This window comes from Streptomyces sp. NPDC048637 (assembly GCF_040650675.1).
Classification (GTDB): domain Bacteria; phylum Actinomycetota; class Actinomycetes; order Streptomycetales; family Streptomycetaceae; genus Streptomyces.
In genome coordinates, this window is the sequence record NZ_JBEZHQ010000044.1 from 1 (window position 1) to 57,671 (window position 57,671).

A 57,671-nucleotide genomic window follows, 5' to 3' on the forward strand; every position below is an offset into this window, starting at 1 on the left:
CCCATCGGGGCGTGCGCTGCGGCCGATGCCTCACGGCAGCTGCGGCGTGCACACAACCCGGTGAACCTTCCCGGCCAGAGCACTAGTTCGGAGAATGCAGCACCATGTCCATGACGGCGTAGCCGATCAGGCGCACGAGCCCTCATCAACTTCCCGGATGGTGGAGGGGGTTGCGGTTGACGGCCTGGACGGGTGTCCCGGGTGGTGTGGGCTCGTCGACGAGGCCGCGCCGTCAGGTGATGCTCGCCCGCCTCCTCACAGGGCCCCGTGACCGCCCCATTACCGGAGTCTTACAGGGGCCCCGGATTACCGCGGACGAGCACCTCCACAGGCTTCTCTAAGGGGGATGCCGACGGCTGGTTCCCATCAGCCCATTCGTACGCCCGAGGAGTCCTTGTGTCCCAGTCCTACCGTGTCCGACTGTCCCGCCGCACCGTCCTGACCGTCCTCCTGGCGGTGGTCGTCGCCGCCGGACTCGGGCTCGCTCTCTTCCAGCCCTGGAAGGCGTTCACCGACACAGAGGTGAATGAGGCGTTGCCGGCCTCCTCCTCGACGCAGCCCATGCCGTCGATGAAGGAGTCGGCCATGTCTCCCCGGCCCGACGCCGGGCCGAAGGATCTCACCGAGGGCCGCTTCGTCACCCACGAGCACGCCACCAGCGGAATCGCCCGCACGGTCCGGCTGGCCGACGGCGGCCATGTGCTGCGGCTGGAAGACCTCAAGACCTCGGACGGCCCGGATGTACGGGTCTATCTGTCCACCCGTGACGCCGACGCGGTGAAGAAGGGGCTCGGGGACGGCGCGGTGGAGGTGGGGAAGCTCAAGGGCAATCTGGGCAACCAGAACTACACCGTCCCGGCCGGCACGGACCTGTCGGGGTTCCGCAGCGCCGTCCTCTGGTGCCAGAGGTTCTCGGTCTCCTTCGGCGCCGCCGACCTCTCCATGACGACGGGCTGAGCCCGCTTCGGCCGTGTCGCCCGGGCGACGTGATCCTGGCATTCCGCGGGTCGCCGGAGCACCCGTACTCAGGGGACGTGACCGGGCGACAGGCATCGGCCGGGCCACATGTGGTGCGTTGCCGGCAATCCACCTCAAGTGGGTTACGGGGTAGAGGACTTCCGGGGTACAGGACTTCCCGTCGAGGCGGACGTGCCTCAGGATCGCACCTACGCCCCGCCCCCTCGCCCACAGGAGCACCGATGGACACGACGTCCGCCCCGCCTGCTGCCGCCCACCCGGTCGACGTGGTCGTCGTCGGAGCCGGGCTCTCCGGTCTCTACCAGCTCCACCGGCTGCGTGAACTCGGCTTGGCAACGGTGGTCTTCGAGGCCGGTGACGACATCGGCGGGACCTGGTACTGGAACCGGTACCCCGGGGCGCGCTGCGATGTCGAGAGCATGTCGTACTCCTACTCCTTCTCCCCGGAACTGGACCAGGAGTGGGAGTGGCGCGAGCGCTACGCATCCCAGCCGGAGATCCTGCGCTACATCCACCACGTGGCCGACCGGTTCGACCTGCGCAAGGACGTCACACTGCGTACCCGGGTCACCCGCGCCGTCTACGACGAGGACAGTCACCTCTGGCGGGTCTCCACGGACACCGGACGGACCGTCACCGCCCGGTTCGTCATACTCGCGTCGGGCTGTATGTCGGTCCCCAAGGACCCTGGAATTCCCGGGGCCGACAGCTTCGCGGGGACCTTACTCCACACCGCCCGCTGGCCGCGTGAGGACGTGTCCTTCACCGGCAAGCGGGTCGCCGTGATCGGCACCGGGTGCTCCGGCGTCCAGGCCATCCCCGTCATCGCCGAGGAGGCGGCCGCCCTCACCGTCTTCCAGCGCACCCCGGCCTATGCGCTGCCGGCCCACAACCGCCCGCTGCGCAGCACGGACATCGCGGAACTCAAGGCCCGATACCCCGAGTTCCGGCGAGCCCAGCGGCTGTCGCGAGGGGGGACCGTCTTCGAGCCGCCGACCCGTTCGGCCCTGGAGGCGGACGAGGCGGAGCGCACGGCCGCCTACGAAGCCGCCTGGGACTCGGGCCTGCTGAGCGGACTGCTGCGCACCTACACCGACATCCTCACCGACGAGACGGCCAACGAGACCGTGGCCGAGTTCGTACGGTCCAAGATCCGTTCGATCGTCACCGACCCGGCGACGGCCGAACTGCTCTCCCCGCGCACCTTCCCGTTCGCGACCAAGCGCCCCTGCCTGGACACCGGCTACTACGCGACCTACAACCAGCCGCAGGTGACGCTGGTGGACCTGCGCACGACCCCGATCGAGACGATCACACCCCGCGGCATCCGGACCGCGGACGGGGAGCACACCCTCGACGCGATCGTCTTCGCCACCGGCTTTGACGCCCTGACCGGCTCCCAGCTCGCCGTCGACATCGTGGGCAAGGGCGGGGTGACGCTCCGGGAGAAGTGGGCGGACGGCCCGCGGAACCACCTGGGGCTCGTCTCGGCCGGCTTCCCCAATCTCTTCACCGTTCTCGGGCCCCTCAGCCCGTCCGTGCTCTCCAACATCGCGGTGTCCCTGGAACAGCAGGTGGAGTGGATCACTGACTGCATCGCCCATCTGCGGACGAACGGCCTCACGGAGATCGACGCCGCTCCGGGGGCCGAGGAGGACTGGGGCGCCCATGTGGCGGAACTCGCCGCCCGGACGCTCTACCCGGCCACGGCCTCCTGGTACACGGGAGCGAACGTACCCGGCAAACCCCGCATGTTCCTGGCCTACACGGGTGGACTGGACCGCTACCGGGAAGCGTGCGACGCCGCGGCCCACAGCGGTTACACCGGTTTCGTCCTCTCCACCCTCTCCTCGTGACCGGTCGAGGCTCGTAGCTCTTGGCGCCGGCTGTGCTCACGCGCCGCCCGGGCGGCGCGCACGGGGCCGGTGGCCGCTCCACGCCGGGACAGCGTGAACCAGCCACCGGAGAGGCCCATTCGGCCAGTGGTCCGCGACCTGTCCGGTGGCGCGATCCGGACAACCGTGTGGCGCTGACCATGCGCAGGCGCCCTCCCACCAGCACTTTCGAGAAGGCATCAAGTAAACGTGAGATAGCGCATATTGCCGCGTCTTTACTCTCCCATTGCCTGCTGTGTTTCGATGGGGCAGTCCACTTTTGATCAACCGCCCACATCCGACGGCAGTCGCCGGCGTCACGCCGACAAGACCGATGGGGATGCTCATACTCATGCCCGAAAACAGCCCTGAACTGCACCTTTCCGAGACTCAACTCGGGGTCTGGCTGGCGGAGCGTGCCGGGCACAGCCGCCCGGGCGCCTATCAATGGGCTGAATACCTCGTCCTGGACGGCGATGTCGACGTCGGCCTCCTCGTCTCCGCGGTGACCAGAGCGGCTGCCGACTGCGAGGCGGTCAACGTCCGCATCGTCGAAGCGACGGGTTCCATACCTGTGCAACGGCTTCTCCGGGAGCCGGAACACACCGTCCAAGTGGTCGACTTCCGGGGAGCGTCCGCCCCGGACGCCGCCGCACTGGAGTGGATGCGGGCCGATGTGGCGAAGGCCGGGGGCAGCGACGCCGGGCCGTTGTTCCTGGGGGCCGTGCTGCGGGTCAGCGATGACCGCTCACTGGTGTTCCACCGGGTTCACCACATCGCTCTGGACGGGGCGGGCATGGCCCTGTTCGCCGAACGCGTCGCCGAGATCTACAGCTGTCTGTACGACGGGCGCGCCGTTCCCGGGAGCGGCTGGTCCGGGCTCCGTTCCTTGGCACACGCCGAGGCCGCCTACCGGGAGGCCGCCGAAGGCACCGCGGACCGGGACTGGTGGCTGGCGCGACTGGCCGGGCGGCCGGACTCGCTGAGCCTCGGCACCCATGCGGCCGCGGCCGCGGACCGGTCGCTGCGGCTGACCAGAGTGCTGTCGGCGGAGGAGTTCGCCGGTCTGCGGGACGGTGCGCAACGGCTCGGGCACCGCTGGACCCGGCTGCTCACCGCGGCGACCGCGGTCTACCTGCACGCGGTGACCGGTAGCCGTGATGTCGTACTGAGCCTCCCGGTCGCCGGCCGTCCGGCCGGACTCGCACGGACCGTGCCCGCGATGTCGGCCAACGTCCTCCCCCTGCGGTTGCCCGTCGATCCGGCGGCCCCGCTCGGCACTCTGCTCGACCGGGTCGCCGACGAACTGCGGCTGGTGCGCCGTCACCAGCGGTACCGGGGTGAGCGCCTGCGGCGTGAGCTGGGCTATCCCGAGGACGGCCGGAAGTTCTTCGGTCCGGTGCTCAACATCCAGCGTTTCGACCGGCCGTTGCGGTTCGGTCCGACGACCGCGACCGTCCACAACCTGCAGGCGCCGCCGTCGGAGGACCTCTCGATCGTCGCCTACGACCGTGGCGACGGTGTGCTGCGCCTCGACTTCGACGCCAATCCGGCCAACCACGGCGAGGAGTTGCTGCAGGACGTCGCCGACCGCTTCCTGCACGTGCTGTGGCAGGTGGCGGAGGCCGACCGGGAGACACCGCCGGCGCGGATGACGGCGTCCACGGCGAGGGAGCGCCGGCACACCGCCGCGCTCGGCACAGGTGACCGCACGTCGGCCGCGCCCGCCGGCACGGCCGTCGGCCGGTTCACCGAGCAGGCGTCCCGCACGCCCGACGCGGTCGCGGTCCGCTCGGCCGAGACCGCGGAGCGGCTGACCTACCGCGAGCTGGACGTGCGCAGTTCGGCGCTGGCCGCCGCGATCTCCGCGGCCGGCGCAGGCCCGGAGCGGACCGTCGCGCTGCTGCTCGAACGATCGGTGGACCTGGTCGTCGCGGCGCTCGCGGTGGGGAAGGCTGGCGCGGCCTATGTTCCCCTGCAACGGGACGACGCGGTCTCCCGGCAGGAGGCGGTGCTGTCCGATGCGGGAGTGCGGGTGCTGCTCACCGACCGGGACACCGAGGACGATCGCCTCGTCGCGCTGGCACGGGACCGTGGTGTGCGGCAGCTGGACGTACGGGAGCGGGGAACCGCGGCCGGGGGGTGCCGGGCGACGCCGGATGCGCTGGCGTGCGTGATGTTCACCTCCGGCTCCACGGGGCGTCCCAAGGGGGTCGCCATCACCCAGGGCAACCTGGCCGGGCTCGCCGCCGACCGGTGGTGGTCCGAGGGCGGTGCGGGCCGGGTGCTGCTGCACTCGCCGCACGCCTTCGACGCGTTCAACCTGGAACTGTGGGTGCCGTTGCTGACCGGTGGCGAGGTGGTCGTCGCCCCGCCGGGGAGGCTGGACCCGGCCGGACTGTCCCGGATCACGGCGGCCACCGGGATCACCGGACTGTGGCTGACCGCCGGGCTGTTCCACGCGATCGCCGCCGAGGACCCCGGCTGTCTGGCCGGGCTGCGCCAGGTCTGGACCGGCGGTGATGTGGTGTCCCCGGCGGCGGTGCGCGCCGTGCGGTCCGCGCTGCCGGAGCTCACCGTCGTCAACGGTTACGGGCCCACCGAGACCACGGTGTTCGGGACCAGGTTCGCCGTCGAGGGGATGCCGGAGGAGGCCGGCCCGGTTCCCATCGGTGCGCCGCTGGACGGCAAGCGGGTGCTGCTGCTCGACGACGCGCTGCGGCCGGTACCACCCGGCGTGGTGGGCGAGGTGTACCTCGGGGGTGTGGGGGTCGCGCGCGGCTACCTCGGGCGGCCGGGCGCGACCGCCGAGCGTTTCGTGCCGGACCCGTCGGGTCCGCCCGGCGCCCGCGTGTACCGCACAGGCGATCTGGCCCGCTGGAACCGTGACGGACGGCTGGAGTTCGCCGGGCGGGCCGACGGACAGCTCAAGCTCCGCGGCTACCGGATCGAACCGGGGGAGATCGACGCCGCGTTGCTGGCCCAGCCCGGGGTGCGGCAGGCCGCGACGGTCCTGCGGGAGGACCGGCCCGGAGTGCGCCGGCTCGTGTCCTACGTGGCCGGGTCCGGCGACACGACAGCGCTGCTCAAGGGGGTGGCGGACCGGCTGCCGCCGTACATGGTGCCGTCGGCCGTGGTGGAAGTGGACCGGCTGCCGCTGACCCGCAACGGCAAGCTCGACCGGGCCGCGCTGCCCGCTCCGGACGCCGGGAGCACGGAGCCGGCCAGGGCTCCTCGCACCTCCGCCGAGCACCTGCTGGCCGAGCTGTTCGCCGGCCTCCTCGGCCTGCCCGAAGTCCCGCTCGACCAGGACTTCTTCCAGCTCGGCGGCGACAGCATCAAGGCGATCCAACTCGCCGGTGCGGCACAGCGGGCCGGCCTGGCCATCGGTACCTCGGATGTGTTCCGCACGCCCACGGTCTCGGGTCTGGCCAGTGGCCTCGCGACGGGACCGGAACCGGGACACCGGGTCGCGCTGGGTGACGCGGACGACCCCACCGTCCCGCTGACGCCCGTCATGCACTGGCTGCGGGAACGCGGCGGCCCGGTCGACGGCTTCGTCCAGTCCCTAACCGTGCGTACTCCGGCGGGCATGACCGAAGCGCAGGTGCGCGCGGTGGTCCAGGCACTGGTCGATCACCACGGCATGCTGCGGCTCGCGCTGAGAAGGGTGGACGGGCTGTGGACTGTGGAGGTACTGCCGCGCGCCACCGTCGAGTTGAACCGGCCGGGCACCCTGCTCGACCCCGGGCGCGGGCAGGTGGTCCGCGCGAGCTGGCGGGATCCCGGACCCGCGGCGTCGGGCGAACTGACCCTCACCGTGCACCACCTCGGCGTCGACGGTGTCTCCTGGCGCATCCTCCAGGAAGACCTCCGCACCGCTTGGGAGGCCGTCCGGCACGGGCGCGCACCGCAACTGCAGTCGACGGGGACCTCCTTCCCCCAGTGGGCGAAGGCACTGGTCCAGTACGCGCACCACCCGTCCGTGCTCGGGGATTTCTCCCGGTGGCAGGCGGTACCCGAGGATCCCCCCGTCGCCGGCCGTGCGCTGGACGGCGAGGTGGACACCGAGGACACCCGGCGCCGGCACTCGGCCCCCCTGTCCGGCGCGCTCACCGCGCGTCTGGTGACGGACGCGACCGCGGCCTTCGACTGCTCGGTGCACGAACTGCTGCTGACCGCGTTCGCGCTGGCCGCCGCCGACTGGCGGGAGGGGCCGGACGCGCTGCTGGTGGACCTCGAAGGCCATGGGCGTGAGGAGTTCGCCGCCAACCTGGACCTGTCCCGCACCGTCGGCTGGTTCACCACCCTGTGCCCCGTGGTGCTCGATCCCGGCTGCTCCTGGGCGGACGCCCGTACCGATCCGGCCGCGCTGGACGGCGCGGTGGCCAGAGTGCGGTCCGGCGTACGGGACGCCGCGCGCACCGGTCTGACCTACGGCCTGCTGCGCTACCTCAACCCGCAGACCGGTCCGGCGCTCGCCGCCCGGCCGTCGCCGCAGTTCGCGTTCAACTACCTGGGCCGGTTCGACGTCGGCGGGGACGGCGACTGGGCGGTGCCGGCCGACTCCTCGGTGCTCGACCCGGCCACCGGCGGCAAACTGGCGATGGGCCACACCGTGGAACTCGACGCGGTGATCACCGATCATCCGGACGGCCCCCGGCTCGTCGCGCACTGGTCGTGGCCGGGTGAACTGCTCACCGAAGAGCGGGTCTCCGGGCTCGCGCGCCGGTGGTTCGACGTGCTTGAGGCCCTGGCGCGGCGGGGCCGCGCCCGGGCGACGGGTGAACTGCCCCTGCCGCCGTTGGCACAGGGGCTGCTGTTCCACTCGCTCTACGACCACGACGGCACCGACCCGTACCTCGTCCAGTTCGTCTTCGAGCTCGGCGGAGCGCTGGACCCCGCCAAGCTGCGCGACGCGCTGCACCGCCTGCTGCTGCGCCATCCCCAGCTCTCCGCGGGCGTGCGGCACGGCCCGTCGGGGCGTCCGGTCCAGGTGGTCGTCCCGGACTTCACCGTGGAGTGGCAGGAGATACCCGCGCACGAGGACCTGGAGCGTTTCCTCGACGCCGACCGCAGGCGACGGTTCGACCTCGCCAGTCCCCCGCTGGTCCGCGCGGCCCTGCTGCACCATGCCGACGCGCGGCACACCTTCGTCCTGACCACGCACCACCTCCTGCTGGACGGCTGGTCCATGCCGATCCTGATCAAGGAGTTGTTCTCGCTCTACGCCGGCCACGCGCTCCCGCCCGCGACGCCCTACCGCGACTTCCTCGACTGGCTGTCGACGAGGGACTCCCGCGGGGACGAGGCCGCCTGGCGCGCGCTGCTGTCCTCCCTGGACGGTCCGACGCTGGTCGGCAACGCGGGACAGCGTGGTTCGGCCGCGGCCCGCCACCGGCGGACAGCGGAGCTGGACGGCAGCACGAGCGCGCGGATCGACGCCATGGCACGGCAGCACGGGCTGACCGTCAACGTCGTCGTACAGCTGGCGTGGGCCGTCCTGCTCGGTGCCATGACCGGCCGGGACGATGTGGTGTTCGGTGCGACGGTCTCCGGCCGACCGGCGGAACTGCCCGGTTCGGAACACCTCATCGGCCTGCTGATCAACACCGTTCCGGTGCGGGTCCGCCTCGATCCGCACCGGTCGGTCGCCGAGTGCCTCACCGAGCTGCGCGCCCAGCAACTGTCCATGCTAGACCACCAGCACGCCGACCTGACGCGGCTGCAGTCGATCGCCGGGCATGCCGAACTCTTCGACACCGTCGTGGTCTTCGAGAACTACCCGGTCGACGAGGACGCACTGCGCGCTCTCGTGCCCGGTCTGGAACTCCGGGATGTCCAGGGCCGGGACGGCACGCACTATCCCCTGACGCTGATCGCCATGCCGGGCGACGGTCGTCTGCGGCTCCGCCTCGACCACAGCAGCGACCTGTTCGACGAGGAAGGGGCCCGCCGCCTCCTCGACCGCCTGGGCGCGCTGCTCGACCGGATCACCGCGCATCCGGAGGCGCGGCTGGGGCAGCTCGGTCTGCTGCTCCCGGACGAACAGGAGAAGCCGGCGGACACCGGGGCGCAGACGGCCCCGGTCGCCCTGCCCGCGCTGTTCGAGGAGCAGGTGCGCCGGCGGCCGGCGGCCCCCGCCCTCACCTTCGGGGACACCACTCTGTCGTACGGGGAGCTCAACGCGCGGGCGAACCGTCTCGCGCGGCTCCTCGTGGCGCGCGGCGCCGGGCCGGAACGCCTGGTGGCCCTGGTACTCGGCCGTTCCGCGGACCTCGTGGTCGCGGTGCTGGCCGTGCTGAAGTCGGGAGCCGGGTACCTGCCACTGGACCCGTCCCACCCGGAGGAGCGGGTGCGGCAGGTACTGGCCGACGCCGCTCCCGTGCTGGTGGTGACCGGCGAGCCGCTCGCGGTGCCGGTTCCGCAGATCGTGCTCGACGGCAGCGATCCGGCCGCCCGCTACCCGGCGGACGACCTCGGTCTGGACGTGGACCCCGACACCGTCGCCTACGCGATCTACACCTCGGGCTCCACCGGAGCGCCCAAGGGTGTCGTGGTGTCGCACCGCAACGTCGGGCGGCTGCTCGCGGTCACCGACGCCCGGTTCGGTTTCGGTGACGACGATGTGCACACACTGTTCCACTCCTACGCCTTCGATGTCTCGGTGTGGGAGCTGTGGACGGCGCTGGGCCGCGGTGGCCGCCTGGTGGTGGTGCCGGACGACGTCGCCAGGTCGCCGCGGGAACTCCTGACGCTGCTCGCCCGGGAGCGGGTCACCGCGCTGAGCCAGACGCCGTCGGCGTTCTACCAGCTCATGCAGGCCGAAGCGGAAGCGGGGCCGGGCGCGCTGCCCTCGCTGCGGGTCGTCGTGTTCGCCGGTGAGGCGCTTGAACCCACCCGCCTCCGCTCCTGGCACGGCCCCGGCCGGCCGAGGCTCGTCAACATGTACGGGATCACCGAGACCACCGTGCACGCGACGTACGCCGAGCTGACCGACCCCGACGAGACCGCCGGTGTCATCGGCGCCGCGCTGCCCGATCTGCAACTGCATCTGCTGGACCACGCGCTGCGGCCGGTCCCGCCGGGCTGCCCCGGTGAGATCTACGTGGCCGGTCCCGGGGTGACACGGGGGTACCTGGGACGCCCCGGGCTCACCGCGGACCGTTTCGTCGCCGACCCCTTCGGCGCGCCCGGTGCCCGCATGTACCGTTCCGGGGACCTCGCGCGGCGCCGGGCCGACGGCACGCTGGAGTATCTGGGCCGGACGGATCACCAGGTGAAGATCCGCGGTTACCGGATCGAGCCCGGGGAGGTCGAGCGCGTCCTCGAACGGCACCCCGCCGTGGACCGCGCCGTGGTGCTCGCGGACGCGGATGCCGACGGCGGCCGACTGCTCTGCTACGCCGTGACGACCGGGGATCCGGCACCCGCTGCGCTGCGCGAGTACGCCCGGACGGTCCTGCCCGCGCACATGGTGCCCGCGTTCATCCTGCCGGTCGGCGAGATCCCGCTGACCGGCAACGGCAAGCTGGACCGCAGGGCCCTGCCGCGACCGGAGTCCACGCTGCCGGTGAGCCGCCCGCCGGCGACCGCGCGGGAACGGCTCCTGTGCGCGCTGTTCGCCGAGACGCTGGGGGTCCCCGAGGTCGGCGCGGAGGACAGTTTCTTCGATCTGGGCGGGCATTCGCTGCTGGCCACCCGCCTGATCAACCGGGTGCGGACGGAGACCGGCGCCGAGCTGAGCATCCGTACCCTGTTCGACGCCCCGGTCGTCGCCGACCTGGCGAGGTGTCTGGCGGAGCCGGCCGGCACCTCGCGCGGCGAACTCGCCACGGCCGCACGGCCGGAGCGGATCCCGCTCTCCCCCGCACAGCGCCGGCTGTGGTTCTTCAGCCGGTTCGCCGGCCCCAACTCGGTCTACAACATGTCCTTCGCGATCCGGCTGAGCGGCCCCCTGGCGACGGCACACCTGCACGCGGCGCTCGGCGATGTGCTCGTCCGCCACGAGAGTCTGCGCACCACCGTCATCGAGATCGACGGCGAGCCGCACCAGCGCATCGGCAGCGCGGAGGAGCTGCCGTTCGAGGTGGTGACCACGTCGGAGGCCGAGCTGCCCGACCTGCTCGCCGAAGCGGCCGCGTACGTCTTCGACCTCGGCGGCGAACTCCCGGTCCGGGCCACGCTCTTCGAGACCGCACCCGAGCAGTACGTGCTGCTGATCCTCCTGCACCACATCGCCGCCGACGGCTGGTCGCTGGCTCCGCTGGCCCGCGATCTGTCCACCGCCTACCGGGCACGCGTCGCGGGCGAGGTGCCACGGTGGGCCGGCCACCCCGTGCAGTACGCGGACTATGCGCTCTGGCAGCGCGACACCGACCTCGGCGCCGGGATCGCGTACTGGACGGAGACCCTGCGCGGCGCACCGGAGACGCTGCCGCTGCCGTTCGACCACGCCAGGCCCCAGGTCTCCGCGCACCGCGGCGAGACCGTCGGCTTCACCCTGGACGCCGACCTGCACGCGCGGCTGGGCCGGCTCGCCCGGTCCACCGGCACCAGCTTGTTCATGGTGCTGCACGCCGCGATCGCCGCGCTGCTGTCACGGCTCGGCGCCGGTGAGGACATCCCCCTCGGCACACCGGTGGCCGGGCGGCACGACGAGGCGCTGCACGAGACCGTCGGCTGCTTCGTCAACACGGTGGTGCTGCGCACCGACCTCAGCGGCACGCCGACGTTCGCCGAACTGCTGGAGCGGGTCCGGACCACCGATCTCGACGCCTTCGCTCATCAGGAAGTGCCGTTCGAGCAGGTCGTCGAGGCGGTCAACCCACCGCGCTCGCTGGCCGGCCATCCCGTCTTCCAGGTGATGCTGGCCTTCCAGGACACCCCGCCCGTCGCGTTCGACCTGCCGGGGCTGCACACCGAGCCGGTCGCCGTGCACGGCGGCGCCTCCCGCATGGACCTGCTGTGGAGCCTGCGCCCGCACCACGGCGACCACGGTGCGGAAGCCGGCGTCGAAGGCGAGCTGGAGTACGACACCGAACTGTTCACCCCCGCCTCCGTCCGTCTGCTGCTCGCACGGCTGGAACGACTGCTGCGGGCGGTGGTGGCGCAGCCGTACCGCCGGATCGTCGACCTCCCGGTCCTCGTCGCCGGCGAGCGGGAGCAGATGACCGGCTGCTGGAACTCCACCGCCCACGACGTGCCCAAGACCACCGTGGCCGAACTGTTCGCGGTACAGGTGCGCCGCGTTCCCGACGCACCGGCCGTACGGCACGGGGACACCGTGTGCACCTACCGGGAGCTGTCCGAGCGGGCGGCCCGCATCGCGGCGGAGCTGCGTGCCCGTGGGGCCGGTCCGGGCAGTCTGATCGCACTGGAGCTGCGGCGTGACCCCGACCTGCCCGCCGCGCTGCTCGCGGTCCAGTCGGTCGGGGCCGCCTGGCTGCCCGTCGACCCCGCGCTGCCGCCGCAGCGGATCGCGGCCCTGCTGGCGGACGCCCGCCCCTCGCTGGTGGTGCGCCACGACGACGGGCTCACCGTCACCGCCGGCGCCCGGGAACCGGCGGTCGTGCCGGTGAACACGGCGTACGTGACCTACACCTCGGGCTCCACCGGGCGGCCGAAGGGCGTCATCGTGCCCCACAGCGCGCTGGTGAACCTGGTGCTCGCGCTGCGCGAGCAGCTGGCGGTCGGTGCGGCCGACCGGGTTCTGGCCGCCGCGCCCGCGGGCTTCGACATGTCCCAGCCCGAGCTGTGGCTGCCCCTGGTCACCGGCGCCGCGATGGTGCTCGCCGACCAGGACGCGCTGCGCGAGCCCGACGAGCTGTCCGCACTGCTCGACCGGCACGAGGTCACCGTGATGCAGGCGACCCCGTCGCTGTGGCAGGCTCTCGTGGCCCGGCGGCCGGACCGGCTGCGCCATATCCGCGCGGTCATCGGCGGCGAAGCGGTACCCGCGGAGCTGGCCGGGACGCTGTCCGGCCGCACGGCGTCGCTGCTGGCCTGTTACGGCCCGACGGAGACCACTGTCTGGTCAACCACCCATCCGGTCGGCCGCGTGGCGGGCGCCACGGTGCCGCTCGGGCGTCCCCTGTGGAACACCCGGTGCTACGTCCTCGACGCCCGGTTGCAGCCGGTACCCCCGGGCGTGACCGGCGAGCTCTACCTGGCCGGCGCAGGCGTGGCGACGGGGTACCTGCACCGGCCGGGGCTGACCGCGACCCGGTTCGTCCCGGACCCCTTCGGACCGGAGGGGCACCGGATGTACCGCACCGGCGATCTCGCGTCGTGGACCGCCGACGGGGTGCTGCGCTTCCACGGCCGGACCGACGATCAGGTGAAGATCCGCGGCCATCGCGTGGAGCCCGGTGAGATCGAGGCCGTGCTCGCCCGCCACGAAGCCGTCGACGCGGCCGCGGTGGCCGTACACGACCGGACGGCCGACGACCGCCGCCTGGTCGGCTACGTCGTCCCCGCCGACGCCGATCTGCGCTCGGTGGCCGCGCACCTGGCCGCGCACCTGCCGGACTACATGCTGCCCGCCCGCCTGCTCGGGCTGGACGCACTCCCCCTCAGCACCAACGGAAAGCTGCTGCGCGACCAGCTGCCCGAACCGGACTGGGCCTCCGCGGGAGACTCACCGCCGCCGGAGAACCTGCCCGAGCACCTGATGTGCGGACTCTTCGCCGAGGTGCTGGACCTGCCCCGGGTCGGTCCCGGCGACAACTTCTTCGAACTGGGCGGGCATTCGCTCCTGGCGGCGCGGCTGACCGATCGGGTACGGACGGTGCTCGGGCTGGAACCGACGATCCGGAACGTCTTCGAGGCAGCCACCCCCGCCGCGTTGAGCCGTCTCCTGAACCAGGCATCGCCGGATGGGAGTACCGCCTCGCTTGAGCGAAGCCGAGGGCTTGGGGGCGGGCCGGCGCACCTTGTGCCGTTCCGCACGGGCGGGCCGGCGGCACCGGTGTTCTGCGTGCACCCGCTCAGCGGGATCAGCTGGCTGTACGCGGGGCTGCTGCGGCACATCGACCGGGACCACCCGGTGTACGGCATCCAGGCCGAAGGACCCGGCGGGGTGGGTGATCTGCCCGACAGCATCGAAGCGATGGCCGAGCGCTATCTGGCCCTGGCCCGTTCGGTCCGCCCCAACGGCCCGTACCACCTTGTCGGCTGGTCCTTCGGCGGGTTGGTGGCGCACGCGATGGCGGTCCGGCTGCACGAGCTCGGCGAGCCGGCCGGTTCGCTGTTCCTGGTGGACACGGTCGCCGGCGCCGCGGCCGGATCGGAAGAGCTCATCGACGACCAGCGCGTCTACCGGGTGCTGCTGACGGCCGCGGGCCTGGACGACGACGACCACGACGCCGCGGCGGGCCTCGACTTCGCCGCCGTCTCGGCACGGCTGCGCCGGGAAGGAAGCCTGTTCGCCCGGTTCACCGAGGACGACATCGGCCGTGTCATCGCGGTGTCGCGCCACAACGACCAGCTCGCGCGGGCCTACCGGCCGCCGCACTACCCCGGCGGCACCACCTACATCGAAGCGACGGCGGACGCGCCACGCCACGTCGCGTACCACGAACTGTGGCGGCCCCATGTCGGTGGCGAGCTGACCGTCGGTCACGCCGCCGCGCGCCACCACCGGGTGATGCAGCCGCAGCATGTGCACGATGTCGGGGCCCAGCTCCGCGACCTGCTGAGGAGGCAGCGTTGATCCGCACCGATTCCGGCGCCCTCGCCGAACTGCCCGCGGGCGCACGGGTGGTGATCCGGCTGCCCAACGGCCACGAACTGGCGGACGTACTGCTCGCCTGCTTCGACCGGCGCCTCGTCGCGGTCCCCCTGCACCCCCGCACCACCGACCGGGCGGTCGCGGGCATCGCCGAGCGCGTCTCCGCGGCGGCCCTGGTGGACCGCCACGGGCTGCACCACACCGGCCTGCCCGACGTCCACCCGGCCCCGGACGACCTGGCGTTCATCATGTTCACCTCGGGCTCCACCGGCCCGCAGAAGGGGGTCATGCTCAGCCGGCGAGCCGTCCTGGGCAACGCCGCCAAGACCGCGGCACTGCACGGGCTGGCACCGGAGCGCCCACACGGGACCTGCCTTCCGCTGTACCACTGCAACGCACTGGTCATGTCGCTGCTCGGCACGCACCTCACCGGCACGCCGCTGACCCTGCAGCCCGCCTTCGACCCGGCCGGCTACTTCGCGGCGCTGGACGACAGCGGGGCCAGGACCGCCTCGATCGTGCCCGCCCTGCTGGCGGACCTGCTGGAGGCCGGTCCCGACTGGCCGGACGGCCTGGAGTACCTCATCACCGCGGCCGCCCCGCTGACCAGCGATCTGGCCCGCCGGTTCCACCGCCGGTACGGCGCGCGCCTGCGGCAGGGCTACGGCCTGACCGAGGCGGTCAACTTCAGCTTCACCATGCCGCGGCTCGACGACGCCGAGTTCCGCGATCAGTACCTGGAGCACACACCCCCGGTCGGGGCACCCCTGCCGGACACCGAACTGCGGCTGGAATCCGGTGAAGTGTGGATCAGAACGCCGGACCTGATGACCGGCTATTGGCAGGACAGCCACACCACCGCGGCCGCGGTCACCGACGACGGCTGGCTGCGCACCGGCGACCTGGCCGAACTGCGGGACGGCCTGCTGGTCCTCCGGGGCCGCGCCGGGGAGCGGATCAACCGGGGCGGGGAGAAGCACTACCCGCTCGACCTCGAACACGGCTGGCGCGCGGCCGGTCTGTCCGGCCGGTTCGCCGCGGTCGCGGTGGACGAACCCACGCTCGGCCAGGACTTCGGTCTGGTCGCCACGGAGCAGCCGGTCACCGCCGTACGCGAACTGTACGAACAGGCGCCGCTGCGGCCGTCGGTGATCCAGTTCGGCGGGTTCCTGGCGACTGCCACCGGCAAGCCCCGACGCACGGCGATGAGCCGGGGCCTGGCCGCGCGCCGGCTGGCTCCCGCACGCTACGAACGGTTGCTGTGCCACGCCGCGGCCACCGCGCATGACCTGCTGCGCTCAGTGGCCGAGCACGCCGGCCTGCGCGCGATGGCCGCGTGGTCGGTGGACGGCCGCCCACGGGCAGACACCGAAGCCGTCTTCGGCGCCCTCGACTTCATGCGGGAGCACTGGCACGACGAGGACGATGCCGAACTGTCCCAAGCCAAGGCCCGCTGGCACAGGACGCTCCGCACCGAGTGGCCCCTTACCGCCCACGCAGAACTGACCGCGGACGTGGCGGCCCGCCACGGATTCGAGGCGCCCCCCGTGCCGCTGGGCACCGAGTCCCACGTCGGGGACGGCTCGCTGCTCGTGCTCCCCCACGGGCCCGCGGCCGACGGCCCGGTGTGGCCGCTGGGCCCGCTGCTGTCATTCCTGGACGGTTCCGCCGGGGACGGCGGGACGGATCGCTGGATGTGGCTGACCCGCATGCGCGACCGGGGATCCCCGGCCACGGGCTGCTCGGTACTGCGCGCCGGGCGACACGACCTCGGCGGCGTGCTGTGGGCACAACAGCCGGATTCCGGACCGAACGAGCACGCTGGAGCGACTGGATGACACTCGGCACCGAACCGACCGGACGCATGAAGCAGTCCCCCGACCACGAGGACGAGATCCTCGACATCGAGCGGCACCAGGATCCCGGCAGGAACCAGCTGACTCCGGTGGTGAAACTGCCACCGGACGTCGCCCTGGCCGTGGTCAACGCCCTCGCCGGTCTGGTCCGGGCGGCGCACCGCACGGAGACGGCGAGCCCGGCTCCGGCCGGTGCGCTCAAACGGGCGCAGGAATTCGAAGAAGGCGACGTCTTCCTGTTGGAGCCCCCCTTCGAGGGCTTCTTCGCCGACCGCTACCTGATGGACTTCTACGACACCACCGAGCGCGACATCTGTTCGCGTATGCACCTGCACACCGGGCTGCGGTTCGTCCGGATGATGACGGGTCCGGAGACCACGATCCGGGTCTCCAGCCTGTCCCCGATCACGGTGCGCCCCGCGGCGGCGGGCTGGACCGGCCCGCTGAGCACGTTCACCGACGCGTTGCCCGGCACGCCCACCGGGGTGCACCGAGACCGGCACAACGTGATCGTGCCGCCGAACTCCTGGGTGGACATGCAGATCCCGCGCGGGGTGTCACACCAGTTCAACGCGGTGGGACCGAACGCGGTGATCGACTCGGTGCACCCGGAGGAGTCCATCGAGACCCTGCGCGAAGGAATGTCGGGGTACCGGATGATGGCGCAGACCATCTTCCTCGCCAAGGACAAGAGCCCGGCGACCACCTGCGCCGACACCACCGACCCGCACAACAGCACCCGCCACTGACGTGTGGGCAGCCGTTCTCCGGTGCCTTCGCTGCGCACCGGGCGGCTGCCTGTTCTTCGACCCGGCATGCGGGGGCAACACACGGCTGGCGGCGCGGCGAGATCAGGCGATCAGCAACGCCCAGGGCACGCGGCGGCGCAGGCCACGGCAGTCAGCGCCCGGAAGAGACGGCTGCGTCGAGAGTCCCGGCGAGTTCGACGGGTGTGGACAGCATGGGCCAATGCCCGGTGGGGAGAGGGAAGCGCCGCCACGGTGACTGGTTGAGGAAGGCCAGCGCCGGCATCCCGGCATCCAGCAGGGCCTGTGCGTCGCGGCAGGTGACCACCACGTGGTCGACGTCAGGGCCGAGCTCATCAGGGCGGGTCAGCCGCTGTTCGAAGGTGCGAAACGGCTGCGGCGTGGCCCGGGTGCGCATCAGGTCGCGCTGTTCCTCGCCGAGCCCTTCGAGCGAGCTGAACGCGGCGATGAGCTCGAAGGGCGGCAAGGGCAGCCGCCATCCGTCCCCGTGCTCGGCAACCAGCTTGTGCAGTTGCGCCACCACGTCTTCCGGCATGACGTCGAGCAGGCACCCGCCCCCGGCGAAGGGAGCACTGTCGAGATAGACCACACGTTCCAGTCGCGGCCCGAGCCGGCCCGCAGCGCCGGTGACGGGAACCGCCGCGTAACTGTGCGCCACGAGGGTGACCTCGCGCAGGTCCTGCTCCACGACGAACGCGATGATGTCGTCGATGTGGGTATTCAGGCCCACCTCCGGGGTGGCGAGGGCGGATCGTTCGCCCAGGCCGGTCAGCGTGACCGGCAGCGCCGTGTGGCCGCGCTCCCGCAGCGCCTGCGCGGTGTCCTCCCATGCCCAGGCTCCGAGCCAGGCGCCAGGGACGAGTACGAAGGTAGCCATGCGGTTTCTCCTTTGATTTAAGGGGCTGCGGCGAGAGTAGAGTCCATACAGGACAGTTTCCGCCCTGAAAAGATGAGTGACCTATGTCATATCCCTTGACGCGTGTACTGGCCCTGCTGGAACTTCTCCAGACGCACCCGGGACTGACCGGTGCACTGCTGGCGGACCGTCTGGGGACCGATGTGCGCACGGTGCGGCGCTACGCGGCACGCCTGCGCGAGCTGGGCATCCCGGTGGAATCAGACCGAGGCCGCTTCGGTGGCTACCGGCTGGCCCGCGGCTACCGGATGCCACCCCTCATGCTCACGAACGAAGAAGCCCTCGTGGTCATGCTCGGCCTGCTCGCCGGGGAACGCCTGGGCATGAGCACCACCGCTCCCGCCGGCGCCGGCGCCCTCGCCAAGATCGAACGAGTGCTCCCGAACGCCCTGCGTGAACCGCTGGCAGCCATGCGGGACACCTTGTCCTTCACCACCAGCACCGTGCTCGCGCAGACCCCCGAAGCAGGCATCCTGCTGACCCTGGCGCAGGCATGCCACTCCCGTCACACCGTCGCCCTGCGCTACCGCTCCTGGCACCAGCAACACACCGAGCGCGACGTCGACCCGTACGGCGTGGTCTTCCATTCCGGCTGCTGGTACCTCGTCGGTCACGACCACCTCCGTGACGGCCTGCGCACCTTTCGCATCGACCGGATCGCCTCCGCCACGCCCAGCGCGGCACCGTTCACCGCCCCCGACGGCTTCGACCCGGTCACCCACCTCACCGCATCCCTGGCCCGGACACCCGCGCCGTGGCCGGTCGAGGTACTGATCGAGGGCCCCATTGATGACATCGCGCGCCGGCTGCCACCCACGATCGCCACTCTCACCGCCGCACCCACCGGCGTACTGATGCGCGCACAGGCCGCACGGCTGGACAGCGTGGCACGCCTGCTCGCCTCCCTGGAATGGCCCTTCACCATCCACAGCCCCGACCAACTGCGCCAATCACTCAAAGACCTGGCCCAACAGCTCACGGCCGCCGCCGAACGACCACCCCGGGACACTCCGAAGCAGACGATGTAGACGCAGTAGACGAAGAAGTAGACGAAGTCGACATCGAACTCATCGCGTTGCACCCACTGCCGGGGCATGGGGCCGGACGGTGCACTGCACGGGAGTTGGCAGGGTCTGCGCCCCGCCATCGGCTGCCTGTTGCGCGCCGGCCGTATCCGCGGCGCGGACCTGGCCAACAAGTGGAAGACACTCTGAAGCTGTTCTGGCTCCTCATGGGTAGGACTGGGTGTGCGATCGCCGCTCCGTGGCGGCGCGCTCTACATCGCGGAGGTGCAGATGACGCAGCGTCCCGGGGCGACCCCGTACCCGATCCCGCCTGCGGTCCAGGAGGCCTATGGTCCGGCCGATCTCAGCTCGCTGTCCCTGTTCGGCGGGGGTTTCATCAACTTCGGCTACTGGCAGGGCATCGACCTCGACCAGCCGTTGACCGAAGAGGCCCGGGTCAGCAGCCAGCAGGCCATGTACCGCCACGTGCTCGCCACTTTGGCGCCCGCAGAGGGGCCGCATGCCCTGGAGGTCGGCTGCGGGCTGGGAGTCGGCTGCTCGGTTGCGCTCAAGGAGTACGGGTTCGCGCACGTCACCGGCATGGACATCCATCCACAGCAGCTCAAACGGGCTGAACACGCGAACGCCGATCTGTTGGCCCGCCGCCCCGCACAGCTGCGCTTCGCGCACGGCGCGGCCGAAAGCATGCCGTTCGCGGATGGCGAGTTCGACTGCCTGTACAGCGTGGAAGCCGCTCAGCACTTCCGCGACCTCGACGCGTTCGCCCGGGAGGCCGCACGCGTGCTGCGGCCCGGCGGCCGTGCCGTCATCGCCAGCTTCTTCGTCCCTGACGCCGACCCGGCCCGCCCCGGGCGACTCGCCGAACTGCTCGACACCTACGCCACCGGCCTGGACATCGCCCACACCATCCCCCTGCTCACCAGCAGCCTCGAACGGGCCGGCCTGACCGGGATCCGCGCCAACCCGATCGGGGCGTCGGTATGGCCGGGCTGGGACCGCTGGCTGGCTCGCATGTGGGAGCCCGGCACCTGGCCTCGCAACTTCCTGCGGGCCTACCGTGAAGGCACCCTCGACTACTTCACGGTCACCGCGCAACGTCCCCTGTCATAACCGGCGGCCACCCGCCGCCACGACCTGTTTTCCGGTGACTCCGGACAGCGAGGAACGCGCGCGAGACGGCGGCTTCCGGACCTCCCGGCTCACCCCTGCGCGGAGCACACTGCGCCGGTGAGGCGGGGGGGCCGAGGCTCAGCTCCGTCAGCGGCGTTGACGGTCGCACAGCGAACACTGTCGGCGAAGCCACCACACTCGGCCGGCCTTTCGCCCGCTGGTCACAGCACTACCGGTCGAGCGGGGACGAAGAAGTGCCGGAGAGGTGGTTTTGGTGCCGGATGGGGCCTCAACGCCGCGCGTGGCGGACCTTCAGCCGTCCGAACCCCATGGTTCCAGAGATCCGGATCCTCGGCCCGCCGGTGCGGGAGCGCTGCCGGGTCTTGTAGCGCCAGTCCTTCCACCCGGCGTGCAGATCCTCGAGGTCGACGATCGCGTCGCGAGGCACCGTGATCTTGGCCTTGCCGGTGCCGAGTTGCAGCTCGATGTCGACCTCCGGATGCTCGAAAACGGCCCGGGACAGGTCGAGGTGCACCCTTCCGAATGCGGACGCGACCTTGAGCATCCGCGGTACCCGCCATGCGCCACGCCGCTGGATCCGTCCGCCGGCGGCGGCAATCGTGGACGTGGTGCCCGCATTCTCCTCCGGGAGCGAGGCCAGGACCGACACGAGCTCGCTGTGCGTCTTGGCGGTGAGCACCTGGTCGAGTCCTTCGTCCATCTCCTCGTGTGAGATGTGCCCTTCGGCGTACGCCTGCTGCAGGCGCTGCACGGCCTTGTCGCGAGCGTCTTCACTGATCAGCGACGGCGGGTCTTCCGGCAGAGAGGTCACCGTCTCACTCTAGTGCCGTGCCGACGATGCGAACACGCCAAGCTCCGTAGCGGGCAAGGCAATTGACGCCCTGGATCTCCTGGGCCTCAGCCGCGATGCCCTCGTCGTCCGGAGCGAAATCCCGCACGCTGCGTTGCCCTCCCAGATCAGCAGCCGACAGAGGACGCCTGAGACGACAGAGGCGACAGAGGCGACAGAGGCCGACACATTCTGATCACACGTCACCGCCCCCTTCCCCAGCACCCCCTCGGCGCGCCCCTCGTCACATGAGAGTGAGAGCGTCCCCGGAACTCGCCAGGCCCGGCGTCACCACCGTGGCCAGGGCGTCGAGCCGGGCGTGATGCGCCTTCGCGAGGGCTCGCAGTACCAGCGGGGTATGCGGCAGATCCTGCTGGGCCTCATTGGTCATGACGCACCGCTCGCTGGAGCGCACGAACTCCACATACAAGGCACTCCCGATCCGCGCCGTGCATCCGAACCAGTCGTCCTCGACGAACGGGCGGGTACCCGGTGGGGTGCGAATCAGGAGATTGGGCCGGAAGCGCCGCTCGTCGACCGGGACACCGGGAACGGCCGCCCGTACCCAGTCGAGGGTGGCGGTGGTGAGCACACTGAGGGGAAGCTGGTCGAAGTGGGAGATCAGCTGCTCGCGGGCCAGTTCCACGTCATCCCGGCCAAGGTAGCGGCGAAGGTAGGCGGTTGGGTCCGCGACGGCCGCGCCGTGAAGATCCAGCAGCTCGGGCTGCTCCGTCCCGTCCGGGTAGCGGGACCGCAACTGCAGCAGCCCGGGCATCCTGCGGAATCGCCGGGTGTTCTTCCCCGAGCCCAATTTGCCTTCGCCGTCGCGCACCGCGAACAGTCGGTCGCCGACGAGGCCCCGGGGGTCAACCGCTGCCTGCGCCAGCCATTCACCACCCGTCGACTTGATCGGGTAGCGCCAAATACGCTCCACCACTCCCACCGTGTACGTCATTCACCCGATGCTACAAGAGATTCCTGCCCGATTTCGGGCAGGAAATGGGTAGTTGGTGACTTCGGCAGTACAGTGAACACTCATGATCACCCTCTCCGCACTGGGGTCCTTCGTGCTGATCGTGGGACTCGTGACCCTCACACCCGGCCTCGATACCGCCCTCATACTGCGTACCGCCGCCCTGGGCCGTCGCAGACGCGCCTGGGGTGTCGTCCTGGGCATCCAGACCGGCACCCTCGTCTGGGGTGTGCTCAGCTCGCTCGGTGTCACCGCTGTACTGACCGCCTCCCACCTCGCCTATGAGACGCTCCGCTGGGCAGGAGCGGCGTACTTGGTGTGGATGGGAAGCCGGATCCTGTTGCCAACCCTCCGCCGAGGGTCCGGGGCGGAGACCGCCCCGTCCGGCGCCGCGGATGAGCCGGATACCGAAGACAGCTTCGGCGGAGGCTGGCGCCGAGGCACGGTGACCAACCTGCTCAACCCGAAGGTGGGCGCCTTCTACATGGCGGTCCTGCCGCAGCTCGTCCCGGCCGGCGCCGTGAACCTGATGACCGGCACCCTGCTGGCCGGTGTGCACATCCTGCTCGCCTCGCTCTGGTCGAGCGTACTGATTGCCTGCGCCCGGGCGCTCCGCGGCACCCTTCGACGCCCCGCGGCACGCCGGATCCTCGATCGGATCAGCGGGACCGCGATCGCCGGCTTCGGCGTCCACCTCGCCCTCGGCAACTGAACAGCGTCGCGCGCCGATGGCCCGGGCGGACGCCGAGGAGGACCACGGCCATGGCAGACGTCGTGCGCCGGCCGGGTTGTTCCTGTCCTGATCGGTCCGCTGTCGGTACGGGGCTTATTGGCAGCTGACCTGCGAGGGGGAGCCGCAACCCCGGCGTCCCGTTCTGACCAGGACCGCCGACGAAGTCCCCACCCACCGCTACCGCGACTCCGGCTCAGGTCAGTGGAGCTGGCGAAGGTGATCACGCAGTGTGCGGGCGATGTGCGCCATGAGGGCTTCGGCACCGGGTTGGGTACTGGCGGGCACGAGTGACTCGGTGAGGACCGCGATGGCGAAGGCCTGGCCGTCGGAGTGCTCGACGACACCGATCTCGTGGCGGAGGTTGAGGAGGGTGCCCGTCTTGGAGGACCAGGTGGTCGCGTCGGAGCTGAAGTCCGGGGCGAGTCGGTGCCGCAGGAGGTTCTGGGCCATGAGACCACGGACGCGCTCGGCCACGTGCGGGTGGATCGAGGACGGTGTCCACAAGGCTTGCAGGAGTGCGACGTAGGCGCGTGCGCTGCCGGAGTTGGCGCGGGAGGTGTCGAGCTGTGGAACCCGGTGCCCGCCGCCGCTGGTGCCGGCATCAATGGCAAGGGCATGGGCAAAGTGCGCCTGTGCGGTGTCGAAGCGTTCCTGGGGCGTGTCGGTCAGCTCGCCGATGGTGTGCCGGACGGTGATGCCGTCGAGGCCGAACTCCCGGAGGATGCCTGCGACCTGGGCGGGCGGGGTGAGGTCGAACAGGGCGTCGGCCGCGGTTCCATCACTCAGGCAGGTGCTCAGATAGAGCAGGTCGTCGATCGCGATCCGGGCAGGGTGGCGGAACCGGCTCAGACCGGTGGGACCGGGCGTGGCGATGCGGCCGGGTTGCACATCGAGCGTCATCGCTCCATCGAGCTCGCCCCGCCGGATGCGTTCGGCGGTCGCGAGCGCGAGCGGGACCTTGACCAGGGAGGCGGCGGGCAGCTGGGTGTCCGGCTCGATCCCGAGCTCTTCGCCGGTGTGCAGGTCACGTACGACCAGGCAGCCGTGCAGGCCACCGTCGTCGAGCTGCCGGCGTAGGTCGCGAAGCAGTGCCTCGGTGTTCACGATGCCTCTCTGCCCGTGGTACCGGCCCGGGTGTCTGCGCAGAGGCAGCGGGCGAGGGCATCGCCCAGACGGGCCTGGATGTGCTGGGGGTTGCCGGCTGCGGCGGCGGTCAGGGTGAATCCCCGGCTGAGGGTGATCTCGCCGATAGGGCGCCAGCTCAGGTCGAGTTCCTCAGCCTGTGCGGGTGAGCACAGCAGCAGGTCACCTGAACAGAGCGCTTCCGCCACGGCAGTTGGCAGATCTGCCGCGACGGCGAGCTGTGCGGGCCGCAGACCCACCGCATCGCGCAGCCGCGTCAGCGGGTCCCGGATGTGCGGCACGTCGTCCTCCGGCTGGATCCAGACGCGGCGGACACGGCCCGGGCCGCCGCGTGAGATCCGGAGCGTGTCGAGGTAGACGCGCTTCATGCCGGGATCCTGGGCACCGGCCAGGCCGAGCGGCACGGACCAGGTCGCCTCGCCCGGTGGCACAGCAAGCAGGCCGGCCCGCACCTGCTGGGAGTGGATGAGTTCCATCCGCTCCGCCGGCGCCGCGACGCGGAGTTCGAGCGTGACGCCGTGCCTTCGGGCCTCGGCGACGAGGCGGGCGAGACCGGCCGTGGAGCAGATGCCGGGCACCGCGAGCCTCCACGGTTTGCGCTTGGCGGCTTCCGCCTCGTCCAGCAGCACATCGGCCGCCTGCACAAGCTTCCTGGCCATCGGCAGCATGTCCCGTCCGAAGGGCGTGAGGACGGCCCGTCGTGAGGTGCGCTGGAACAGCTGCTCGCCGAAGCATTCCTCCAGGGCGGCGACGCGACGGCTGGCCACCGACTGCGACATCCGGGCAGCGGCCGCACCGACGGTGAACGTGCCGCGATCACTCACGCTGACAAACGCACGGCACGCTCCCACCAGGTCCACAGCCGCACTCTATGCCAGTTCAGCATGAAAGAGCGCATGAGCGTATTGGATCGCATAGCCGCCCAAGGGTGAAGGTGGCCTCCACGACCAGGCCCCTGGTGGGGCCGGTCACTCGGATGCCCTGTGCGCCTGCGCCACAGGGGCGACTCGGAGGTTTGGACCATGGAGCTCACCCGCACCCGGCGCGCCGTTCTCGGTGCGATGACCGCGCTCAGCCTCGTCCCGCTGACGGCCTGCGGAGGTGGCGGTTCTGCGGCCGCGCCGTCCCCGTCCGCGAAGGCAGCGAGGCCGAATGCTGCGGCCACGCCGTACGCCCGCGAATTCCAGCAGCTGGAGCGCAAGTTCGATGCGCGGCTGGGGATTTACGCCGTCGATACCGGCACCGGCCGCGAGGTGGCCTACAACGAAGGTGAACGGTTTGCCTTTGCCTCCACGTTCAAGGCGCTGGCCGCCGGTGCCGTTCTGCGAAAGTACTCGGCGAGCGGGCTGGACCAGGTGATCAAGTACTCCAAGGGCGATCTGGTCGACCACTCACCCGTGACCGAAAAGCATGTGGGCACCGGAATGAGCCTGGGCGACCTGTGTGATGCCGCGGTCCGGTACAGCGACAACACCGCGGGCAATCTGCTCTTCAAAGCACTGGGCGGCCCCAAAGGCCTCGACGCCGACCTCGAAGCGCTGGGCGACGGCGTTACCCGGATGGAACGCTACGAGACACAGTTGAACGAATGGGCCCCGGGCGCCACACGTGACACGAGCACGCCGCGTGCGCTGGCCAAGGACCTGCGCTCGTTCGTCCTGGGAGACGCCCTCGGCAAGGGCGAACGCGCGCAGCTCACGAAGTGGCTGCGGAACAACACCACCGGCGGCGAACTCATCAGGGCCGGGATGCCCAAGGGCTGGGTGGTGGGTGACAAGACCGGCGCCGGCAGCACCTATGGCACTCGCAACGACATCGCCGTGGTGTGGCCCACCGATGCCGCCCCCATCGTCGTGGCGATCTTGTCGAACCGCACCAAGGCGGACGCCGACTACGACAACAAACTGATCGCAGAAGCGGCATCGGTGGTCGCCGGCAAGCTGTCGTAGCACCGGAGCCCCATTGAGGATGACGGTGGGCCGGTGGGAGGGGCACCGGTCAGGGCTGTCGGGCGGGCGGTTGAGGATGAGGTCGGCGGCGCGGGTCATGACCTGGGCGCGGGTGTGGCCGGGATGGTCGGTCCGGGCACGAGGCTCTGTTCGGCTGGGACGATCCCCAGCCTCCCCGGACAGCACACCTAGGTGGGTACGCGCTCCACGCCCAAGGCCATCGCGCCCCGTCGTCTGCGCCGGTACTTGCAGAATCGCACGGCCGCGCCGGGGCGCAGCTGCCCGGCAAGTGACAGGTCCTCCGCGTGCACGACGCCGATCACCGGATAGCCGCCGGTCACCGGATGGTCAGCGAGGAACAGCACCGGGAGGCCATTGGGCGGGACCTGCAGGGCTCCGCGCATCATGGCCCTCGGCCGGGAGCTCGCCCGCCTTGCGCCGTTGCAGGACCGGTCCGGAGAGCCGGACGCCCACCCGGTTGCTGCGGCTGTCGGCTTCCCAGCGCTCGTTGTAGAGCGCCGCGACCGATGCCGCGTCGAACCAGTCGTCCCGCGGCCCGGGCACCACTCTGAGGACGAATGTGCGCGGCGGCGCGGTGCACGGTGCAAGGTCCACGCCCGGCATACGGCCCACCGGGGGCGCCACCGGTATGACATCGCCGGTGGTCAGCGGCGGCGGCCCCAGCTTGGACAGCACATCTGCCGATCGGGAGCCCAGTGTGACGGGCACGTCCAGTCCTCCGCGGACCGCGAGGTAGGTGCGCAACCCTGAAGTCGGCAGGCCGAGTTCGAGCTGTTGCCCGTCGTGCACCGCGATGGGGGCGTTCATGGCAAGGGGCCTGCCGTCGAGACGGGCCGGGCAAGGCGCCCCGTGAGGACGGTGTAGAGAACCGATCTGGTGCCGTCCGGGCGGCGGGAGCGCAGTCGGGCCCGCAGCCCGCCGTAGGTGATCTCCAGAGCCGCGGCGTTCCCGGGCTTGCCGAGCAGCCGGTTGGCGAGGGCCAGGGAGGCGGGGTCAGCGGCACCCGAGTGCGGGACGCCGAGGTGGGACCAGCCCGGGCGGCCGAGGTCCTGCACGGTGGTCAGCGGGCCCGGCGCGAGGATCTCCAGGCTGCGCGCGTTCACCGACTCACCGCCCGCAGACGTACGGTCCGGCCGGGTACGAGCAGCGCCGGCGGGTCCGCCCCCGCGTCCCACAGGGTGAGGGAGGTGGTGCCGAGGAGTTGCCAGCCGCCGGGTGACGGGCGTGGATAGACGCCGGTGAATTCGCTCGCCACCGCGACGGCGCCGGCCGGCACTTCGGTGCGCGGCTCGGCGCGGCGGGGCAGCCGCAGTGCCGGGTCGGTGCCGTGAAGGTAGCCGAAGCCGGGCGCGAAGCCGGCGAAGGCCACGGTGTACTGGGGTGCCGTGTGCCGGGCGATCACGTCAGCCACGCTCATCCCGGTCCGCTCGGCGACATCGTCGAGGTCGGGGCCGTCGTAGCGGACCGGGATGACAAGTTCGCTGCGGCCGGGGGCTGCTCTCGGCGGCACCCCGGTGAGCTCCTCGGCGCAGCGTCTCACCTCGCGGGCCAGCGTCTCGTGTTCCGTGGCGGCAGGGTCATAGGTGACCAGCAGCGTGCGCGCGGCAGCGACCAACTCCCCTACGCCGCACGGCGTCCGCTGCTGCATCGCCACGCGCAGTGCGAGCACATCGTCGAGGCTGTCCAGTTCCGCGAGCAGTGCCGTGCTGCCCACCCTGCGGAGGGTGCAGACCGGGGGCCGTGCGGGAGCCGGGCTCATCGGCGGACGAGGGTTCGGGGGCCGACTCCGCGGCCCGGGTGGCCCGTCAGGTCTGCCGCCGTGATCATCCCTGCCAGGCCGGGAGGTTCATGCCGTGCAGATTCCGGTAGGCGGCGCGCTGCGGAGGTGTCCAGCCTTCCAGGAGGGCGTCGTCGACCTCGTAGACCTCGATGCCGATCGGATGGCACACCTCGAGCGGGTCGCCCGCGTCCGGCCCCCACAGCGGTACGGACAGATCGCCGCCGGGGCAGGTGGACAGCGCGCACAGCAGATCGAGCTCGGCGAAGAACTCGAAGTGGTCGCCGGGCCGGGCCGGGCAGTCCTTCATGAAGTACTGGTCGTCCTCGTTGAGCCCGGTGCACTGGAAGACATTGAGGACGTCGTGCACATCGAACTCCGTCAGCCCGTACGGCAGCACTGCGCGCACCATGTTCGAGTGGCAGTGGAAGTCGGCGTGGGAACGGGCTTCAGCCGGATCGCGGCGGCCGTGGGCACGTTCCTCACTCCCATCGCCCTGGACAACTGGGGCATCGGTCCCACCATGTTGCTGGCCAGCGCGGTGTCCGTGGTCGGCGTGGCGGTCTCGGTCGCGATGGCGCCGGAAACCCTCGGCCGCTCCCTGGAAAGCTGCAGCGCCACCTGAACCGTACGACGGACGAGGCCGGGGCGGCATCCTGCCCCGGCCTCGTTGCGGTCATTGCCCCAGGGGCCAGGCAGTTTCGTTTGGATCAGCCCGTCGTCGGTCCGCGTGCGCCATCAACTGATGTGCAGTGGACGCGAATTGAGACGTTGCTCCCGGACATGACTCCGCAGCCGGGTGGTCGCCGGCGGGATCACCAGGAGGTGATCGAAGCGATCGTTTTCGCCGAGAACAGGTACCCTCTTCAGCGTCTCCAGCCGGACCGGATCGCGTAGCAGTGCCCCGGCTGGGCGGCAGGCGTCGTGACAGTGGGATCACCGCCGCACCGGCGAGGAGCAGGGAGCGCGACCACGCCTAGCGCACGGAGCGATCCCCCTCGTCCGCCGATGTGAGGGCGTCGAGGTCATCGGCGTAAGAGCGGATATGGAGGTCCCGGTGAGCGCGGGCCGCGGCGATCACGGGGGCGAACGCCGGGTGCGCGTGCGGGTGTTCCTCCAAGAGGCCGACGGCGGCGACGGCGCCGCACTCCGCGGTGTCCTCGTCGTCCGACTGGGTCAGACGTAGGCAGATCTCCGCCGCACGGACCGGGTCAGCCATGGCGATGAGAGTCTCTGCCAGCGGGTTGTCCGACCAGCGCCACTGTTCACCTTCGATGACATCTCCGTTGAGCACGTCGCCGTGCTCCCAGGCCTCGGCGACGGCGGTGGTCACCTCGGTGGTCCACGGCAGTCCGGCTTGGGCGATGCCCCACGCGGCGGCGGCGCGCACAGCGGGTGAGTGACGGGGCGCCAGAGCGCCGGAGAGCCATGCGGCGCGGTCGGCCACGTCGTGCCGGGCGACGCCACCGGTCATGACCGCCGCGATGAGCGGGTCCGGTTCGCTGAGGGCGCGCTCGCCCAGCGCGCGTACGGCAAGCTCCTCGTGCCCGGTGCGCAACCCGGTCATGTAGGCGACACGGTGCCGCACTTCACGGACCGGGTCGGTGAGGAGGGGCAGCAGGCGGGGTGTCGCCCGCGCGTGGGCCGCACGGACCTCGTGGTGCACGGCTTCGGTCTCCGCGATGCCGAGGGTGATGTCGAGCAGCAGGTCAGCGAGGGTTGCCCGGCCAGGTGCCGCGGGGTCGAGCAGGAGATCCACAAGAAAGGGGTACGCCTTGGCCGACCCCGCGTAGACGCTTCCCTGGTGGACCAGGCAGTTGTGGAGGACGTGAACGGCCCGCTCGGCGCGGTCCGAGTCCTCGCCACAGGCGTCGCGAAGCCACTTGAGGGTGTCCGCTCCGTCGCCGTAGGCGTGTCCCGCCCCGGTCCAGTCGGTGTCGTGTAGTTCGATCCGTGCCCGCATCGTTGCCTTCGTCCCCTCCGAGGTGTGCGCGCTCCCTCGCACCGGTGGGACCAAGGCTAGATGAATGAGTCTGATGTCTGTGCTGGCCGCGACCATGACGAAGGGCGCCCGCTGGCTCGTGTGTGACTACCGGCCTGGACGCCCTTCTGGCGGCACTGTACGTGTTCATCGACGACCACGTGGCCCCTTGTCGCCGGATCGGGCGACCCCCGAAATGACGGACGCCGAACTGCTGCCGGATTGTGGTGACCTAGCTGGCCGGACACGTGACGACGATGGGTGGCACCCTCTCCGCCGTTGCTATGGATGGCCGGGGTCGGCAGCGTGCTCGTCCAGGCGGCGGGCCAGCGCACGCACGAGATCGCGCAGGGCAGTGGGGCGTTCGATGATGAACGGGCTGTCGAGAGCGGCGAGTACAGGGGGAATCCAGTCCAGCCGCTCGGCCCGGATCCGGACGTGCACCCAACCGGTGCCTCCGTCGGCTGCCGCGGGGGCGCTTGAGTCATCGGAGCGGGACTCGCCGGGGCCGGCTTGGCCGGCGTCGTCGGGTGTGGCGGTAGCCGGGATCGTGGACAAGGTGGCGATATCGGCCGGGAAATGTCTACGGATGTGCTGCTCGCTGTTGCGGATACGCAGCGACACCTCGTGGGTCCATGGCGTCTGGGCGAGGCTGTCCAGCACCGTGGCCGCCGGGTCGAATTCCGCCGGAACGACGAACGCGCCGGACTGCACGGTCATGGCGGCGATCCGGTCCAGCCGGAAGGTACGCACGACTCCGCCGGCCGGATCGGCGCCGGTCAGATACCACCGCCCGGAATGCGCCACGAGGCCGTAGGGCAGGACGGTGCGGTCGCTGCTGTGGCCCTTTCGGTCCGTGTAGCTGATCGCCACCGGCCGTCGATGGCGTGCTGCCTCAGCGAGGGCGAGCAGCACACCTGTTTCCGGTGCGGTGCCGGGACGGGGACGCGCGGTGAAGTCGGCGGTCTCCAGCAGTGCCTCCAGCCGCCGCCCCAGAGCTTTGGGCAGTACCCGCCGCAATTTCGCCGCGGCACTCCCGCTCGCCGCGGCAGAGGTGGTGATCAGTCCGGCCCGTTGGCCGGCCAGGAGACCGAGCAGAACGGCCAGGGCCTCTTCGTCGGTGAGCATCAGCGGCGGCATCCGATAGCCAGGAGCGAGCCGGTAGCCACCGTAGCGGCCACGCACCGAGTCGACGGGCACACCGAGTTCAAGGAGGTGTCCGACGTAGCGACGGACCGTGCGTTCATCGACGTCCAGACGCGCGGCCAGGTCGGGGACGGTGCGGAGGCCACCCCCCTGAAGGATCTCCAGCAGGGCGAGCACCCGGGCGGTCGATGTGGTCACCCCAGGAAGTCTGCCTCAGATACCGGGCGGATTCTGCCCGGTATCCCCCTTAGCGTTCGAGGCGCCCCTCCATCCGCTCTCACCCCTGGCAGGAAGCCACTCATGAACTTCGTATCGATTCGCGTGATCACCCACGACGTCGCTCGTCTTGTCGCGTTCTACGAACAGGTCACCGCCGTTTCGGCAACTTGGTCGACCCCTGACTTCGCCGAACTCGTGACGCCGTCCTGCACATTGGCGGTAGCCGGCAGCCGCACGGTGGCACTGTTCGGCGCCGACTCCGCCCGACCGGCCGCCAACCGCACGGTGATCACAGAGTTCCGCGTCGCCGACGTCGACGCGGAATACCAGCGTTTGACCCTCCTCGGCTGCGAGTTCGTCCAGACGCCCACGACGATGCCATGGGGCAACCGCTCCCTCCTCTTCCGCGACCCCGACGGGAATCTGATCAATTTCTTCACGCCCGTCACCCCCGACGCCGTGCAGAGGCAAAACCGCTGAGATTTGCGATCAACTGGAAACCGCCACAGGAGACCTGACGCGCACTCAGGACAGAGCTGGGCCCCGCCCTAAACGAAGTAGGCTTGCGGGCAGCGGAGTTGGCGTCGAAGTCGAGACCGACGACGTCCGGGCCCCCTTCGCTGTTACTGTCGCGCCATGTCCAAGATCGAGATTGACATGGTGACCGCCGAGTTCTTCGAGGCCTTTGACAACCGGGGCGGCAAGGCTGCCGACGTGGCCCGGATCCGCCGGCTGGTTCTTCCGGGGGGTGTGATCGTCCAGACCGGCCCGGAGTTCACGGTCTACACCGTGGACGAGTTCATCGAGCCTCGCCAGCGGCTGCTGACCGACGGTCAGCTCGTCGAGTTCTCCGAGTGGGAGACCTCCGAACGGACAGAGATCGCGGGCGATATCGCGTCGCGGTTCGGCGAGTACCGCAAGTCCGGGACCTTGGATGGTGAGCCGTTCGAGGGAGGCGGGACCAAGACCCTCCAGTTCGTCCGCACCTCAGAGGGCTGGCGGATCGCCGCGTTTGCCTGGTACGACCAGCCCTGACCGCAGGGGCGGTCGGCCGCGGCCCATCAGCTTGGAACTCAACATCGTTGCCTGCCCGGCATCCCGGGGCAGGAGGCGGCCAACTTCGTCGCCGGCCCATACGGTGGATTCGTCACCGCCGGCTCGGCGTTCGGCAATTTCCACATCGTCGTCAGCCAGTGATACGACCCGAAGAGTGACGTTGTTCGGGGGTGCTCGTGCGGGCCGGGGGCGGCAGTCTGCCGTGCAGATCGGCTGGCAGGGCGGTTTCGGGGGTCCCGCTCGTCGTCGCCGGCGCCGCTCTTACGATCCGGCTCATGACGGACCCCCGACTCTCAAAGACGCTGGGGCTTGCTTGACCTTGACGCTGGGTCAACCCTCCATCCTTTCGGCAGGAGCTTCCTCACAGTCGCCTGGAACAGCTCCGCAAAGGAGGCAGATGACCATGACAGCCCAATCGATCGCCGGTCCGGCGATTCGTGTGCAGGGTCTCGAGAAGTCGTACGGGAAGCTCGAAGTGCTGCGCGGCGTGGACTTCGACGTGGCGCGGGGCAACATCTTCGCCCTGCTCGGCTCCAACGGGTCGGGCAAGACCACGACCGTGCGGATCCTCGCCACACTCCTCAAGGCCGACGCGGGAACGGCGAGCGTCAATGGCTTCGACGTCGCCACCCAACCGGCGAACGCGCGGGAGTCCATCAGCCTCACCGGGCAGTTCGCGGCCGTCGACGAGATCCTCAGCGGCCGGGAGAACCTGTTACTCGTCGCCAGGCTGCGCCACCTCAAGGACCCGGGCGCGGTCGCGGACGACCTGCTCTCCGGCGACACTGCTGCTCTCACGGGGCGGACCCTGCGCCATGTCACACGCAGCATGGACACCATCATCACGACCGTCATCACACCGGTCGCCATGATGCTGATGTTCGTCTACGTATTCGGCGGCGCGATCGACACCGGGTCGGATTCGTACGTGAACTAGATGCTGCCCGGCATTCTGCTCATCACCGTCGCGTCGGGCGTCGCCTACACCGCGCTCCGGCTCTTCATGGACATGCAGAGCGGGATCTTCGAAAGATTCCAGTCCCTGCCGATCGCACGGTCGGGCGTGCTGTGGGCGCACGTGCTGACCTCGCTGGTCGCCAACCTGCTCTCGCTCGTGGTCGTCGTGGGCGTCGCCCTCCTCATGGGCTTTCGCTCGGGGGCGGGAGTGCCGGCCTGGCTCGCGGTCGCCGGCATCCTGCTCCTGTTCACCGTGGCGTTGACATGGATCGCCGTGATCGCCGGTCTCTCCGCGAAGTCGGCGGAAGGCGGGAGCGTGTTCTCCTACCCGCTCATCTTCCTGCCGTTCCTCAGCTCGGCATTCGTGCCCACCGCAACGATGCCCGGCCCGGTGCGCTGGTTCGCCGAGAACCAGCCGGTGACGTCCATCGTCAACACGCTCCGCGCGCTGTTCGCCCAGCAGCCGGTCGGCGACGACATCTGGACCGCCTTCGCCTGGTGCGTCGGCATCCTCGTCGTGGCGTACGTCTTCGCGATGGTCGCCTATCGCCGGAAGATCGCCTGAGGCAGGCTGAGACCCATGCTCACCATCAGCCAGCTAGCGGCGTACGCCGGAGTGACGGTGCGGGCGGTACGCCACTACCACCAGATCGGGCTGCTGCCGGAGCCCGAACGCGACCGATCCGGGTACCGGACCCACGACGCTGCCGCGGTCGTCCGACTGATCCGGATCCACACCCTGGCAGCTGCCGGCGTGCCGCTGGCCAGGGTGCAGGAACTCCTCGGCGCCGGCCCGGAGGAGTTCGCCGATGGCGTCCAGGAGATCGACCAGAACCTGCGTGCCGAGGTCCGGCGGCTGCAGGACACGCGCAGACGGCTCGCCCGGCTCGCCGCCGGAGAGCACCTGGCGCTCCCCCAGAGCGTCGTGGACTACCTTGACCGGCTGCGCGGTCTCGGTGTCGAGGAGCGCTACATCGAGCTGGAGCGGGATGCCTGGATCATGATCGCCGCCCAGGTGCCGCATCTGATCGACGCCGTGATCGCCAAGAAGCACGAGCAGCTGGACGACCCCGACATGGTGAGGCTCTACAGCTTTCTCAGAGGGGCGCTCGACTGGCCGGCCGACGATCCGCGGGTCATCGAGATCGCCGACATCCTGGAGCGCTTGAGGATGCGCGCCGTGGAGGCCGGCGAGGTGGGTGCCGACGGCTTCGACGACCAGTTCGTCGGCCTGCTGGACTCAGCCATGGTCGAGTCCTCACCGGGCGCCGAGCGGGTGTTGGCGATCCTGGCGGAGCGGGGCTGGCGGGGCTGGACCCGCATCGAGCGGGTGCCTGCCGACAGGCTCAACGCTGAGCTGCCGCCAGGGTTGTCCCCCAGGCCTCAGGCCCCAGGCCCCTGAGTCCTCACCGGGCTTGGTGCGGCTCCGGCAGGGGCCCGCACGGTGTCGATCCGACGGGCCTGACGCCGCTGCCGGCACCGACACCCCGCCGGGCAGTACGGGGTCCCTTTCACTGCGACACCTGGGCAAGGCCCCGCTCTGCAGCCACATCAAGGAGACCAAGACCGCTCCCGGCCTTGATCACGGGCAGGAGACAGGTCAGCCGGGCACGTCCATGCGCTGCGTGCCGACGACCGACAGCAGCCGCAGTGCCTCTTCCGAAGGCGAGCCGGGGGCGGCGGTGTAGATGACGACTCTCTGATCGCGATCAGCGATGTCCAGAACGTCGCAGTTGACGGCGACCAGGCCGACGAGGGGGTGGTCAAAGCTCGTGCAGAGGGTGGGCCGGGCGGTCACATCGTGGGCGGCCCAGAGCCGGGCGAACTCCTCGCTGCCGGCGAGGAGTTCCTCGACCAGACTGATCACCTCAGGGTCGTTGGGGTAGCGGGCTGCGGCGGCGCGCAGGTGCTGGGCCGAGGTCCGGGTGAACTCGGCCGCGTCCGAGTGGCCGTACAGCCGTCGGCCGTGCCGGTACGGGTCGAGGAAGGCATGCCGGAGGACATTCCGGTCGCGGCGCGACAGAGCCGAGAAGTCCTCCATCAGGGCGGCGGCCAGGTCGTTCCAGGCGATGACCTCATACGTCGCCGACAGCACGATCGCCGCGGCCTCCGGCAGCCGGTGCAGCAGGTCGATGATGCTCTGCCGTACCTCCCGCGACGGCGCGGGCGGGGGCGCGGGCGGGGCACCGGCAAGGTGGTGGAGATGGTCGCGCTCGGCGTCCGACAGGCGTAGCGCGCGGGCGAGTTGGGCCAGCACCTCGCGGGAGGGGTGTGGGGCGCGGGCCTGCTCCAGCCGTGTGTAGTACTCGGTCGAGATGAACGCCAGATGCGCCACCTCCTCACGGCGCAGTCCCGGGGTGCGGCGGCGCGGCCCGGCGGGCAGCCCCACATCGGCAGGGGTGATGCGCTCGCGCCTGCTGCGCAGGAAGCCGGCCAGGTCTCTTCGGTTCACCACGCCATTGTGCGCGGACGCCGAGGTTCCCAGCCAGGTACTGCCGGTGCCTGGATGAGCGGGGCGGCCGGGCACAGGCTCGTCGGCATGAACAACACACCGATCACCTCCACCACGACCTCGGGCCTGCTCGCCGACAAGGTCGCCTTCATCACCGGTGCCGGCCGCGGTATCGGCGCGGCAGCAGCGCGGCTGTTCGCCCGGGAGGGAGCCCGGGTGCTCCTCGTGGCCCGCACGGAAGACCAGCTCAAGACGGTGACCGAGGAGATCCGGACGGCCGGCGGCACCGCGGACTACGTGGTGTGCGACCTGGCCGACCCGACCAGCGTCCGTGCCGCCGTCGACCGGTCCGTGGAGCTGTACGGCCGGCTCGACGTGGCCTTCAACAACGGCGCGACGGGCCAGCCGCCCGGCCCGATGGACCAGCTGTCGGAGGCCGATTTCGACCACATCTACGCCGTCAACCTCAAGGGCCCGTGGCTGGCCATGAGCGCCGAGATCGCCGCCATCCGCGCCACCGCGAAGCGCGGGGCCATCGTCAACACGTCCAGCGTCGGCAGCCTGATGGCCAACCCCGAGCTGCCCGCGTACGGCGCGGCGAAGCGGGCGGTCAACAGTCTCACCGCGTCGGCAGCCGCCACCTACGGCCCCGAAGGAATCCGCGTCAACGCCATCGCGCCCGGCACCACGCTCACCGAGATGCTGCACGAATGGGATGAGAAGTCCCCGGGCATCATCGACCAGCTCAACAGCCAGACCCCGCTGGGCCGTGCCGCCCATCCGGACGAGATCGCCCAGGCCGCCGCCTGGCTCCTCAGCGACCGCTCCTCCTACGTCACCGGCACGGTCCTCCGGGTCGACGGCGGCATGCGAGCCTGAGCCGGAACCGGGCGTCCTTGCGAGGCGCCCCGCTCCCGCGGCGGGAGCGGGGCTTGTTCGTACGGACTCGGTCTCGTCAGCGGCTTTGAGTCCAGACATCGGAAGAGTCTCTTGATGCGCAGGTCACCGGCGACCGGCCGCAAGAGCCGTGGGGCCACGCCTGGGGCGTCGTCGCGCTGAGTGTGTGACGTCCACTGAATGCGCACCCAGCTGTGGTCGCGGGATGAGCAGCCATAGCGAGGCCGCGGCAAGCGCGCTCGCCGCGAGGACGGCGAGGCCGGTCCGGCCGGTGGCCCATCGGGCGCGGAAGCGGATGGGGTCCTCGACCACCGCCTTGGACAGCACGGCGGCCGCGAGGGAGAGGGCCATCAGTACCGCGGTACGCGCCCACCCGCCGAATCCGAGGACTTCCTGGGGCAGCAGTACGTAGAGGGGCCAGTGCCACAGGTAGATGCTGTAGGAGGCGTCGCCCAGTCGGCGGGGAACGGCGCTGCCCGCTCGACGGCCGCTTCGTCGGAGCGAGCAGTTGGTGGCAGGACCCGGGGCGAGCTGTCTCTCGGTGACACAGTGACCTTCCAGGCTCGCCATTTCGGCCTGACCTGGCGGCTCAAGGCCCGCATCACCTCGTACGACCGGCCCCGACGTTTCGTGGACGAGCAGGAGTCCGGGCCTTTCAAGCGATGGCGTCACGCCCACCACTTCGAGCCCGACGGCGCCGGCGGCACCGTGATGAGGGACGTCATCGACTTCACTTCGCCGCTGGGACCTGTCGGACGTATCGCCGACAGAATCCTCCTGGGCCGGTACATGCCGCGCCTCATCAGAATCCGCAACGCCTACCTGGCCGGCACGTTCGACTGAGCGGTCGGGGCAGACGCGACGGCTCCACCCCGGCCACCGCGATACCGCGACTACCGCAAGTACCGCAACTACCGAGGCCGCCCCGACCCCTGTCGGCGCCTGGGCACCCACAACTCGTCCGGCACCAGCCGTTCCGCCAGGCCACCATGAACGGTTCGAGACCATCAATGCCGAGGGGATGGTGCCTGAGTCGTCGCGCGGCGGTAGTGGGGTGCACGGTCGATGCCCCAGCTCCACGGTCGATGCCCCGGCTCTCAAGTACAGCCCCCTGGGCATCAGTTACCGAAAGCGGAAACCCCTTGCCGGTTCACGAGGTGGGGTGGCGTCTTGATGTGTGCGGGGAGGGCCGGATCGGGTTCCAGTTCACCCCAGAGGGCGCGGCGCGGAGGGGAGGACCCCGGCCCACAGCCCGAGTTCGGCGTCGGGCGTGTCACTGTCGCCCGGGGCGCCGGTGCGGATCTTCACGGATGCCTCGTCGAGGGAGAGGGCCAGCAACGAGGTGGCAGCGAGTTCCTTGCGGCTGGGCCGGCGCGCGTAGTCCCACTGGCCCGGGGTCGCCTGTTCAGTGAGGCAACGCAGGCGCGCTGCTCCGGCGGCGGCACGGGGCGCGTCCGGCCCCGGGGGCGGAGTGCGGGCCTCCTCCCCTCCCCCGCGAAGGCGCGCACCAGGCGGGCGCCGTTGGCCACCCCCCCTCGCAGAGTACCGATTCCATTGCGAAGCGACCAGAGATCGACGAAATTCGTCACCCTGGACCCACATTTCAACGAATCCATACCGATGGTCGGGCCCCGAGTCACCGCCCTGCTGACGGTGATCGGTCCCTCTCGCTGGGTTTCCGCCTTGGTACATCTCGCTGGGTTGCCCCCTTGGCCCGGCCGCTGGGTTGCCCCCTCGGGCCGGCTCGCTGGACTTCCGCCTTGGGCCGGTGGGCCGACCTGCGCACACTGGAGGTATGCACGGAATGACCGTCGGCGAGACGGCGGAGCGTGCGGATCTGCTCGCTGCGGCCGTCGTCGAGGCCGTCGAAGGAACCAGCGCGTACGCGGGGAGCGTCTTTCTCCGCTCCCGCGACCGCCGGTCGGTCGTGCTCGCCGCCACCTGCGGGGTGCCGCCCTCCCTGCTCGGAGGCTGGCGCCTCATTCCGGTGAGCAGTCCCATCCCGGTCGCCGCGGCGTACCGCTCCGGGCGCACGGTCCACCTGGCCGACGCAGAGGAGACGATGCGCCGCTATCCGCAGCTCGCGGTGGCTCTGCCGTACGCCTTCGGCTCCTGCTCCGTGCCGGTGGGCGCAGGTGGGGAGACCTTTGGTTCGCTGGCGATCGTCTGGGCGGCGTCCCCCGGCAGCGAAGGGCTTTCCAGGGCCCAGCGCCGCCATGTGCGGACCATCGCCAACCGGCTCGGGGCCGCCCTCGCCGCCCTCCGGGCCCGTGACGGCGCCCCTGTGGAATGCGCCCCGGACACGATTCCCGTCGAGAACCCGGCTCCCTCACCAACGGCCGTGCGGGTCGGCTTGTTCAGCCGGGACCTCGTCTCCGGCAGCTTCTCCGCGGACGACGAGTTCTGCACGATCTTCGGCCTCGATCCTCGTAGTTTCGATGGACAAGCCGAAAGCCTTCACGCCCACCTCCACCCGGGCGATCTTGCTGCCTTCCGGTCCGGGGTCCGGGAGGCAGCTTCGGGGGGCCGGATCACCTCGCGCCCCCTGCGCGTACGGGATCGCAGGTACGGCGGCGAGGGGTACCGCACGGTCGAGCTGTGGGGCCGCGTAATGGAGGCCGACGACGCGGCGGCACACCCCCGCCTGGTCGGCGCGGTCGTCGACGCCCGGGCCGGCAGCGCGGCCCTCGCAGCGGTCGAACGGCTGCGGGACGGGCTGTTCTCCCTCGCCCCTGACGGGCGGGTCACCTACGCCAACCACAGTGCCCTGCAGCTGCTGGGCGTTTCCGGCGACGAGCTGCTGGGCCGGATTCTCTGGGACGCGCTGCCCTGGCTGTCCGATCCCGATGTCGAGTCAAGGCACCGGTCCGCGATGATCTCGCAGGCGCCGGCCTCCTTCCTTGCCTGCCCCTCGCCCGACCGCTGGCTCGCCTTCTCCCTCCATCCGGAAGCGGAGGGAGTGACGGGCCGCGTGGTGCCCCTCGGCCAACCCCCCTCGGCCTCGGCACCATCCACCTCCTCGGCCGAGTCAACGACTGCGGCCACACCGACGCGCCTGGGCGTCATGCACCACGTCCTGCAGCTCGGCAGCGCGCTGACCGAGGCGGTCACCACCCGCGAAGTCTGCGAAGTCGTCTCCGACCAGCTCCTCCCCGCGTTCGGAGGCCAGCAGCTCGCGATCTACGTGGTCCGCAACAAATCGATGCACCTGCTCTTTCACACCGGGCACCATGAAGACTTCCTCGACTGGCTGGAGGGCGCACCGCTGCACGCCCGCCTGCCCGGTACGGAGGCCCTCACCTCGGGCGCTCCGCTCTTCATCGAATCGCAGCAGGACCTTTCCCAGGACTATCCGGGCGTCCCCACCGGCGAGGTGAGTTCCTGGGTGTATCTGCCCTTGATCGCCTCCAGCCACCCGGTCGGCATCTGTGTCCTGGGCTTCGACAAGATCCATCAGTTCACGGAGACGGACCGCGGCGTCCTCACCGCGCTCGCCGGGCTGATCGCCCAGGCCTTGGAACGAGCACAGCTCTACGACTCGGAGTTCGCCATCGCGCGCGGCCTGCAGCAGGCGCTCTTGCCGCACCGGCTGCCGGTGATCCCGGGCATCCGCACCGTTGCGCGCTATCTGCCCGGCACCAGTGGAATGGACATCGGTGGCGACTGGTACGACGTCATCCCCACAAGTAACGGGGTCTCGCTCATCATCGGAGACGTGCAGGGGCACAGCATCGCCGCCGCGGCCACGATGGCCCAACTGCGCAGCGCGGTACGGGCCTTCACCGCCGTGGGCCATGCACCCGGCGAGGTGATGGCGGGCGTGAACCGCACCCTCATCGACCTCGACCCCGGGCTGCTGGCCAGCTGCTGCTGTATCCACCTCGAACTCCATGCCCACCACGCCCGCGCCGTCACCGCCGGCCACCCCCCACCCCTGCTCCGCCGCCCCGACGGGACGACTGATGTCCTTGACCTCGACATCGGCCCGCTCCTCGGTGTGGAACGCACCAGCGCCTATCCCGGAACCCGGATCGCCCTCCCCCCGGGGTCCGTCCTCGCCCTCTACACGGACGGCCTGGTCGAGGAACCCGGAGCCGACATCGACGTGGGAATCGACCGCCTGCGAGCATCCCTGGCACACGCCCGCGCGGACTCGCTGGACGAACTCGCCGGCCGACTGCTGCACAACGCCCGGCGCTCCTCGTACCGGGCCGACGACATCGCCCTGCTGCTCACCGAAACCGCAACTGGTTCCGGTCCACCGTGCCGAGATGACACCGCAGAGACACCGTGTGCCGACCGCCGTCATTCATGACGCGCAGACCGCGCGTCCCTACGCCCCCGCCGTCGCAGGCACCGTACGCGAGCAGCGCTACAACGCCACGACGCGGACGTTCCGCCTCGTCTACGACTCCTCGGGACGGCCCGACGTCAGCGAGCTGTCCACTCCGCCTACGGCCGCGGGATGGCAGGTGTCGGTGCAAGGCCCGGCCCTGGCCCGGCCACGTGTCGCGCGAGACATCCGACGTACTGGCGCCGCTCCTCGTCAGAGCCACGGGAGGTACCGCTACCTCTCGCTCACGACATCACCGTCCCCGTCCCCGGTCGACCGGTGTGTCGCCAAGGCGAACGCTGAGCTGGGTCCCCAGTTCCTGGAATCCCAGAGCTACCGCCACACGCTGTGAGGGACAGAGCCGTGCTCTCCACTGCGGCAGCAATCCGGCATCAAGGGCATGGGCCACCGCTGCGGACGCCACGGCCCGAGCCACGTGCCGGCCCCGACAGTGCGGGGCAACCAGCACACTCAGGTGAGCCACCGACCGCGGCCAGGACCGGTACCCGGCCGCGGCTATCACCTCGTCGCCCCGGCGGAGGATGAAGGCGGGAGAGGAGATGTCCGCCAGTCCGCTCTCGCCCGCCTCCTCCTCCCCGGACAGGGCGAGCAGCGCGGCCAGACCGCCGTCACCGCTCGGCAACTGCTCGACCCCGGCGCCTTCATGCGCAGGAAGAAAGCCGTCCCGGTCGGCATAGAAGAGCGAAGCCGGGCCGAGCACTTCGAGCACAGGCAGCACCGCACGCAGACGAGCGACGTCGACGAGCTCTTCGTGGGACATCTCCCGCACGGCGTCGTCCACCATCCCGGCGGCCCACACGCTCGGCGCCGTGACGATGGCAGCGTCGGCGATCCGTACGACCCCGGTCCACGACGGCGGAGACCACCGCGACCCCGGCGCGGCCACGACCTTCACCCCTCCCGAGGGACAGAACTCGACCGGTGTGCCCGCCATCTCCACCCACAACTCCCGGGCGCGCATCAGCAAGTGAGCGTCAGACATGGCCGCATCCTGTCGGCTCCGCGGCCGGAGCGCGACCGGATTCTTCCTGGACGGTCGGCTCCCCTCGCGAACTCAGCCAAGCCGTGCCCCAGGGAGAATCCGCCACGGCGCGTGAGATGCCATGAGAATCCGCCGGGTTGCATGAGACAGGACACGGATCGACGGCCGCCGAGGCAGAGCAGAACGCTCCCGGACGACAGATGTCCTGCACGTACGACAAACATCGCGCGAAACCTCAGCCAGGGCCGGCGCCATCCCACGAAGCGGTGACACCCACCGTTCGAGTAGCCGTCTGGACACGCCGTCAAGACCGCGTCCGCCCTCCACCCCTCAAGGGAACATGCGTCCACGATCTGCCCCCTGGTCACCCGTTACGGGGAGTGGAACGGGCCGTTCTTTAGAGCGCCTGTGCCCACCGATGCCCTCCTGGAGAAGCCATGGATCCTGAGTCCGTCCTCGTGAATGGTCGCGTCCGGTTCGAACGGCGGCGGCGTGGGCTCCTGCCCACGCTCTGCCCTGGGCGCGTGCTTGACGGTTCGGGGCGCCTTGTTGACCGCTTCTCCGGTACGGACATGTCATGCCGTGCGGATACGGGGCGGTGCGCATGAGTGCGGCGGAAGGGTACGCGTCTCCGACACCGGGTGAGCAGACCGGTGTTCCTGGTCCCCGCCGGGAGCAGCTGGGCCTGCCGCCGACCGCTGCGCCCAAGGGGCCGGCGGACGGCGATATGGCCGAGGAGCTGGAAGAGGCGTACTGGTCGGTCTACGACGGCGCCGCGGCCAAGTCGACGGTCGGCGAGGTCCTGGTGCGGCTGCCGCGCATCGTGCGGCAGATCGGCCGGCTGGCGTGGCAGGCCGACCGCTCGGCCACGCTGGCGGTCGTGGTGCTGCAGTTGGCCGCCGCGGCGATGTCGGCCTTCGGGCTGGTGGCTTCGGTGGGCGTGCTGCGTGAACTGTTCGGCCACGGGCCGACGCCGGACAAGGTCCGCAACGCGGTGCCACAGATCCTGCTCGTGGTGGGCTTCCTGTCCGCACGCGCGCTGCTTGAGGCCGGAGTCGCTGTCGCGCAGGCGCGGGTGACCCCGAAGATCCGCACCGCGCTGGAGTGTGACTTCCTGCGGCTGACCGCGCATGTGCGGCTGGAGGTCGTCGATGATGCCGACTGGCACGACGACGCCTACCGCGCTTCCGACCGCGGCCTGTTCTACGCCCGGCAGATCGTCGGCCAAGTCGTCTCGCTGGCCGCCACCCTGCTCGGTCTGATCGGGACGGCCGGTGTGCTCACCACTCTGCACCCCGCTCTCCTCCCCTTGCTCCTGCTGTCCGTCCTGCCCGTGGGTGCCGCGGCAGTACGCACGGCGCGGGCCCGGTTCCACAGCTTCAAGCGGTGGAACGCTCTCCAGCGCCGGGTACGGGTCTTCTCCTGGCTGCTGCTGGAGCGTGACGCCGCCGCCGAACTGCGCTCCGACACGGCCCAGAACGCCATCCTGGACGAGCACCGCCGGCTGACCGCCCGGATCGCCGAGGAGGACACCCACCTCGGGGTGAGTTCCGCCGTACTGACGCTGGGCGGCCGGGCCGTGGGCGGGATCGGGACCGGCATCACCTATGTCGCGCTGGGGGCCATGCTGATCGCCGGGTGGCTTCCCCTCGCGGCCGGTGCCGGCGCGGTGCTGGCGATCCAGACCGGACAGACCGCGCTGACACGCTTCGTGGACGTGGCGCATCTGGTCTACGAGCACGCCATGTGGGTCGATGACCTCCTGACGTTCCAGGAGCGCTGCCGTGGACTGCAGCCCCGTCGGCGTGCGGTGACCGCGCCCGTCACCGTCGCCGCCCTCACGCTTGAGGACGTCAGCTTCACCTACCCGGGCAAGGAGACTCCCGCGCTGTGCGGTATCTCGATGACGCTGCGCGCCGGGGAGACCGTCGCCTTCGTGGGCGTCAACGGCTCCGGGAAGAGCACCTGTTCACGACTGATCGCCGGGCTGTACGAGGCGGGCGAAGGCACGGTGCGCTGGGACGGCGTGGACGTGCGGGACATGGACTCCGAGTCGCTGCAGGCACGCGTCGCCACCGTGCTGCAGGATCCGGTGCACTTCCCCTTCAGCGCGCTGGCGAACCTCACGGTCTCCCGTGGCACGCTCACCGACGCCGACCCCCAGCGAGCACTGGACGCCGCGCGGGCCTCCGGTGCCGATCAGGTCATCGCCGGTCTGCCGGGAACCTGGCAGGCGGTGCTGTCCAAACGGTTCCGAGGCGGCCAGGAGCTGTCGGCCGGCCAATGGGCCAAGATCGCCGTCGCGCGAGGGCTGTACAAGAACGCTCCCGTGCTGCTGCTCGACGAGCCGACGGCGAGCATGGACCCCAAGGCCGAACACGCCGTCTACCAGGCGGTGTTGCGGAACAAGAACAGGACGGATCAGATCACCGTGCTGATCTCGCACCGGCTGGCGAGCGTCGTGGAGTGCGACCGGATCTTCGTCTTCGACGGCGGCCGGATCACCGAAGCCGGCTCACACCAGCAGCTCATGGACCTCGGGGGCGACTACGCCCAGATGTTCACCCTCCAGGCGGCCGGTTACCAGGCTGCATCCGCGGCGTCCGACTCAGAACCCGGGTCGGTGCACCGGTGACCGCGCCGACCTCACGGCCCGGCTCTGCCCTGCCCTGTCCTGCCGCCAGAGCTCCAGCGCGCGAACGATCCGTCTCTGGTGGACCAGCCGCCCCGGGACCGGCCCAAACCTTCACGGCTTCAGCATCAACCGGCCCCACCGACCCCGGCACCATTCCCCCCCCAGACACCCACGGGCACCTGCAGAACACGCGCTGGCCGACCATGTCTCCGGCATGGCCGGTGTCAGAGCCGTGTCAGTCGTATGTCAGGTCCATCGGCGACTGTGGCGCAACAACCGCCACGAAAGGAAGTCCGATGAGTCAAACGGTTCCCGTCCCGCACGGCCTGCCCATGGAGCGCGATGCGAGCCCTTTCGACCCGCCCCGCCAACTCACCCGGCTGCGCGAAGCTCGCCCCGTCAGTCCCATGGTTTTCCCCGACGGTCACGAGGGCTGGATCGTCACCGGCTACGACGCGGTCCGCCAGCTCATGGCCGACACCCGGTTCAGCTCCCGCCAGGACATCGGCGTGCTCCACGTGCCGTACGAGACTCCCGGCATGCCCGCCGCCACCGAACCGTCCCCGCAGGTACCGGGCTTGTTCGTCGCCATGGACCCGCCGGACCACACCCGGCTGCGGCGCATGCTCACCGGCGCATTCACCGTCAAACGCATGAAACTGCTCGAAGAGCAGATCATCGCCATCGTCGAGCGGCAGCTGGACGAGCTGGCGCGCCTGACCCCGGCGGTCGACCTGGTGCAGGAGTTCGCGCTGCCGGTGCCCTCGCTGGTGATCTGCGAGATGCTCGGTGTCCCCTACGCGGACCGGGAGACCTTCCAGGTCAACTCGGCCAGGTTCATGGTCAAGGACGTGTCCTTCGACGAGAAGATGGCCGCGTACGGCGCCATGACCACGTACCTGTCCGAGCTGGTCACACGCAAACGCGCCACCCCGGGCGAAGACATACTGTCCGACCTGGCCCGCCATGACGACCTCACCATCGAGGAACTGACCGGCATCGCCTTCCTGCTGCTGCTCGCGGGCCACGAGACCACCGCCAACATGCTGGCACTGGGCACCTTTGCGCTCCTGGAGCACCCCGAGCAGCTGGCCGAACTGCGTGCCAACCCCGACCTGATGCCCGGCGCCGTCGAGGAACTCCTGCGCTACCTGACCATTGCCGACACCTTCTATCGCTACGCCTCGGAGGACATCGAACTCGGCGGTGAAACCATCGGCAAGGGATCGACTGTCGTTGTCTCGCTGCTGGCCGCCAACCACGATCCCCAGCGCTTCGACAACCCCGACACCCTGGACATCCACCGCAAGGCCCGCGGCCACCTGTCCTTCGGCCACGGCATTCATCAATGCCTCGGCCAGCAACTGGCCCGTATCGAGATGCGCGCCGGGTTCGACGGGCTGCTGCGTCGCTTCCCGACCCTCAAGCTCGCCGTCCCCGCCGGGGAGGTGAAACTCAGGACCGACATGAACATCTACGGCGTCCACGAACTGCCGGTCACCTGGACGGAAACGGCCCGGTAAAGCCGTCGGCCGAGCGCATCGCCCATGTAGGAAGCGCCTTTGGGGCCCTGTCTTGTGGATCATTCCGGTCAGCGGCGCGGCCCCAACGCCGTTCCACAGGACATGCCCTGGTCAAAACTTCACGCCCTGGTCACCACGCGTGGAGGGGCGGACCCGAGGAAGACGTGCGGCCCCTCAGCGGGAAGCGTGCAGCCCCGGCGCGCCTGCACCGGGGCCGTTGCCACGACAACATCCCGCAGCGCGCCAACAATTGGATGCCTGCCGAACGCCCATGGCAAAATCAGCGGGTGCAGATCGGGATGCTGGGTCCGTTCGAGATGCGCACGGACGACGGCAGCGTGGCCGACGTGCCGGGCGCGCGGCTGCGCGGGCTGCTGATCGCCCTCGCGCTCAAGCCGGGTCATGTGGTCCCGAAGGCATCGCTCGTCGACTGGATCTGGGGGGAGCACCCGCCCGCCGAGGCGACGAACGCCCTGCAGCGCTTGGTTTCCCGGCTGCGGAAGGCACTGCCGGACGGGGTGGTCGAGAGGCAGCCGGACGGCTACCGGTTGACGGTGGAGCCCGACGCCGTCGACGCCGTACGGTTTGAACGTCTCGTCATCGCGGGCCAGGCCTGCACCGAGCACGGTTCCCGGCGGGTGCGGCTGCTGCGCGAGGCCCTTGAGCTGTGGCGCGGTGCGGCCATGCAGGACGTCGGTCTGCAGGACAGCGCCGCATTCGACGCCGCGGTCAGCCGGCTTGAGGGGTTGCGGCTGACCGCCACGGAGGAGCGGGTCGACGCGGAGGTCGCCCTCGGACGCGGTGCGGAGATGGTCACGGAGCTGACCGACCTGGTGGCCGCGCACCCGATGCGGGAACGGCTCGTCGCCGCGCTGATGCGCGCCCTCGGCGCGGCCGGTCGCGGCAGCGAGGCGCTGCTGGTGTACGAGCGCGCGAGGGAGACCCTGGCCGACGCGCTGGGCGTCGACCCCTCGCCGGAGCTGGCCGCGTTGCACCTCGCGCTGCTGCGGGGCGAACTGGGGCGGCGGGAGGAGAGCCGCAAGACCAACCTCCGCGCCGAGCTGACCACCTTCGTCGGCAGGGGCACCGAAGTGGCCGCGGTCCGCGAGCTCATCACCGAGCACCGGCTCACCACCGTGATCGGGCCGGGCGGCTCGGGGAAGACGAGGCTGGCCACGGAGACCGCGCGCACGCTGCTCGGCGACCTGCCGGACGGGGCCTGGCTGGTGGAGCTCGCCGCCATCGGCGCGGACGGCGACGTGGCGCAGTCGACGCTCGCCGGGCTCGGCCTCCGGGACGCCCTGCTCGGCGGGACCCCGAACACGGAGCTGACGGACCGGCTCATCGCCGCGGTCCGCGAGCGGGAGGCGCTGCTGATCCTGGACAACTGCGAGCACGTGATCGAGGCCGCGGCGGTGTTCGCCCACCGGATGCTCGGGGAGTGCCGGCGGCTGCGGATCCTGGCGACGAGCCGGGAACCGCTCGGCATCACCGGGGAGGCGCTGTGGCCGGTCGAGCCGCTGGCCCTGCCGGAGGGGGACGCCGGCCCGGGCGAGATCGAGTCCTCACCCGCCGTGCGGCTGCTGCGGGACCGGGCCGGGGCGGTGCGCCGGGATCTCGCGGTCGACGGCCACACGCTGGCGACGATGGTGCGCGTCTGCCGGGCGCTGGACGGGATGCCGCTGGCGATCGAACTGGCCGCGGCCCGGTTGCGCACCATGTCCCTCGACCAGCTCGCCAACCGGCTCGACGACCGGTTCCGCCTGCTGACCGGCGGCAGCCGGACCGCACTGCCGCGGCACAGGACACTGCGCGCGGCGGTCGACTGGAGCTGGGAGCTGCTCACCGACGCCGAGCGGACGGTCCTGCGCAAGCTCTCGGTGTTCTCCGGCGGGGCGAGCCTGGAAGCGGCCGAACGGGTCTGCGCCGGCGACGCGGTCGCGCAGGAGCAGGTGCTCGAACTGCTCACCGCGCTGACCGAGAAGTCGCTGCTGCTCGCCGAGGGCGCCGGTGCCCCGCGCTACCGCATGATCGGCACGATCAAGGAGTACGCCGGCCACCGGCTCGCGGAGGCGGGGGAATCGGACCTGGCGCGCCACGCGCACCTGGCCTACTTCACCGAGCTCACCGAGACCGCGGACCCGCACCTGCGGCGCGCCGAGCAGTTGGAGTGGCTGGCCACACTCGAGGCCGAGCACGACAACATCGGTTCGGCGACGCGCGGCGCGCTCGCGGCGGGCGAGGCACAGGCGGCGATGCGGCTCGCCGCGGGCGCGGGCTGGTACTGGTGGCTCGGCGGGCACCGGACCGAGGGCATGGAGCTGATCACCGCGGCCGCCAGGATGCCCGGCGAGGCGACCGACGAGGTCCGGGCCATGGTGTACGGGCTGGTCGTGCTGTTCATGAGCTCCGGGCGGGGCGACGAGCACGATGCGGAGACATGGATCCGCGAGGCGTACCGGTTCAGTCGGCGCAGCCGGCGCCGCTCCCCGCTGCTGGGGCTCGTCGACGCGCTGGAACGCATACTGCAGGCGCCCGACGCATTCGTTCCCGCGTTCGAACCGCTGCTCGACGACGAGGACCCCTGGGTGCGCGCCCTGGCCCGGCTGCACCTGGGCAAGATGCGGATCGTGCGCGGCCGGGACGGGCGGGACGCGGACACGCACCTGGAGCTGGCGCTCGCCGAGTTCCGGGCGCTCGGCGAGCGGTTCGGGATCTCGTTCGCCCTGACCGAGCTGGCGGACCGGATCGCCGTGCGCGGCGAGTTCGCCACCGCGTGCGAGCACTACGAGCAGGCGATCGCGGTCGTCACCGAGGTCGGTGCCACCGAGGACGTCATCCGGATGCGGTCGCGTCAGGCGCAGCTGTACTGGCTGCTGGGTGACGAGGGCGCCGGCGCGGCCGCCCTCGCCGAGGCGCAGCGGTGCGCGGAGCGGGTCACCTGGCCGAGCGCGCTCGCCGAGCTGGCCCTCTCGAAGGCGGAACTCGCCCGGTGGAGCGGCAACACCGACGAGGCGCTCCAGCAACTCGGCGTCGCGACAGCCATATTGGGCGACGAAGCGAAGCAGGTGAACATCCGCGCGGTGACGCACGACCTGCTCGGCTACCTCACCGACGACCTCGGCGAGGCCCGGGCGCACCGCGCGGCGGCCTGCGAGGTGGCGTCCGAGTCGGGATATGCGCCGCTGATCGCGCAGGTGCTCGTCGGGGTAGCGGACCTGGCACTGCGCCGCGACGAGTACGAGCAGGCCGCGCGACTGCTCGCGGCGAGCGCGGGCGTGCGCGGACTGCGGGACCACTCCCACCCGGACGTGGCCCGGATCGAGCAGACCGCGCGGCGCCATCTCGGCGACGCGCGGTTCGCCGAGGCGACTCGGGAGGGAACGCGGACCAGCTGGCCTCAGCTGGTCGAGGTCACACTCGCTTCCTGAACGACGGAGACCGCCCACAGAGGCGAGGACGGCGAACCCGACGCACCGGCGCTGCGGTGACAGGTCACAGGTGTCCGCGGCTCCGACCCGAGCTCGCCAGGCCGTCGACAGCCGAGTGAAGTCGATTGATTTTCGATCGAAATCAATCGACAATCGATACATGCACCGTTTCTTCATCGCCGCCCTGCGGGCCGGCATCGTCGCAGTAATCTTGTTCGGCCTCTTCGGTCAGATCGTGGTGATCCCGACGACGGCAGCCGACGAAGTCGACCACTTCCCTCCTTACGCCCCGTTCGCCGCGCCCTATGTGACGGTGGCAATCGCCGGTATCGCCTGCGTCCAAGTTGCGCTCGTCGCCGTGTGGATGCTGCTCACCATGGTCCAGCGCGATGCGATCTTCACGCCGCGGGCCTTCCGGTGGGTCGACACCATCATCGGGTCCTCGATCGTGGCAACGCTGCTGGCGATCGGGGTCACCGGGCATCTGGCCCTGAGCGACATCCCCTCTCCCGACGACGGCATGGAGGTCATCGGCGCGCTGGCCGCCGCGACCGCGAGCGTCGGCGTGGGGGTGTCGTTCGCGATGCTCATCGTCATCATGCGAAGCCTCCTGCACAAGGCGACGGATCTGCAGACCGAGATCGCCGAGGTGGTCTGATGGCGATCATCGTCGACCTCGACCTCCAGCTCGCCCAACGCAACTTGTCCGTCGGCGAGTTCGCCGATGCCGTCGGCATCACGCCCGCCAATATCGCGGTGCTGAAGAACGGTCGCGCGAAGGCGGTGCGGTTCACGACACTTGACGCGATCTGCCGCACACTCGACTGCCAGCCCGGGGACGTGCTGCGCTGGGTGCCCGACGACGACGCGGACGACACCTAGGGTCCGTGCCGTCGCCGAGCGGGGTCACCTCGTCGCTGACCGATCCTGGGTATCGCAGCCGGCCGAGTGGTTGGAGCGTCACCGCCGCGAACAGCCAATGGCGGACCTCTGGGGAACGGCCCTGCGGGCGCACCTTGCCCGTGACCAGCACATGCTCCGAATCGAGGACGCAGGCATCGTCGAACTCGTCGTAGTCGGGGTCGACGGCGAGCTCCTCCAGATCGAACAACGCGACCTGTTCGCCCGTGATCGCATCGTGCAGAGCGAGTTCGTCGCGGTCGTCCTGGTAGCCGAATTCGCCGGCCCTGCCACGTCGTCGGGCACAAGGAGTTCCCCTGGGCGCCGCCAGCGTGCCGTTCGCGTTCACGCGGCTCAGGAGCAGCCGGCGGCGCGATGGCCGGGGCGGTGGGGGCAACCCCACCCACAATTGGGGGGTGGGGCGCATGGTCGCCGTTCCTCCCGGCAGGAAGCCTGGGGGAATGAGACAACACAGGTCAGCCCTCCTCGCCTTGCTCCTGTCGCTCGGCACGGTCGCCGCCGCCGCGCCCCCGTCCGCGGCACAGTCGCCGGTGCCCGCCCTGGAACGCGCGGCGTACCCGCTGCGCACCACCGAGCCCCAGGGGAATCTGGACGATCTGCGCCCGGTCGGCCGCATGGTGAAGGACGCCCGGGTGGTGGGTCTGGGCGAGGCCACCCACAGTTCGCACGAATTCTTCGCCATGAAGCACCGGGTCTTCCGCTACCTCGTCGACGAGAAGGGGTTCCGCAGCTTCGCCCTGGAAGGAAGCTGGAGCACCGGACTGCGGCTCAACGACTATGTGCTGCACGGCAAGGGCGATCTCCGGCGGATCATGCGCGAGGAGTTCCAGAGCAACTACTCCTGGTGGAACAACAGCGACTACCTGAACCTGCTGACATGGATGCGCAGTTACAACAGTCGGCATCCGCACGATCCGGTCCAGTTCATGGGCGATGACTTCGGGTACGCCGGCGCGGAGCTCTATGACCAGGTGACGGGCTATGTGGCCAAGGCCCACCCGGCGCTGCTGCCGCGCTTCGCCGCGCTCTACCGCGGCCTGCGGCCCACGACCACCGTCGAGGCCCATGTGAACGGCTATCTGAAACGGCCGCTGGCCGAACGGCAGGAGATATCCAACAGGACCGGGCGCGCGCTGGAGCTGCTCAAACGGCAGCGGCCCGGCGCGGGGACCGCTGGGGAGGCGTACGCCTGGGCCGTCCAGCACGCCACCGCCATCGACCAGACGGCCCGGGGGTACGCCTTTGACTTCGACGACCCGCGGCAGAGCGCGGCGGGCATGCGCTACCGCGATGCGGTCATGGCGGACAACGTGGCCTGGTGGCAGAGGCACACCGGGGACAAGATGGTGCTGTCGGCTCATGATGCGCATGTCGCCCTGCGGACCTACGACCCGAAGCACTACCCCAAGGTGCAAGGGAGCTTTCTGCGCGACAAGTTGGGCAAGCGCTATGTGAGTATCAGCATGACCTTCGACCGTGGCTCGTTCAACGCCACCGGAGCCGACGGGCGGGTCCGGGCCCACACCGTGGGTCCCGCGAAACCCGGCAGCAATGAGTACACCCTGGACCGCGTGCGCTACCGCGACTACGTCCTCGACCTGCGAACCGCCCCGCCCGCGGCCCGCGCCTGGCTGGCCACGGCACGTACCACCAGGAGCATCGGCACGGCGTACCCCTGGCCCGGGACGGAGTGCCAGATCGCGCTCGCTCGGTCGCACGACATCGTCGTCCATCTGCACCAGGTCGGTGCCGCCCGGCTGCTGACCGCCCCGTCACCCGCGCGTCCTCTCGCGCCCCGATCCGCTGCTTGACCGCAGCGAGGATCCGATCCGACCGGTACTCCCCCGGCACCTGGAACAAGCTGGCGTGCGCACCCACCTCTGGCGTGCGCACCCACCTTTCCGCCGTCCCGGAGGCGGACGGTCACCGTCAGACAGCTGGTCCCGCTCGGGTAGGTGAGGGTCCCCCGGGCCCGACCTCACCGACCTGCCAGGGGAGGCGCCGCTCGCGCCAGGTGATGCGCCTCGTCGCCTGCGCCTGTGCAATGGAAAGAGGGAGGTCGCGGAACCGGCGGGAGGCGTATGCGGGTGGACAGGCGTTGGGCCGCACGTCTGGCACTGGCGGCGGGAACGGCGGCGCTGCTGGTCCTGCTGGTGTTCGCCGGGCTTCGGAGCTTCGTGCTGGTGGGCGTGGGGCTGGCCGGGCTGGCCGCCACGGCGGCCGGTCTGTGGTGGGTGCTCGCGCACACAGGCGCTATCAGGGTGCTCGCCTTCATACTGGCGACCGCCACACCGGTCGTCGTCCTGGTGCTCTATGCGGTGGCCGGGCTGCTGTGGGTAGTGCTCGTCTCACTCGCCCTGTGGACGCTTGCCGTCTTCACAGGCAGAACAGCACTGGCGCAGAGCACCGGCCCGGCGCGCCCACCGGAACACCCGGTCGCTCCTCCGAGTCGCCCCTTCCTCATCATGAACCCGCACTCGGGCGGCGGTAAGGTCGGCAGATTCCACCTGGCGGAACGGGCCAGGGCTCTCGGCGCCGAGGTCGTCGAGCTGGATCCCGCACAGCCGCAGGACGTGGCGGAGCTGGCGAGGCGGGCCGTCGACGACGGCGCCGACCTGCTCGGTGTCGCAGGCGGCGACGGTACGCAGGCGCTGGTCGCGAGCGTGGCGGCGGCGCGCGGTGTTCCGTTCGTCGTCATCTGTGCCGGGACCCGCAACCATTTCGCCATGGACCTCGGCCTCGATCGTGAGGATCCCTCGGCCTGCCTTGAGGCGCTCACCGACGGTGTCGAGCTCCGCGTCGACCTGGGCTTCATGGACGTGGGGCGGCCTACGGCAGAGGGCCGGGGGCGCGTCTTCGTCAACAACGCCTCGTTCGGCGCGTACGCGACCGTGGTACAGAGCCCGGCCTACCGCGACGACAAGGCCCGTACCACCCTTCAGATGTTGCCGGATCTGCTGACCCACCACAGCGGCCCGCGCCTGACGGTGCGTGCTGGCGACGTGACCGTCGACGGGCCCCAAGCCGTCCTGGTGAGCAACAACCCGTACCGGATGGGAGATCCCGCGGGACTGGGGCGCCGGGAACGGCTGGACTCCGGCGTCCTGGGAGTGCTCGGGGTCACGGTCGACAACGCGGTCCAGGCGGCCTCGATGCTGCGCGGCAGCCATGGGCCGGGGCTGACCTCGTTCGCCGTCCAGGAGGTGATCGTCGACGCCGACGCCCCCGTCATCCCGGCCGGTGTCGACGGCGAGGCCCTCACCGTGCCCACCCCCGTACGCTGCTGGATCGAACCGGGTGCTCTGCGCGTACGGCTGCCCAGCCACCGTCCGGGCACGCCGCGCGGCAAGCCGCCGATGAACTGGCGCAGGGTGCGCCGGCTGGCCCTGACGGTGGGGCGGACCGCGAGGGGGCGGGACACCGGCTGACGGCGCACCGCGGCGGTACGCCGTCGCACTCGCGCTGACCGCACTGGGCGCGGCCGTCGATGTCACGGGCGAACGGGAAACCGCCTGCCTGCGGCTTACGGCCTTCTCCGGTCCGTTCGCCGCCGTGCCTGCGCCCTCCAGGCCGCCTGCACCGGCGCCACCCCCGCCTCATCGGTGACCGTTCAACAACCCTCCGTTGCCACTCCGTCCACCTTTTGAGTTTCGCTGCCGTAACGGAACCCCGGCGTCCACCAGCTCCTCTCTCTGGGCGTCCAGTAGGGCACTTCAGGGCGAAAAAATGCGATGAGGACCGTAATGCGTGCAATCAGTCGGCGGGGAATGCTCGGACTCGGGGCAGGAGCGGCGGCGGCGTTGTCCGTCGCCGGCTGCTCGTCCTCGGATTCGCCGGAATCCGGATCCGGCAAGGTCGGAACCAAGCCCGGCAAGACGCCGCAGGCCAAGCCGATCGGCGACGGCTCGACCGTCTACACCGGCAAGCAGCCGAAGCAGCCGCCCAAGCCGGAGCGGCTGACGCCGGGCCAGAAGCCGCCCCAGTTCGTGGTCTTCTCCTGGGACGGCGCGGCCGAGGTGGGCAATGGCCTCTTCCCGCGGTTCCGCAAGCTCGCCCGCGACCACAACGCCTCGATGACCTTCTTCCTCTCCGGGCTGTACCTGCTGCCCGAGTCGAAGCGGCGGCTGTACCGGCCGCCGAACAACCCCGTCGGCGCCTCCGACATCGAGCTCCTCGACGATGACCACATCAAGTTGACCCTGAAGAACCTGCGCGCGGCGTGGCTGGAGGGCCACGAGATAGGCACGCACTTCAACGGCCACTTCTGCGGCACCGGCAGCGGCTCGGTCGCCCACTGGACCCCCGCCCAGTGGGACTCCGAGATCCAGCAGGCCATGGACTTCGTCACCAAGTGGCGTACCAACACCGGCTTCACCGACATCGACCCGCTGCCCTTCGACTACAGCAAGGAACTCGTCGGCGCCCGCACCCCCTGCCTGCTGGGCCAGGAAAACCTGCTGCCGACGGCACGGAAGCGCGGCTGGCGATACGACGCCAGCTCCCCCGGCGGCCTCCAGGTCTGGCCCACCAAGAAGCACGGCATATGGGACTTCCCGCTCCAGTCCATACCGTTCGGCAGCCTCCCCGCCGGTGTCCTCTCGATGGACTACAACCTGATGTACAACCAGTCCCAGAACTCCACCAAGGGCCCGCCGGCCAACTACCCGCGCTGGCGCAAGCAGGCCACCGACGCCTACATCGCCGGCTTCCAGCGCGCGTACGAGACGAACCGGGCCCCCTTGTTCATCGGCAACCACTTCGAGCAGTGGAACGGCGGCATCTACATGGACGCCGTCGAGGAAGCGATCAAGCACATCGCCGACGAGAAGCACAAGGACGTCCGCATGGTCTCCTTCCGCCAGCTCTGCGACTGGCTCGACGCCCAGGACCCCCAGGTCCTCGCCCACCTGCGTCAACTCGGCGTCGGACAGAAGCTCACCGGACGCGGCTGACGGAGCCGGACAGCGTGTGGAAAATCCCCCACCCCCATACGGAGGCAGTCCTCCGAAGGGTTCTGCCGGCGCGCCGGGCCGCCTCCGGCCCATACCCGTTCCGTCTGTCGGCAGGACTTCTCCCATTCGATACGGCCTCTGCCTTTAGTAAGAGGCGGCTCGCCCTCAAGGAGCACGGAAACCTCGTGCGAGGCCCCCGATAATCGGCGTCATGTCGTCCAGCACCCCACCCGTGACCGAGAACCACCCTGCCCAGAGCCTCTTTGCGGAGCCCGGGGAACAAGGACGGTGGCTGCTGTGGCGGGCGGTGGGCGAGGCGTTCCTGGCCACCGCGCTGGTGCTGCTCGTCCACGAGGGCGAGTCGACGATCGACGCCAGGCTGTTGGGCTGGCCGGCGGCCCTGGGAGCCGTCGGCATCGCGCTGGTGCTGGTGCGGCGCCGCTTCCCGGTGGCCTGTGTGCTCGGGCTGGCCGCGCTGATCGGGGTGGCGCCCTCCGTGGCACTGCTGACCGCGGTGGCCGCCTATACCGCGGCCCGGCAGATGAGGACGCCGCGGCGGCGGATCGAGGTGCTGCTCGGGGCGGCCGTCCTGACGATGCTGGCCTGCGCGGCGTTCGCTCCCGAGCTGGAGGTGGGCAACGCGCTCTTCGGCCTTGCATTGGGTGCGGTGTTCGCCGTCACCACGGTCGTGCTGCCGGGGCTGGTCGGTACCGCCGGAGGGCAGCAGGACCGGCTGCTGCGGGCGTTGCGGGAGCGCGCCGCCGCCGCCGAGGAGGCGCGGCGGCTGGCGCACAGCGAGTCGCGGATGCGTGAACGGTCGCGTATCGCCGCGGAGATGCACGATCTGGTCGGGCACCGGCTGAGCCTGGTCTCCCTGCACGCGGGCGGGCTGGAGATGGCGCTGGACAAGGCGGCGCCCGAACTGCGGGACGAGGCCGCTGTGGTGCGCCGTGCCACCCGCGACGCGATGCAGGAGCTGCGGGAGGCGCTGGGAGTCCTCGGCCCGCTGGGAGGCGACACCGGCACCGGCGCGCTGACCGACGCGACGGGCACCCGCGCGGACATCGAGGCGCTGGTCGAGGAGTCACGCAGCGGCGGCGTTCCCGTCGAGTTCTCCTGGGAGGGGCCCGATCTCGACGCCCGGCCGGCCCGGGTGCGGCGCGCGCTCCACCGGGTGGTGCGCGAATGCCTCACCAACGTGCACCGGTACGCGGCCGGGGCCCATGTGACCGTCGCGGTCCGCCACACCGACCAGCGGGTGGCGGTACGGGTGCACAATGGCGTTCCTCCCACCCGGCCCGCTGCCGTGACCGGGCTCGGCTCCGGGCGCGGGCTGACGGGGTTGCGGGAGCGGGTGGCGCTGCTCGGCGGCGGACTGGAGGCCGCACGGACGCCCGGTGGCGGCTTCGCCGTGGTGGCCGACATCCCCGCCGATCCCGGGCCCGGCGCGGAGACGGCGGACGCGGCGCCGGACGACGACGGACCGGTGGCCGTCGACGAGCCCGGCGGCAGACTCTCCGTCCTCCAGCGGCGGGTTGCCGGCGCCGTCATCGGTCTGCTCGGCCTGGCGGGGGTGGGCGTGTTGATGCTCTTCGGGCTCTTGCTGGTGGCCCATTCACGCTATGACCTCGCTTATCAGAACCCCGAACGACCCCGGCTGGGGATGACGAGGGAGCAGGTGGAGCGCGCCGTGGCAGCGGACGACGACGCGTCGCGCGCGGCCGCCGCCGGGCGCGAGCCGCCACGGCCGGCTGCCGCCACAGAGTGCATGTATCCGTACGCGAGTGGAAGGGCCAAGGGCAGGAAGTTGGAGATCGACCGCTACTGCTTCCGGTCCGACACTCTGATCGCCATCGACCGTTTCTGGGTTCCAATTGTGACCGAACCGCACAGTGGGAGCACGACGCATGACTGACCAGACCAACTCCGCGGGCTCCGGGCCGGGTTCCGCGATCCGGGTGCTGCTCGCCGACGACGAGGAGATGATCCGGCACGCCATCGGGCTGATCCTCCGGCACGCCGACGGTATCGACGTGGTGGGCGAGGCGCCCAACGGCGCCGAGGCCGTCCGGCTCGCCACCGAGCACCGGCCGGACGTGGTGCTCCTCGACGTCCGCATGCCCGTACTCGACGGGATCTCGGCCATCGAACCGCTCACCGCCCTGGATCCCGCGCCGCAGGTCGTCATGCTCACCACCTTCGGCGACGAGGAGAACGTCACCCGCGCCCTGCGTGCGGGCGCCACCGGCTTCCTGCTCAAGGACGAGGGGCCGCAGGAGCTGATCCGCGCGGTACGGGCCGCCGCCGCGGGGGATGCGGTGCTCTCGCCGGGCGTCACCGGGTCCGTCATCCGGCGCATGCTGAGCGGCGGCGGCGCGGGTGTCCCGGACCGAAGGGTGGCGGGGCTGACGGACCGGGAGCGGGAGGTGCTGGTCATGCTGGGCGAGGGACTCTCGAACCTG

At 70.7% G+C, this 57,671-nt stretch carries 40 protein-coding genes and 4 pseudogenes (1 of these 44 running past the window's edge); 29 read left to right on the forward strand and 15 right to left on the reverse strand.

Annotated elements, in window-relative coordinates; all coding sequences use genetic code 11:
• Window positions 1–396: 396 nt before the first annotated feature.
• The 5 genes from AB0C46_RS34850 to AB0C46_RS34870 all read left to right on the forward strand — a co-directional run bounded on the left by AB0C46_RS34850 (window position 397) and on the right by AB0C46_RS34870 (window position 17,188).
• Entirely contained in the window at window positions 397–957 is a 561-nt protein-coding gene (locus tag AB0C46_RS34850; protein ID WP_362832876.1) for a DM13 domain-containing protein, read from the forward strand.
• Between the two features lie 242 nt (window positions 958–1,199).
• The gene (locus AB0C46_RS34855; protein WP_362832878.1) at window positions 1,200–2,834 is read left to right on the forward strand and encodes an NAD(P)/FAD-dependent oxidoreductase; all 1,635 of its coding nucleotides are present in this window, start codon (window positions 1,200–1,202) and stop codon (window positions 2,832–2,834) included.
• A 370-nt stretch (window positions 2,835–3,204) separates the two neighbouring features.
• On the forward strand, window positions 3,205–14,565 hold the full coding sequence (locus AB0C46_RS34860; RefSeq protein ID WP_362832880.1) for an amino acid adenylation domain-containing protein: 11,361 nt from the start codon (window positions 3,205–3,207) through the stop codon (window positions 14,563–14,565).
• On the forward strand, window positions 14,562–16,421 hold the full coding sequence (locus tag AB0C46_RS34865; RefSeq protein ID WP_362832882.1) for a class I adenylate-forming enzyme family protein: 1,860 nt from the start codon (window positions 14,562–14,564) through the stop codon (window positions 16,419–16,421). The genes AB0C46_RS34860 and AB0C46_RS34865 overlap by 4 nt, the downstream gene beginning before the upstream one ends.
• Window positions 16,418–17,188, forward strand: coding sequence for a hypothetical protein (locus AB0C46_RS34870; protein WP_362832883.1), 771 nt, complete (start codon window positions 16,418–16,420; stop codon window positions 17,186–17,188). The genes AB0C46_RS34865 and AB0C46_RS34870 overlap by 4 nt, the downstream gene beginning before the upstream one ends.
• Window positions 17,189–17,339: 151 nt before the next feature.
• On the opposite strand, the gene AB0C46_RS34875 is transcribed toward AB0C46_RS34870, so the two are convergent.
• Window positions 17,340–18,083, reverse strand: a complete 744-nt coding sequence (locus AB0C46_RS34875; RefSeq protein WP_362832885.1) for an alpha/beta fold hydrolase — start codon at window positions 18,081–18,083, stop codon at window positions 17,340–17,342.
• Window positions 18,084–18,178: 95 nt separating this feature from the next.
• Between AB0C46_RS34875 and AB0C46_RS34880 the strand changes: the two genes are divergently transcribed.
• Together AB0C46_RS34880 and AB0C46_RS34885 are read left to right on the forward strand one after the other, a co-directional pair.
• Window positions 18,179–19,150: a YafY family protein gene (locus tag AB0C46_RS34880; protein ID WP_362832887.1), complete on the forward strand. Its 972-nt coding sequence runs from the start codon at window positions 18,179–18,181 to the stop codon at window positions 19,148–19,150.
• A gap of 219 nt (window positions 19,151–19,369) precedes the next feature.
• Window positions 19,370–20,257, forward strand: a complete 888-nt coding sequence (locus AB0C46_RS34885; protein WP_362832889.1) for a class I SAM-dependent methyltransferase — start codon at window positions 19,370–19,372, stop codon at window positions 20,255–20,257.
• A 289-nt stretch (window positions 20,258–20,546) separates the two neighbouring features.
• Here the strand turns inward: AB0C46_RS34885 and AB0C46_RS34890 are convergent, their stop codons facing one another.
• Window positions 20,547–21,089 carry a DUF1707 domain-containing protein gene (locus AB0C46_RS34890; RefSeq protein ID WP_362832891.1) on the reverse strand — a complete coding sequence of 181 codons (543 nt, stop codon included), beginning with the start codon at window positions 21,087–21,089 and terminating at the stop codon, window positions 20,547–20,549.
• Window positions 21,090–21,351: 262 nt separating this feature from the next.
• On the reverse strand, window positions 21,352–22,062 hold the full coding sequence (locus AB0C46_RS34895) for an MOSC N-terminal beta barrel domain-containing protein (protein ID WP_362832893.1): 711 nt from the start codon (window positions 22,060–22,062) through the stop codon (window positions 21,352–21,354).
• Window positions 22,063–22,144: 82 nt separating this feature from the next.
• Here AB0C46_RS34895 and AB0C46_RS34900 point away from each other — a divergent pair, with 82 nt between their 5' ends.
• Window positions 22,145–22,792 (forward strand): LysE family translocator, encoded by a 648-nt coding sequence (locus tag AB0C46_RS34900; RefSeq protein ID WP_362832895.1) that lies wholly within the window; start codon window positions 22,145–22,147, stop codon window positions 22,790–22,792.
• Between the two features lie 219 nt (window positions 22,793–23,011).
• Here AB0C46_RS34900 and AB0C46_RS34905 read toward each other — a convergent pair whose 3' ends face one another.
• Window positions 23,012–23,917: a serine hydrolase gene (locus tag AB0C46_RS34905; protein ID WP_362832897.1), complete on the reverse strand. Its 906-nt coding sequence runs from the start codon at window positions 23,915–23,917 to the stop codon at window positions 23,012–23,014.
• Entirely contained in the window at window positions 23,914–24,816 is a 903-nt protein-coding gene (locus tag AB0C46_RS34910; protein ID WP_362832899.1) for a LysR family transcriptional regulator, read from the reverse strand. The genes AB0C46_RS34905 and AB0C46_RS34910 overlap by 4 nt, the downstream gene beginning before the upstream one ends.
• A 162-nt stretch (window positions 24,817–24,978) precedes the next feature.
• Between AB0C46_RS34910 and bla the strand changes: the two genes are divergently transcribed.
• Window positions 24,979–25,905, forward strand: a complete 927-nt coding sequence (gene bla / locus AB0C46_RS34915) for a class A beta-lactamase (RefSeq protein WP_362832901.1) — start codon at window positions 24,979–24,981, stop codon at window positions 25,903–25,905.
• A 188-nt stretch (window positions 25,906–26,093) separates the two neighbouring features.
• Here bla and AB0C46_RS34920 read toward each other — a convergent pair.
• The 4 genes and pseudogenes from AB0C46_RS34920 to AB0C46_RS34935 all read right to left on the reverse strand — a co-directional run bounded on the left by AB0C46_RS34920 (window position 26,094) and on the right by AB0C46_RS34935 (window position 28,115).
• Window positions 26,094–26,733: pseudogene (locus tag AB0C46_RS34920) on the reverse strand (biotin-dependent carboxyltransferase family protein).
• The gene (locus AB0C46_RS34925) at window positions 26,730–27,029 is read right to left on the reverse strand and encodes a hypothetical protein (RefSeq protein WP_362832903.1); all 300 of its coding nucleotides are present in this window, start codon (window positions 27,027–27,029) and stop codon (window positions 26,730–26,732) included. Before AB0C46_RS34925 ends, AB0C46_RS34920 begins: the two are co-directional and overlap by 4 nt.
• On the reverse strand, window positions 27,026–27,685 hold the full coding sequence (locus AB0C46_RS34930) for an allophanate hydrolase subunit 1 (protein ID WP_362832905.1): 660 nt from the start codon (window positions 27,683–27,685) through the stop codon (window positions 27,026–27,028). The genes AB0C46_RS34925 and AB0C46_RS34930 overlap by 4 nt, the downstream gene beginning before the upstream one ends.
• 64 nt (window positions 27,686–27,749) lie before the next feature.
• Window positions 27,750–28,115: a DUF1989 domain-containing protein gene (locus tag AB0C46_RS34935; RefSeq protein ID WP_362832907.1), complete on the reverse strand. Its 366-nt coding sequence runs from the start codon at window positions 28,113–28,115 to the stop codon at window positions 27,750–27,752.
• Window positions 28,116–28,121: 6 nt separating this feature from the next.
• Here AB0C46_RS34935 and AB0C46_RS34940 point away from each other — a divergent pair, with 6 nt between their 5' ends.
• On the forward strand, window positions 28,122–28,328 hold the full coding sequence (locus tag AB0C46_RS34940; protein ID WP_362832909.1) for a hypothetical protein: 207 nt from the start codon (window positions 28,122–28,124) through the stop codon (window positions 28,326–28,328).
• A gap of 351 nt (window positions 28,329–28,679) precedes the next feature.
• Here the strand turns inward: AB0C46_RS34940 and AB0C46_RS34945 are convergent, their stop codons facing one another.
• The gene (locus tag AB0C46_RS34945) at window positions 28,680–29,666 is read right to left on the reverse strand and encodes a hypothetical protein (RefSeq protein ID WP_362832911.1); all 987 of its coding nucleotides are present in this window, start codon (window positions 29,664–29,666) and stop codon (window positions 28,680–28,682) included.
• A 300-nt stretch (window positions 29,667–29,966) separates the two neighbouring features.
• Window positions 29,967–31,028: a WYL domain-containing protein gene (locus AB0C46_RS34950; protein WP_362832913.1), complete on the reverse strand. Its 1,062-nt coding sequence runs from the start codon at window positions 31,026–31,028 to the stop codon at window positions 29,967–29,969.
• Window positions 31,029–31,130: 102 nt separating this feature from the next.
• Between AB0C46_RS34950 and AB0C46_RS34955 the strand changes: the two genes are divergently transcribed.
• From AB0C46_RS34955 to AB0C46_RS34975, 5 genes and pseudogenes are all read left to right on the forward strand, one after another.
• A complete protein-coding gene (locus tag AB0C46_RS34955) occupies window positions 31,131–31,529 on the forward strand; it encodes a VOC family protein (RefSeq protein WP_362832915.1) in 399 nt (132 codons plus the stop codon).
• 156 nt (window positions 31,530–31,685) lie between these two features.
• Window positions 31,686–32,084: a nuclear transport factor 2 family protein gene (locus tag AB0C46_RS34960; RefSeq protein WP_362832917.1), complete on the forward strand. Its 399-nt coding sequence runs from the start codon at window positions 31,686–31,688 to the stop codon at window positions 32,082–32,084.
• Window positions 32,085–32,508: 424 nt separating this feature from the next.
• Window positions 32,509–32,880: pseudogene (locus AB0C46_RS34965) on the forward strand (ATP-binding cassette domain-containing protein); the annotation flags it as partial.
• A gap of 162 nt (window positions 32,881–33,042) precedes the next feature.
• A complete protein-coding gene (locus AB0C46_RS34970; RefSeq protein WP_362832919.1) occupies window positions 33,043–33,627 on the forward strand; it encodes an ABC transporter permease in 585 nt (194 codons plus the stop codon).
• A 15-nt stretch (window positions 33,628–33,642) separates the two neighbouring features.
• Window positions 33,643–34,464, forward strand: coding sequence for a MerR family transcriptional regulator (locus tag AB0C46_RS34975; RefSeq protein ID WP_362832921.1), 822 nt, complete (start codon window positions 33,643–33,645; stop codon window positions 34,462–34,464).
• Between the two features lie 198 nt (window positions 34,465–34,662).
• Here the strand turns inward: AB0C46_RS34975 and AB0C46_RS34980 are convergent, their stop codons facing one another.
• Window positions 34,663–35,514, reverse strand: coding sequence for a helix-turn-helix transcriptional regulator (locus AB0C46_RS34980; RefSeq protein WP_362832923.1), 852 nt, complete (start codon window positions 35,512–35,514; stop codon window positions 34,663–34,665).
• Window positions 35,515–35,601: 87 nt separating this feature from the next.
• On the opposite strand from AB0C46_RS34980, the gene AB0C46_RS34985 reads away from it, so the two are divergent.
• On the forward strand, window positions 35,602–36,393 hold the full coding sequence (locus AB0C46_RS34985) for a glucose 1-dehydrogenase (protein ID WP_362832925.1): 792 nt from the start codon (window positions 35,602–35,604) through the stop codon (window positions 36,391–36,393).
• A 123-nt stretch (window positions 36,394–36,516) separates the two neighbouring features.
• Here the strand turns inward: AB0C46_RS34985 and AB0C46_RS34990 are convergent, their stop codons facing one another.
• A complete protein-coding gene (locus AB0C46_RS34990) occupies window positions 36,517–36,981 on the reverse strand; it encodes a hypothetical protein (RefSeq protein ID WP_362832983.1) in 465 nt (154 codons plus the stop codon).
• On the opposite strand from AB0C46_RS34990, the pseudogene AB0C46_RS34995 reads away from it, so the two are divergent.
• A pseudogene (locus AB0C46_RS34995) lies at window positions 36,886–37,254 on the forward strand (SRPBCC family protein); the annotation flags it as partial. The gene AB0C46_RS34990 and the pseudogene AB0C46_RS34995 sit on opposite strands and share 96 nt — an antisense overlap.
• A 275-nt stretch (window positions 37,255–37,529) precedes the next feature.
• Here AB0C46_RS34995 and AB0C46_RS35000 read toward each other — a convergent pair.
• Window positions 37,530–37,833 (reverse strand): annotated as a pseudogene (locus AB0C46_RS35000) (pyridoxamine 5'-phosphate oxidase family protein); the annotation flags it as partial.
• A gap of 373 nt (window positions 37,834–38,206) precedes the next feature.
• Between AB0C46_RS35000 and AB0C46_RS35005 the strand changes: the two are divergent.
• Both AB0C46_RS35005 and AB0C46_RS35010 read left to right on the forward strand, forming a co-directional pair.
• A complete protein-coding gene (locus tag AB0C46_RS35005) occupies window positions 38,207–40,726 on the forward strand; it encodes a SpoIIE family protein phosphatase (protein ID WP_362832927.1) in 2,520 nt (839 codons plus the stop codon).
• Entirely contained in the window at window positions 40,683–41,096 is a 414-nt protein-coding gene (locus AB0C46_RS35010; protein WP_362832929.1) for a hypothetical protein, read from the forward strand. Before AB0C46_RS35005 ends, AB0C46_RS35010 begins: the two co-directional genes overlap by 44 nt.
• On the opposite strand, the gene AB0C46_RS35015 is transcribed toward AB0C46_RS35010, so the two are convergent.
• Window positions 40,998–41,747: a GNAT family N-acetyltransferase gene (locus tag AB0C46_RS35015; protein ID WP_362832931.1), complete on the reverse strand. Its 750-nt coding sequence runs from the start codon at window positions 41,745–41,747 to the stop codon at window positions 40,998–41,000. The two genes, AB0C46_RS35010 and AB0C46_RS35015, sit on opposite strands and share 99 nt — an antisense overlap.
• A gap of 604 nt (window positions 41,748–42,351) precedes the next feature.
• Between AB0C46_RS35015 and AB0C46_RS35020 the strand changes: the two genes are divergently transcribed.
• The 10 genes from AB0C46_RS35020 to AB0C46_RS35065 all read left to right on the forward strand — a co-directional run.
• Window positions 42,352–44,382 carry an ABC transporter ATP-binding protein gene (locus AB0C46_RS35020; RefSeq protein WP_362832933.1) on the forward strand — a complete coding sequence of 677 codons (2,031 nt, stop codon included), beginning with the start codon at window positions 42,352–42,354 and terminating at the stop codon, window positions 44,380–44,382.
• A 296-nt stretch (window positions 44,383–44,678) separates the two neighbouring features.
• Window positions 44,679–45,905: a cytochrome P450 gene (locus AB0C46_RS35025; protein WP_362832935.1), complete on the forward strand. Its 1,227-nt coding sequence runs from the start codon at window positions 44,679–44,681 to the stop codon at window positions 45,903–45,905.
• 287 nt (window positions 45,906–46,192) lie between these two features.
• Window positions 46,193–49,336 (forward strand): BTAD domain-containing putative transcriptional regulator, encoded by a 3,144-nt coding sequence (locus tag AB0C46_RS35030; RefSeq protein WP_362832937.1) that lies wholly within the window; start codon window positions 46,193–46,195, stop codon window positions 49,334–49,336.
• A gap of 160 nt (window positions 49,337–49,496) precedes the next feature.
• Window positions 49,497–49,994 (forward strand): DUF2975 domain-containing protein, encoded by a 498-nt coding sequence (locus AB0C46_RS35035; protein WP_362832939.1) that lies wholly within the window; start codon window positions 49,497–49,499, stop codon window positions 49,992–49,994.
• Window positions 49,994–50,218 (forward strand): helix-turn-helix transcriptional regulator, encoded by a 225-nt coding sequence (locus AB0C46_RS35040; protein WP_362832941.1) that lies wholly within the window; start codon window positions 49,994–49,996, stop codon window positions 50,216–50,218. Before AB0C46_RS35035 ends, AB0C46_RS35040 begins: the two co-directional genes overlap by 1 nt.
• Before the next feature lie 479 nt (window positions 50,219–50,697).
• The gene (locus AB0C46_RS35045; protein WP_362832943.1) at window positions 50,698–52,068 is read left to right on the forward strand and encodes an erythromycin esterase family protein; all 1,371 of its coding nucleotides are present in this window, start codon (window positions 50,698–50,700) and stop codon (window positions 52,066–52,068) included.
• A 276-nt stretch (window positions 52,069–52,344) separates the two neighbouring features.
• Complete coding sequence (locus tag AB0C46_RS35050) at window positions 52,345–53,685, forward strand: diacylglycerol kinase family protein (protein WP_362832945.1); 1,341 nt, start codon at window positions 52,345–52,347, stop codon at window positions 53,683–53,685.
• A gap of 315 nt (window positions 53,686–54,000) precedes the next feature.
• Window positions 54,001–55,209 carry a hypothetical protein gene (locus AB0C46_RS35055; RefSeq protein ID WP_362832947.1) on the forward strand — a complete coding sequence of 403 codons (1,209 nt, stop codon included), beginning with the start codon at window positions 54,001–54,003 and terminating at the stop codon, window positions 55,207–55,209.
• 211 nt (window positions 55,210–55,420) lie between these two features.
• Window positions 55,421–57,124: a histidine kinase gene (locus AB0C46_RS35060; RefSeq protein WP_362832949.1), complete on the forward strand. Its 1,704-nt coding sequence runs from the start codon at window positions 55,421–55,423 to the stop codon at window positions 57,122–57,124.
• Window positions 57,117–57,671, forward strand: partial view of a response regulator transcription factor gene (locus tag AB0C46_RS35065; RefSeq protein ID WP_362832951.1) — the 5' portion only. It continues 132 nt past the right edge of the window; the window shows 555 of its 687 coding nt (coding positions 1–555); its start codon is at window positions 57,117–57,119; the stop codon falls past the right edge of the window. The genes AB0C46_RS35060 and AB0C46_RS35065 overlap by 8 nt, the downstream gene beginning before the upstream one ends.

Excerpts from the sequence above, each read along its gene's own strand:
- AB0C46_RS34855 (WP_362832878.1), top strand. The coding sequence starts at position 1,200 with ATGGACACGACGTCCGCCCCGCCTGCTGCCGCCCACCCGGTCGACGTG.
- AB0C46_RS34860 (WP_362832880.1), top strand. The coding sequence starts at position 3,205 with ATGCCCGAAAACAGCCCTGAACTGCACCTTTCCGAGACTCAACTCGGG.
- AB0C46_RS34870 (WP_362832883.1), top strand. The coding sequence starts at position 16,418 with ATGACACTCGGCACCGAACCGACCGGACGCATGAAGCAGTCCCCCGAC.
- AB0C46_RS34875 (WP_362832885.1), bottom strand. The coding sequence starts at position 18,083 with ATGGCTACCTTCGTACTCGTCCCTGGCGCCTGGCTCGGAGCCTGGGCA.
- AB0C46_RS34895 (WP_362832893.1), bottom strand. The coding sequence starts at position 22,062 with ATGACGTACACGGTGGGAGTGGTGGAGCGTATTTGGCGCTACCCGATC.
- AB0C46_RS34900 (WP_362832895.1), top strand. The coding sequence starts at position 22,145 with ATGATCACCCTCTCCGCACTGGGGTCCTTCGTGCTGATCGTGGGACTC.
- bla (WP_362832901.1), top strand. The coding sequence starts at position 24,979 with ATGGAGCTCACCCGCACCCGGCGCGCCGTTCTCGGTGCGATGACCGCG.
- AB0C46_RS34930 (WP_362832905.1), bottom strand. The coding sequence starts at position 27,685 with ATGAGCCCGGCTCCCGCACGGCCCCCGGTCTGCACCCTCCGCAGGGTG.
- AB0C46_RS34935 (WP_362832907.1), bottom strand. The coding sequence starts at position 28,115 with ATGGTGCGCGCAGTGCTGCCGTACGGGCTGACGGAGTTCGATGTGCAC.
- AB0C46_RS34945 (WP_362832911.1), bottom strand. The coding sequence starts at position 29,666 with ATGCGGGCACGGATCGAACTACACGACACCGACTGGACCGGGGCGGGA.
- AB0C46_RS34955 (WP_362832915.1), top strand. The coding sequence starts at position 31,131 with ATGAACTTCGTATCGATTCGCGTGATCACCCACGACGTCGCTCGTCTT.
- AB0C46_RS34960 (WP_362832917.1), top strand. The coding sequence starts at position 31,686 with ATGTCCAAGATCGAGATTGACATGGTGACCGCCGAGTTCTTCGAGGCC.
- AB0C46_RS34970 (WP_362832919.1), top strand. The coding sequence starts at position 33,043 with ATGCTGCCCGGCATTCTGCTCATCACCGTCGCGTCGGGCGTCGCCTAC.
- AB0C46_RS34975 (WP_362832921.1), top strand. The coding sequence starts at position 33,643 with ATGCTCACCATCAGCCAGCTAGCGGCGTACGCCGGAGTGACGGTGCGG.
- AB0C46_RS34985 (WP_362832925.1), top strand. The coding sequence starts at position 35,602 with ATGAACAACACACCGATCACCTCCACCACGACCTCGGGCCTGCTCGCC.
- AB0C46_RS34990 (WP_362832983.1), bottom strand. The coding sequence starts at position 36,981 with ATGGCGAGCCTGGAAGGTCACTGTGTCACCGAGAGACAGCTCGCCCCG.
- AB0C46_RS35005 (WP_362832927.1), top strand. The coding sequence starts at position 38,207 with ATGCACGGAATGACCGTCGGCGAGACGGCGGAGCGTGCGGATCTGCTC.
- AB0C46_RS35010 (WP_362832929.1), top strand. The coding sequence starts at position 40,683 with ATGACACCGCAGAGACACCGTGTGCCGACCGCCGTCATTCATGACGCG.
- AB0C46_RS35015 (WP_362832931.1), bottom strand. The coding sequence starts at position 41,747 with ATGTCTGACGCTCACTTGCTGATGCGCGCCCGGGAGTTGTGGGTGGAG.
- AB0C46_RS35020 (WP_362832933.1), top strand. The coding sequence starts at position 42,352 with ATGAGTGCGGCGGAAGGGTACGCGTCTCCGACACCGGGTGAGCAGACC.
- AB0C46_RS35025 (WP_362832935.1), top strand. The coding sequence starts at position 44,679 with ATGAGTCAAACGGTTCCCGTCCCGCACGGCCTGCCCATGGAGCGCGAT.
- AB0C46_RS35035 (WP_362832939.1), top strand. The coding sequence starts at position 49,497 with ATGCACCGTTTCTTCATCGCCGCCCTGCGGGCCGGCATCGTCGCAGTA.
- AB0C46_RS35040 (WP_362832941.1), top strand. The coding sequence starts at position 49,994 with ATGGCGATCATCGTCGACCTCGACCTCCAGCTCGCCCAACGCAACTTG.
- AB0C46_RS35045 (WP_362832943.1), top strand. The coding sequence starts at position 50,698 with ATGAGACAACACAGGTCAGCCCTCCTCGCCTTGCTCCTGTCGCTCGGC.
- AB0C46_RS35055 (WP_362832947.1), top strand. The coding sequence starts at position 54,001 with ATGCGTGCAATCAGTCGGCGGGGAATGCTCGGACTCGGGGCAGGAGCG.
- AB0C46_RS35060 (WP_362832949.1), top strand. The coding sequence starts at position 55,421 with ATGTCGTCCAGCACCCCACCCGTGACCGAGAACCACCCTGCCCAGAGC.